This window comes from Chryseobacterium sp. Y16C, from assembly GCF_022488405.1.
GTDB classification, from domain to species: Bacteria; Bacteroidota; Bacteroidia; order Flavobacteriales; family Weeksellaceae; genus Chryseobacterium; species Chryseobacterium geocarposphaerae.
The window spans coordinates 2,075,092-2,132,762 of sequence record NZ_CP092711.1 but is presented as its reverse complement, the minus strand read 5'-3'; the positions used below and the strand labels follow the sequence as shown (position 1 = coordinate 2,132,762).

Genomic DNA, 57,671 nt, shown 5'->3' with positions numbered 1-57,671 from the left:
CAACTTCCTTCTACAATAGAATGAGGTATTGTATTTCCATTATCATCAATCCCTTTTGCACTAATAAGCTTATAAAAAGAATCGCTAGTATCACTGCTTCCCACAAGATTATTGACACTAATTCTACTTATTTTTGTTAAACTATTGACAATAGTAGCTACATTTATTTTTGAACAGTTTTTAATATAAAGTGTGGTGATATTCGTTGGTGTAAAAACTAAATTTTGATTGGAAATAAAATTTTGATTGTCTAAAATAAGAGTATTGGCAGCCGTAGGGAGCACTAATGAATTTAGTAAACCACCTTTCGGCAACAGTACGGCACTTATTCCTGACCCCTCCGCGTACACGCTCTTTATTGCTGTACATCCCGACAAGTCAACAGCCTGCGTGAGATTAGGACAATTCGAAATATCCAACTCTTCCAACAACGTATTATTTCCGACAAAAATATTTCGCAAATTTTGATTAGAATATCCAACGTTTTGACTCCCGATTCTTAATTTTGATAAATTCAACGCTTTTGAAACATCTAAAGTACCAAGATACTTTCCTGACAAATCTCCAAGATCTTTAATTGCGGATGCACCATAGATAATGGTTTCTGTATCGTTAAAAGTAATAGCCGGAGCTTGAACTAAAGATGAAACATTTTTTCTAAGCCTCGCACGGTTGATATAGGAACCAAACTTAATTTTCGTATACCCGTCTTTTTGAGCAGTTAGTAAAAAATTAGCATTGGGAGCAACTACAGGTGTGCCCGAAGGTGTATAAAGTCTCATCGTGATATAATCAGATGAGAAAGTAGACGTGTCATACTTTCCATCCATATATCTGAATCTATTTAATAACCAATAATTCCTGTGTGATTTTCTTGAGCCTTGTGCGGGGTATAAGTAACTTCCGTTCCCGGCAACAACCAAAGGGTCTATATATTTATATTTCGCATCTTCATTAAAAATACTTTCCGCCCATTTGTCAGATTCTAATGTGTTAAAGTAAGTATTGCACTTATCATAAGTCAGAATTCCTGAAGTTCTCATTTTCTGATACAAGGCAGTAATTTCAGTATCAAAAGCCACTTCAACCAATTTCCAAAGCTCTGAAAGTGCGCCATTCCAGACAAAACCACTTCCTACTTGGTCATGAGCTTCCACCCAATAATCGTATACGTTGTGGCCCTCGTTATTAAGTCCTAAAACCGTATCATTATCATAAAAAATAAGATACCAACGTTTGTTTCCTGCAGCGTCTGGATACATTGCAAACATCTGATTTTTAGCACGCTGATCGACCATTGCGAAAAACTCAGTAAAGACATAATAAAACAGTAAAAACTGAATATTAAAATGGTCCGGAGCCTCGGTCTTGAATTTTGCAGGATTATTTTTGCAACTCACAATCCACGTATGTAAAGCTTCAAGATTCGAAGTGTCTTCATTATTTTCCGGATATCTTCCCTCAAAATCATTTTTCCATAAATGCTTACCATTTTCGTCTACACTTTGAAAATCTGTAGCAATAAATAATGTATTATCTGACGTATTGTTTAAGAATTCCCAGCATTCCTGGCCCCCTGTAAAACCTGTTGTTGCTTCATTCGACTTATCATTGTTAAAATTATATTTCCCTAAGAAAATACGCTCAGAATCTGGTGTAGCACGGTGAAAAATAAGTATCGGAAACCCGTCCATTGTCGTCCGAACGTTAGGATCCACTAACTGAGGGGGCACTAAGTAGCCTAGCTGATTCAAAGAATCCTGTGCAAGCCTTGCCAAACCAATATTGTGAGAACCGGAAGACTCCATAAAATCGGCTTTAAAAGTAAATGTCTTTTCAGCTAATGAGTTGTCACGAAGCTTATACCTGGAAGAAACTAATTCACCATTTTTAAAGCCTCCATTAAATTTTATTTTAAAGTTTTTTCGGGGATAATATTGTGATGATGTACCCTGAACATCAACACTCGCATTTACATAAGAAAACGATTTTGTAGGATCCTGAGTATTTTCATACTCTCCAACAATTGTTTTTTTATCGCCTTTATAAGTTGGCAGATCTCCAATAATGGTTAAGCATGGAATTGATTGTAAACATTTATCGTAGGACAAATTTCCGAATGCATCGTACAGTTTATTTCTCTCGTAAATGTTGACTTTTTCAACCAGGTTATCCATGTCAGCGATGTAATTTGACAACATCTGATCAGCGTTTAGATTATTATTATAAACCCTGATATTATATAGATTAATAGTACAGTCATCGTTTCCAATGGTAATGTTTTGAGGAGCTTGTTGTAAAAAGCTGTCTAATGAATTATACTGATATAGTGAGGATATAATTCCATTGATATACACAAATACCAATCTTTGATCTGCAACCTTTGTAACGACTACACTTACACGGATTCTTTCCTCTTCCTTAAAAAATATGGACGTACCGTCCTGCTCAGAACTGAACGAAAACGAATTTGAGGTAGCAACAAATCCAACATTTCCATTTTTACAAGAAAAAATAGTACTGTCACTGTTTTTTATATCTGAAGTTGAAAATTCAAATTCTAATGTTTTACCACCTGTTTTAAAATCGTTATCAAATATTTTAAAAGGAATCTCAACCCTTGCATTTCCGCTCACTTTAAGCGCCACAGAACCCTTTGAATCCTGAATCCATCCATTGGTGCTGAAATCAAAATCTGTAAGAGTACATGACAGGTTTTTGTATTTCCACTCGTTTTTGTTAATCTCTGAATTGCTTCTGTTTCGACTGCTTAAAAATAATTCCAAGCCTAACGTTTCGGCTTCAACTTGAATATCAAATGCTGCTACAACTACTGAAGTATTTTTCGTGACATTGCCACATTTAAAAGTTACAGTGTGTGCACCTGAGTCCGCAAATGTATAGGTGAACTTCTGCAAACTTCTATTTACAAGTAATTCAGAAACCTTCACTCCATCCACTAAAATCTCAATATCGCTATAATTTGATGATGGTGAATACACCAGATATTCAATCGAAGCTGGAGCATATTGATTAGCAGTAACATTATTTGCTGAAGAAACTAAAGGCGTTAAATTACCTGCAACAACACTGATGATATCTGTAAATAAGTGATTGCTTTCAATGATCTCTCCTGACAAATCAGCGGTCATATACACTTCTAAAATATGAACTCCATGCGGCTGTGCAGGTATTTCATAAAGAAGCTCTTTGTTATTGATTGAAGTAACTACCGGCGGAAGATCTGATCCATTTAATTTGAAATGAATCGTCTTCTCGACATTCCCGGTTGGAATATACCGGAAAATGACTGGTCCCGAATTAATAGTGGTCTTGTCGTATGTAGTGCTTAAAGCAAGTGCTATTGTTTGAATATCATATTTTAATTTCCTGTTATTTCCATAACTATCGGTGATACTGAGCGTTATTGTATTATCTCCCGCCAGAATATATGACGTAATATCTATCTCATTGACTCCCTGATTAATACTTTTGTTAAATAGAATCGTATTTCCTTTTAAAATACTTGCAGTTCCTCCGCCGGTCTCACTACCATCAACGCTGTCGATGGATAACCATGAAAAAACTATTCTAACTTCACTTCCAAATGATTTTACGAACGATGCCGGTATTTCAGATTTTGCACGGAAAACAATTCCATTGGTTCCTCCGGTTCCTCCACCAGTTCCATATTCACTTTCTGACTTTTTTCCTGAAGCTGAATAGGCAATCTGTTTAATGATTTTTCCATCTTCATTTTTAATGAAGAACATCACGGGATAAATAAAGTTATCTGCAACTTCTTTATCTGATCTTTCATAATTTGTAAAATAAATTCTTCCTGTATATCTCATTTTAATCTTCTTGTGTTAAATCAATAAAACCATCTGCTCCACCTCCAGGCATATTAACCTCCATGACAGACCAAACAAAACCGTCAAAGGAAATTATTCCGAAATTTTCAATCTTAACTCCTGAAGCATTTTCGTAAACTCCACTGCCTGCCCAAAACCATTTTGCTGATCCCGGTTTAACAATAATATTATCAGTAGGCCTTAAAATCCCTCCAAAGGAAGAATTTGCTCCTGAACCTTTAAGCAATTCTATCTGCTCCTGAAGTATATTTACAACTTCCTCGATTTGCTCCTTTGTATAGACATTTCCGGTCTCTTCATCATCGTCTATAGTGGCTGCTAGTTTGATCTTTAATTTTTCTTTCCATTCTTCTACATTTTTAGTAGTAAGATTGGATGCATTAAGGTTTGCGAGCACTAAATCGTGGGCGCTTTCATCTTGCAGATGATTTGTAAAAGTGGTGCTGGATACTGTTTTTTGAAAAGTTTCATTTAAACCCATTACCTCATCCATCTTGATGTTTTCATCTAAATGGCGGAATGAAGAAAAGGTCTGCTGAAACTGAGTTTCTGTGGGCATATCACCCTTTTCAAACCAGCTAAATATTGTTTTTAATGGTACTTTCATTATTATTGGAAATTAGTTTTTATAAAATTGATGATTTGAGGGAAAGTCTATTCTTGAGAGGCTTATTGTAGTAAAATAGAATTCTATTTCTTTTGAACAATTATTGATTTCCACCTCTTTTCTCGTACTGTCAATTAGTGAATTATTAATAGGGGCACAACTTAGAAAATATATATTTTCGACATGTTTTTTTAGTTTATTTTAAAATCAACTACATTCTTTTACATTTTTTCTATACTGTTTTCTTGGTATATTTTCTTTTTGACTCCAATAATCATTCACTTTCTTCAGAATGCAAATTTCATTGTTTTTTGGTCCTTATAAAAGTTTTTTGACCTCGCTATTCTGTAATTGCAGTAACAAGTATTTTTAACCCAAATAGGACGGTGTGAATTAATAATCAATTCATCAATGTTTTATATGAGTACCATCAATGGGACTTGTGAATATTGTAATCGCAGCGATACATTTTTAGTAGGAAGTGATTTGAAATAAGGAACCAGATTTGAGTTTGACCATTTTTTTGATAAAGCCACCTATCCTTATCTGGCTCTAAGTTCTTCAAATCTAAAAGAATCAAATCTATTTAACTTGGATGAACATGCGTCCTTTGATAGAAGGATTTTCAGAAGACATACTTTTTTCTATAGCTCTCAAATATTACAATCTTCAAGATTAAATCAACGAAATTATTAAAAAAGTCCCAAATTTATAATGACGATTATATTAAAGATCTCTTATAAAATATTAACGCTAAAATTGAAAAGATTGGAGTTTGATCTGGGCGATGTTTACTGAAAATCTGGTGTTTGACGGAGAAAGGCATCGAACACCGCGGGGTAATTAGACAGTTCAGCTAATATACTCTAAAGAGAAGGAAATTCGAGGAAATAAAAAAGGGACAAATCTTTCTTTTTTAGATTTGTCCCAATAAGTAGACCCACAGGGATTCGAACCCCAGATGACTGAACCAAAATCAGTAGTGTTACCGCTACACCATGGGTCTGTATTTCTATGTCGCGAAATTATATAAATTATTTCAAAAATAAAAATGATATTGAAAGATAAATGCATGTAAAATGCTCGCAAATGTTTTATTTATTGATATTCAAAGAATTATTTTTATGAAAATTTTTTAAAATTAAAAACAAAAATTAAGGGTTGAAGCATTGGCAGATTAGCTTATTTACCATTTCAGCTTTCTTGGCCCAATCAACCGAGTAAAATAAAAACCTTATCTTTGCAAAAAATTGGGCTCCAAAAGTTGGAGAAACCCATTAATAATTAAATTATTAAACATTTTTATGTCGAATATTGTCGCAATCGTTGGGCGTCCCAACGTAGGAAAATCCACTTTATTTAATCGTTTATTAGAAAGGAGAGAAGCTATTGTAGACTCTACTGCAGGGGTTACCAGAGACCGTCACTACGGAAAATCTGACTGGAACGGGGTAGACTTTACAGTAATTGATACCGGAGGTTATGATGTAGGAACGGATGATATCTTTGAAGAAGAAATCCGTAAGCAGGTTCAGTTAGCGGTAGATGAGGCTACTTCTATCATTTTTATGATGAATGTGGAAGAAGGTCTTACCGATACGGATCATGAAATTTACAGGTTGTTAAGAAGATCAAACAAGCCTATTTATATTGTAATCAATAAAGTAGATTCTGCAAAAGAAGAACTTCCGGCTACGGAATTCTATCAATTGGGGATTGATAAATATTATACTTTATCTTCTGCAACAGGTTCAGGAACGGGAGATTTATTGGATGATATCGTAAGAGATTTCCCAACAACAGAATATAAAGATCCGTTTGAAGGATTGCCAAAAATTACGATTGCAGGTCGTCCGAACGTTGGAAAATCTACCATGACGAATGCTTTGCTTGATGTGGAAAGAAATATTGTAACCGATATTGCAGGAACAACAAGAGATAGTATTCAAACACTTTACAATAAATTCGGACATGAATTTGTGTTGGTAGATACTGCCGGAATGAGAAGAAAATCTAAGGTTAACGAAGATTTGGAATTCTATTCCGTAATGCGTTCGATTCGTTCTATTGAATATTCAGATGTAGTGATCATCATGGTAGATGCTACACAGGGGTGGGAATCTCAGGATATGAACATTTTCGGATTGGCTCAGAAAAATAGAAAAGGAATTGTAATCCTGGTCAATAAATGGGATTTGATCGAAGATAAGCAGACCAACACCATGCGTGATTTCGAAAAATCAATTAAAGATAAAATCGGGCAGTTTCAGGATGTTCCCATTTTATTTGTTTCAGCATTGACGAAACAGAGAATTCTGAAGGCTGTTGATATGGCAATGCAGGTTTACGAAGACCGTAAGAAGAAGATTAAAACTTCAAAATTAAATGAAGTAATGCTTCCTATTTTCGAAGGAACACCGCCGCCGGCAAATAAAGGGAAATACATTAAAATCAAGTACTGTGTACAGCTTCCAACGCCGTCACCACAGTTTGTATTCTTCTGTAATTTACCACAATACGTAAAAGAACCATACAAAAGATTTACTGAAAACCAATTGAGAAAAGAATTCGGATTTACCGGAGTTCCGATCGAAGTATATTTCAGACAGAAATAAATAACAGACCCTTTTAGATTTTCTAAGAGGGTTTTTATTCTTGATTAAATTTTATAATTTTAGATAAAGCTTTCAAAATAATGAATACAGTCGTATTATCAGAACAATTTTCTCTAGTGAATACCTGGATTAATGAATTGAGGAATATTGAAATTCAGCACGATAGAATGAGATTCCGTAGGAATATGGAGAGAATCGGGGAAATTGCAGCCTTTGAGATTAGTAAGGGATTGGAGCAAAAAGAAATTGAAATTCAGACCCCTTTGGATAAAATCAGAGTTAAGGAAATTGCTGTTCAGCCCGTTATTACAACGATTTTGAGAGCCGGAGTTCCTTTGTTTGAAGGAATTTTGAATTATTTTGATAAAGCTGATTGCGGTTTTGTTGCTGCTTACAGAAAACATGACGCCAATGATTATTTTTCGATCAAGCAGGATTATTTAACCTGCCCGAATATCGAAGGAAGACCATTAATTGTTGGTGATCCTATGTTAGCAACAGGAGCATCTTTAATTGAAGCGATTAAAGATTTATTAACGAACGGAAATCCCTCTCAACTTCATATTGTGGCGGCAATTGCTTCAAAACAAGGAGTGGAAACCATAGAAAAAGCATACCCAAATGCAAAAATATGGGTTGGAGCCATTGATGAAAACTTGACGTCAAAAGGCTACATCACACCTGGATTGGGAGATGCAGGAGATTTGAGCTACGGAGAAAAACTTCAGAGATAGTTTAAGACAGATTCCAAAAATCTTTCATTAAATCTAATAATAATTTTGGTCGTACTTTGTCCATAGGATGTTTCGTATCGGGAAGTACGGCCAGTTTTGCATTCGGAAGGCTTCTGTATACTTCCAAACTTTCTTCAAGGGTCACCATATTATCTTTATCACCTACCATTACTTGCACCGGGATGTTAATGCCGGATAAATTATTTTTCAAAGGCGGATTTTCACCTAAAGAAACCATCATATCTGCAATGGCAGGAAGTAACTGCTTCCATTGTGAACCATGCTGCTTCTCTAATACTTCTGCGTATTTCGGAACTTTTTCTGCAATTACATCAGGATTGAGCATTTTACTTTCTTTCAGAGCCTGTTCCTCTGTCCAGTCGAATTTCGTACCCAGAGTCATGATCGAATTTATAGCAGAAGGATTTTCCATGGCGTAGCAAAGGGCAACGTAACCGCCCATGCTGTGTCCAAAAATTGAAACATCGTTCAATTTTTCTTTTTCAATAAGTTCTTTTAATTCGTGTGTGTATTGTTCAATACTGATTCCGTTTTCAGGAAGTTCTGTGTTGCCATGTCCCGAAAATAAAGGAGTATGAATGGTAAAATATTTTGAAAGCTCTTCTTTAATAGGTTTAAAAACTTCACTGTGACCTAAAGCTCCGTGCAATAAAATAAGATTTGGCATTATCATTAGTTTGTTGGAAAATTAAGAAAAAGATTTCAGAAAATAGAGCTGAAATTGATGTCTTACCAATTAAACTCTAATCTCGAAACACGAAACTCATAATTTTTAAACATCAATCGCCATAACAAGAATACTCACTGTATTATCTCCTGCCTTTAAAATTTCCCATGCAATAGTTGATAAAGTATTTCCCGTGGTGAAAACATCATCAATTAATAAAACATGCTTCCCTGAAATACTTTTGCTAATAGAAAAAATATTTTCTGTATCCAATCGATGCTGCTTGTCTTTCAAAGCCTGAGCCTTTGAATAATGATTTCTTTTGATTAAATCATGACTAAATGGAATTTCATAAAACTTAGATAAAGTTTCTGTAAATAAATGAAGTTGATTATAACCTCTTTCTTTCAGTTTTTTGGGATGTAAAGGAACAGAAACGAATACATCCGGTTTTTCGTTTTTAAAATCTAACCGTTCAAAAGTCCAGTCTGCAAGAATTTTTCCGATCTTTTCTCTGCTTTTATATTTCAGATCATGCACAATTTTTCTGCTTAAGTTTTCTTTTTCAAACTGCATCAAAGCAAAAGCATTCACAATAGGAAATAGTAATTTGCATCTTTCTTTCAGATGATTGTTTTCAAAATAATTAAAATGAGTAAAGTGGATTTGCTCAAAACAAAGATTGCAGACAAGTAAATTGCCACCAATAATCCGGTTGCAATGAATGCAACGATTCGGAAATAAGAGATCTAAAATCATTTGTGTGTTTTAAGACACTAAAATATAAATTTTAGATAGAACATCAGAACAAAGATCTACAAAATATCTTTCCTCAATTTTTCAATTGAATTCTTCATGCTTGAATTGAAGTATTCCTTTTCCAGGCGAACAGGTGGTGCTTGTCTTACTTCACAGTCGGCGATACTGCAGGATTCGCAGGTTACTCCCACATTGATGGTTTTCAGGGTAGGCGATTTGATGAAGTTAATTTTTTTAATAGTTTGTGAATTCAGCAAAATTCCTAAACAATAACTTCTGTTGCTTCCATCAGAAAATGGATTTTTCTGGGAGGTAGAAATTACCAGGTAACTGAAACCCTGATCTTTGTAATGTGAAATTTGAGCATCTGTCAATGTTTCATTTTCCTTTAGATGATGAAGGTTTTTTACGGCAATCCATCTTCTGCAATAATGTTCGTTGGTGGCATTAGCATGTGGAGCCTGTTGATGGTTTAAATGTAATTCCTTTAAGATCTGTATTTTGTCTGAATTTTTCTTTTTAACCAGGCATAAATAAAACAGATCTTTAATTCCTAATTCGGAAGAAAGAATATTGGTTAACCGATAATAAAAGGTTTCAGGAGAATGGGTGAAATTTTCGATTAAATTTTCAAAACTGGAAGGTTTCCATTCATTCTCTAAGAAAAATTCGGAAGTTTTCTCAATGGTTTCCTCCTTTGAAATCAATAATGCTCCTGCAAAATAAGAAGCATAAAAGTTATTCAATATTTCTTCAAAGCTCCCAAAATCCAGCCATGAATACGTATTCGGACGGTTTTTCAGCTCCAGAACATTAAATCCAATCTCTTTGGCGAGAATAAAAGTTTTCTGATCCTGCTCTAGTTTTCTGTTTAAAAGCAATAATTTCTTCTCAGGAACAAAGAGAGAACGGAGTTTATCTAAAGTTTCATAACGTTCGAAATCTTCTGCTTGTATGTTGTAATTGAATTTTTCAGTCAGAATGTTCTCTAAAATATCTGACTGTAAATTTTTACTGATTTCCAGTTGATTTTCTTTGGCAAACAGTACAACTTTTTCCTCAATTTCCGGAAAGTAATTATCGTACAATTCCTGGAAGGAACGCATAACAGCAAAATAGAATCTTTCTTTTCCTAAATTATAATTCTGTGAAATTTCAATCAGAGCATTGATAAAAGCCGTTACTTTTTTAGGAGCATCGCTAATAATACTGATTAGGTTGTTTTTATTGATTCCGAAAAGTTCAAGCGGGATCTCTTTAAAAAAATCAGATTGCAGAATTTCATTGAATGGTGCTAAGCTTTTATCCAGCTTTGTGGAAACCAGATCATCAAAAGTGCAGCTCAATGCCTCAGAAAGCTGAATGATCTTATCATGTTTCGGATATTTTTTCCCGTTTTCGATTTCATTAAGATATGATTTGGATAATCCTGTTTTCACAGCAAGGTCCTGTAAAGACCAGTTTTTCTTTTGTCTCTGCTGTTTTAGTTTCAGTCCGAAAACCGTTTTAATAAAGTCGCTGTCTGAATTCATAATTCAAATATAAAAGTAAAAAGCGATTTTTCGCATAATATTTTTTAAAAATAATTTAGCGAACGTTCGCTATTTGTGAAAATTTTTATTTATGTTTGTAATGTTGAATCACAAAATCAGTATGTTATGGAAACTAAAACTCAACTAAAAATAAAGGCAGAACAGCGGTTTGAAGAAATTTTCAGCAATGATTTAATAGATTTCTTGGTGGAGCTTCATCAGAATTTTAATCCGGAAAGATTGAAGCTGTTAGAGGAAAGGAAAAAAACTCAGCAGGAATTCGATAAAGGAATACTTCCGAAATTTTTATCAGAAACTCAAGAAATCAGAAATGGTGATTGGGTCTGTGATTCGCTTCCTGAAGATTTGTTGGATAGAAGAGTGGAAATTACAGGACCTGTTGATCGTAAAATGATTATTAACGCGTTGAATTCCGGAGCTTCCACTTTTATGGCAGATTTCGAAGACAGTAATTCTCCCACATGGAGAAACTGTATGGAAGGGCAGCTTAATCTTTCCGATGCCATCAACAGAAAAATTGATTTTACAAATGAAAATGGGAAATCTTATCAGCTGAATGAAAAAACAGCGGTCTTATTAGTTCGTCCACGTGGACTGCATTTAAATGAAAAACATATTGAAATTAATGACGTACAGGTTTCGGCTTCATTAATTGATTTTGGAATTTATTTTTTCAGAAATGCGAAAAAGCTCTTGCAAAATGGAAGTGCCCCCTATTTTTATCTTCCAAAATTAGAGCATTACAAAGAAGCCCGTTGGTGGAATGATGTTTTCGTGTTTTCGCAAAATTACCTGGGAATTTCACAAGGGACCATTAAAGCAACTGTTTTAATAGAAACCATTACTGCTTCGTTTCAAATCGATGAAATTTTATTTGAATTAAGAGAACATAGTTCTGGTTTGAATTGTGGTCGTTGGGATTATATTTTTTCATACATCAAAAAATTTAGAAACCTTCCTGAGTTTATTGTTCCGGACAGGGACCAGGTGACGATGACTTCTCCTTTTATGAGTGCTTATTCAAAAAGAGTGATCGAAGTTTGTCATAAAAGAAATGTTCACGCGATTGGAGGAATGGCAGCACAAATTCCGATTAAAAACGATTACGAAGCCAATAGTATTGCTTTCGGAAAAGTGAGAAGCGATAAGGAAAGGGAAGTAAAAAACGGACACGACGGAACCTGGGTGGCGCATCCTGCTTTGGTTTCCGTAGCCAAAAGTATTTTCGACCAGTTTATGCCTTCTAAAAACCAGATTGATAAAAAATTCAGTTATCAGATTACAGAAAATGATTTGCTTGAAATTCCAAAAGGAGAAATTACAGAAAAAGGGGTTCGGAAAAATATCAATGTGGGAATCCTGTACATCGAATCCTGGCTGATGGGAGTTGGGGCGGCTGCGATTTATAATCTAATGGAAGATGCAGCAACAGCGGAAATATCAAGAACTCAGGTTTGGCAATGGCTGAAAAATGAAGCAGTTTTAAGTGATGACAGAACGCTGACGAGAGAAATGATTCTCCAATGGGAATTTGAAGAACTGGAACGTATTGAAAAATATGTCGGTTCAGAACGATTTAAAAATGGAAAATTCGGTCTGGCAAAAGAACTTTTTAATGAATTGATCTTCTGTGAAGACTTTACAGAATTTCTTACGCTGAAAGCCTATCCTTTTATATAGGTTGGTAAGAAGAAATATTTTCCACAACGTCACTTCGAGTAGATTTTGAAAAAATCGTATCGAGAAGTTTTTAATAAAAAGTTTAAAAAGGCTTAAAAATAAAGTTCTCGATACAAAATTATTCTTCATTTCATTACAAATAATTTTACTCGAACTGACGGAACAAAATAACCCGAATCTCGTAACTCGAATCTAAAACCTAACAATCTTAAACTTTAAATCTAAAATAATATGAAAACAAAACAAGAACAAATCCGGGAAATAGAAAAAGACTGGCTTGAAAATCCACGTTGGAAAGGTGTGAAAAGGCTTTATACGGCAGAAGATGTGCTGAAACTTCGTGGTTCTTATAAATTAGATTATACGATTGCAACAGAAATGTCAAAAAAATTCTGGAACAAATTAACCACTCAGGACTTTGTTGCCGGATTGGGAGCATTAACCGGAAATCAGGCGGTACAGGAAGTTGATGCGGGACTGGAAGCAATTTATCTTTCAGGATGGCAGGTGGCTGCAGATGCAAACTTATCCGGAGAAATGTACCCTGATCAGTCGTTGTATCCGGCGAACTCAGTGCCTTCAGTGGTGAAAAAAATAAATAATGCTTTACTAAGAGCGGATCAGGTTCAATCGCTGAATGGAGGCGGTGAAAAAGAGTATTTGGTCCCGATCATTGCTGATGCAGAAGCTGGTTTTGGAGGGAATTTAAATGCTTATGAATTAATGAAGCAAATGATTGAAGCCGGAGCTGCTGCGGTACATTTTGAAGATCAATTGTCTTCTGCTAAAAAGTGCGGTCATTTGGGTGGAAAAGTCTTAGTTCCAACCCAGGAAGCGGTGAATAAATTAATTTCGGCTCGCTTGGCAGCAGATGTTTTGGGAGTTCCTACTTTAATTATCGCCAGAACAGATGCTGATGCTGCAGATTTGCTTACTTCGGATATCGATGACAGGGATAAAAAATTTGTGACAGGAGAAAGAACTTCCGAAGGATTTTATGTGGTGAAAAATGGAGTGGAACAGGGAATTGACAGAGGATTATCCTATGCACCATACGCAGATCTGATCTGGATGGAAACTTCAAATCCTGATCTGGAGCAGGCGAGAAGATTTGCAGAAGGAATTCATGCAAAATTCCCGGATAAAATGCTGGCTTATAATTGTTCACCGTCTTTCAACTGGGCAGCAAAATTGAGTGTGGATGAAATGCTCAATTTCCGTGAAGAGTTGGCGAAAATGGGTTATAAATTCCAGTTTATTACTTTGGCGGGTTTCCATGCATTGAATACAGCAATGTTTGAACTTGCCTTAGCTTATAAAGAAAAAGGAATGGCAGGATATTCTGAGCTCCAGGAACGTGAATTTGCTTTGCAAAAACAGGGGTTCAGAGCGGTAAAACACCAATCTTTTGTAGGGACAGGGTATTTCGATGAGGTTCAGAATATTGTAACCAATGGTTCTTCTGCAACGGTGGCAATGAAAGATTCCACAGAGACGGCGCAATTTCATTAGAAAGTTCCATTTTTTAAATAAATTTTATTGTCAGGACCTTCTCAATTTCGGGGAGGTTTTGCTTTTTATGTCTTATTTTTGAGTAAATATTTGGAGAAGATGAGTTTGATTTTTGAAAAACAAATACAAGTTACGGAAGAGCATATTGATGGAAATAATCATGTTAACAATGTGCAGTATGTTCATTGGGTGGAAGAAATTGCAGGGGAACACTGGGACTTCGTAAAACATAAAACCGAATTTTCAGAATTCGCATGGATGCTTCTCGATCATCATATTCAGTATAAAAAACAGGTATATCTCAACGATATTGTCACTATAAAAACCTATCCGAAAGCTCCTGAAGGAATTCGTCAGCCGAGAAAAGTTGAGTTTTACTGCAATGATCAGCTGGTGGTGGATTCCAGTACGCTTTGGGTTTTGGTAGATGTAGAAACACAAAGGATTAAAAGATTGGAGAGTGATTGGCTGGATAAATTGTAAGAATGATGCTTTCGTAAATGATAAGATAAATTCAAAACTCAAATTCCTTATCTTTGCACCATGATACGTATTACAAAAATTTTTACATTCGAAACAGCTCATGTGCTGTACAATTACGACGGAAAATGTAAAAATATGCATGGGCATTCCTATAAACTATTCGTAACAGTGAAAGGAAAGCCGATTAATGATTTGGAAAACCCTAAAAATGGGATGGTGGTAGATTTTGGCGATATTAAAACAATTGTAAAATCTGAAATTGTGGACGTTTGGGATCATGCGGTAATGATTAATGCACTTTCTCCCCATAAAGAATTGGGAGAAGGGTTGGAAAATCAGGGACATAAAGTGATTTATTGTTCATTCCAGCCAACTTGCGAAAATATGTTATACGCTATTGCAGCAAAAATAAAGTCTAGACTTCCGGAAGGAATTTCTTTGGCTTATCTTAAACTTCATGAAACAGAAAACTCTTACGGAGAGTGGTTTGCAGAAGATAATCAGTAATTTAAAACGAAAACGGTGTTAAAGACGACCATCAATTTAGAGCCTGGAAAAAAAGTATATTTCGCTTCAGATCAGCATTTTGGTGCGCCCAATCCTAAGGAAAGCAAAATTCGTGAAGAGCGGTTTATCAGATGGATGGATGAGATCAAGCATGATGCTCAGGTTTTGTTTTTAATGGGTGATCTGTTCGATTTCTGGCACGAATGGAAGCATGTAATTCCAAAAGGCTATGTCCGTGTTTTAGGGAAAATTGCTGAATTAAAAGATCGCGGAATTCATATTTATTTCTTTGTTGGCAATCATGATTTGTGGATGAAAGATTATCTGGAAGAAGAAATAGGATGTACGGTTTTTTATAAAAAGCAATACTTTGAAATGGGTGGGAAACAGTTTCTTTTAGCCCATGGAGATGGTTTGGGACCGGGAGATAAAGGGTACAAGAGAATGAAAAAAGTCTTTACCAATCCTGTGGCTCAATGGTTTTTCAAATGGCTACATCCGGATATTGCAATGAAAATAGCATTGTATATGTCACAGAAAAACAAAATGATTTCTGGGGATGAAGACAAAGAGTTTTTAGGAGAAGACAAGGAATTTTTAATTATCTATTCTAAAAAGAAACTGGAAACCGAAAATATTGATTACTTCATCTATGGTCATCGCCACCTTCCGATGGTTTTGGACCTGCAGGGAAAAGCAAAGTATATCAATCTGGGAGACTGGATATCGTATTTCACCTACGGTGTTTTTGAAAAAGATTTTGAATTAAAAACTTTTGAGAAAAAATAAAAAAAATTACCTCATACTGAGGTAATCTTCGGATAGAACGTTAATTCATCCTGTTTTTAATCCATATTCCGGTGAATTAATTGCAAGAATTTTACCAAAATTTACTTTCAATATTAATAAATGATTAAAATTTTTCTTCGTAGATGTAAGTGTCTCATTTTGAGTTAATAATAAATTTTATAAAATTGCATACAATATTTGACATACAGACAGAACAGGACTTTTTGGCTGAATCTTTAAAAGTTTTCCGTTACCAATATGAAAATATAGAGGTGTATAGAAATTTTGTCAGCTATCTCAATATAAAGCCCGATGAGGTGACAAGCCTAGAGAAAATCCCGTTTCTTCCCATAGAAATGTTTAAAAATCATAAAGTGGTTGATAGAAATGTAACGGCTGATCTTTTTTTTCAGAGTTCCGGAACAACTCAGATGAATTTGTCAAAACATTTCATTGCCGACGAGAGTATATATCAGGAAAGTATTTATAAAAGTTTTGAAAAGTTTATCGGAAAGCCGGAAGATTTTATATTTTTAGGATTGCTGCCAAGTTATCTTGAAAGACAAAATTCGTCATTGATTTATATGGTAGATTACTTAATGAAAAAATCTGCCAAACCTGAAAACGGATATTTTCTTTATAATCACTCAGATTTATTTGAATTATTAAATACTATAAAAAATAAGAAAGTAATTCTTTTTGGAGTTTCCTTTGCGTTACTGGACTTTTTAGATTACTGTCATTCCGAGCGAAGTGAGGAATCTCTGAATCTTCTTGAAAATCTCATCGTCATTGAAACCGGCGGAATGAAAGGAAGAAAAGAAGAAATGACAAAAGATGAATTGCTTGAGATTTTAAAGAGCGGTTTTAAAACAGATAAAATTTATTCGGAATATTCTATGACTGAGCTTCTTTCTCAGGCTTATTCATTAGGAAACAACGAATATAATTGTCCGAATTGGATGAAAGTGATGATTAGAAATGCTGAAGATCCCTTTGCTTACGAAAAGGAAGGAAGAACAGGGGCTATTAATATTATTGATTTAGCGAATATTCATTCGTGTTCATTTATAGCCACTCAGGATTTGGGTAAAATAATCGGAAACAAATTTCAGGTGTTGGGAAGAATAGATCATTCGGATATTCGGGGATGCAGTCTTCTTGTTTCTTAGAAAATAGTAGATAAAAAATAAAAAGTCCTGTTAGTGAATAACAGGACTTTTTTTATTATGTATTGATTAGTTGCTGTTTAATGAGCAAGTTCCTCTTCCTGATTATTCTGAAGCAAGAATTTATAAATCAGTCCACCAACAACACCTCCTAAAATAGGCGCTGCCCAGAATAACCATAACTGTGATAAGGCATTACCACCTACAAAAACAGCCTGAGATAGAGATCTTGCTGGGTTTACAGAAGTATTCGTGATAGGAATTGAAATTAAGTGGATTAAAGTCAAGGCCAGACCAATAGCAATACCGGCAAATTTTCCATTAGCATACTTATCAGTTGCTCCCATAATAATGATCAGGAAAAATGCTGTTAAGATAAACTCCGTAAGGAAAGCTGCTCCCATAGAATAGCCTTTCCCAAAATAGACGGCATCTCCGTAAAAGTTGGTGGCAAAAGCTCCGGGTCCTGAAAAATCGGGCGTCCCTGAACCGCTTAAAATGGTGTATAAGGCTCCTGCAGCAACGATGGCGCCTAAACATTGTGCTACAATGTATGAAATAAGATCTTTTGCAGGAAATCTTCCTCCTGCCAAAAGCCCGAATGATACCGCAGGATTGAAATGCCCTCCGGAAATGTGTCCAACAGCGTATGCCATGGTAAGTACAGTAAGTCCAAATGCTAAAGCAACTCCTATAAGAAGTATACCCATTTGACCATTAGAGGCAGGAGCGATCTGAGAAGCAAAAATTGCGCTCCCACAACCTCCGAAAACAAGCCAGAATGTGCCGAAAAATTCAGCGAAAAGTTTTTTTATCATATGTTAATTTTGTAAGTTATCTCAAATTTATAATTAAAATATTAAACTTTAAGATAAATTATAAAAAATATTTGTAGTAATTTGAAATAATGTTTTTAATTTAATAAAATCGTTGAAGATAAGCCGATAAGAATGGTAGCACGGAATTTGAATGCTGTAAAATAAGTAGTAATTTTTGTTTATAAATTCAAAAATCAGTTGAATGAAAAAGTGTGTATGTCTGTTTTTTTTGTCTTTTAATTGGTATACTTATCATGCTCAGTCTATAAAAAAAACATTACCATGTTATGATCTGGGGCAGGTGATGAAAGTAGAACCTACTCCTCTGTATAAACCTCACCTGGATGCTTCTAAAAGTTTTGGGGTAAAGCTTCTTCAAGATTCTAAAGCTGTACAGAAATATATTAATAACGGGAAATTTCATAAAATAAAAAAGACGGGAAAAGGTTATCGTGTACAAAAATTAGATTACAGCAGAGCCTGGATGGTTTCAAAAGGCAAATTAATGCTCGAGAAAATTGGAACCCGCTTTAGCAAGGAGACAAAAGGACATACATTTACGGTTTCATCCATTACAAGAACATTGGAAGATCAATGTCGTTTGAGAAGAGTGAATGCTAATGCTGCGATGGGAATTAGCTCACATAATTACGGAAATTCTTTTGATATTTCTTATGTGCGGTTTAATAGTACTTTAAGAAACAACCCTAAAATGGAAGTGGCTTTAGAGAAAGTTTTAAAATATTATTACGATTTGGGAAGGATTTATTACATCAAAGAAAGGCAGCAAAGCTGTTTTCATATTACTGTAAGAAACTATTGATAGTGGGTAATGTAGGTGCAAATTTCCCTGAAAATTTTCTATTCATTAAATTCATTTCTTTTTCCGTATTTTTGCACCCGAAAATTCATTATTCACTATTAATCATTATTTAACATGCTTTCGGTTCAGAGTTTAGGATTACATCATTCAGGAACATATTTGTTTCAAAACGTGAATTTCACGATTAAAAAGGATGATAAAATTGGTTTGGTTGGTAAAAATGGGGCGGGGAAATCCACTTTATTGAAAATGCTTTCCGGAGAAATTAATTTCTACGAAGGAAACGTGGTTCCGGAAGGAAATATTACTATAGGTTTTCTGAAGCAGGATCTTGATTTTGTAAAAGGAAGAACAGTCTGGGCAGAAACAATGCAGGCTTTCGAACAGATCAATGCATGGAAAAATGAGCTGGAAGAGGTGAATCATCAGATGGCAACAAGAACCGACTACGAAAGTGATTCTTATACCGATTTGATTAATAAGATGACCGAGCTAAACGATCTTTTGATGAACCACGATGCCTACAATCTTGAGGGCGATATGGAAAAAGTGCTGTTTGGTTTAGGTTTTAAAGCAGATGATTTCCAAAAAATTACCGATGAATTTTCAGGAGGCTGGAGAATGAGGATTGAATTGGCAAAACTGCTTCTTCAAAAGAACGATATCATGCTTCTTGATGAGCCTACCAACCACTTGGATATGGAATCGATCATGTGGCTGGAAAACTTTTTGAAAGATTATCCTGGGGCAATTGTTTTGGTAAGTCACGATAAGCAGTTCATGACGGCAGTTTGTAACAGAACTTTTGATATCAACAACAAAAAGGTTGATGATTATAAAGCTAATTATTCCAAATATCTGATCATGCGTGAAGACCGCCGTGAAAAGCTGATTCAGGCTAAAAAGAATCAGGACGCGGAAATCAAGCAGATGGAAGATAATATTAATAAGTTCCGTGCAAGTGCTACCAAAGCTTCTTTTGCACAGTCACTTATTAAAAAATTAGATAAAATTGAGCGTATCGAAGTGGATAATGAAGACGTTTCCAAATTCAACATCCGTTTCGTTCAGTCACAGGTTCCGGGAAAAATTATTTTCGAAGCCGAAAAATTAGGAAAAGCTTACGGAGACAAGCAGATTTTTGATGATGTAGACTTTATCGTTCAGAGAGGGGACAGAATTGCACTTTTGGGGCAAAACGGTCAGGGAAAAACAACCTTGGCGAAAATTCTCGCGGGAGATATCAAAGATTATTCAGGAACCTGGAATCTCGGGCATAATGTAAACATCGGTTACTTCGCCCAGAATCAGGAGGAAGTTCTGACGCCGAATAAAACGGTTCAGGAAGAAGCGGAAGATGCTGCAACAGAAGAAACCAGACCGAGAGTTCGTGATTTGTTAGGATCTTTCCTGTTCCAGGGTGAGGCGGTGAACAAAAAAACGAAGGTACTTTCCGGAGGGGAAAGAAACCGTTTGGCGCTTTGTAAATTGTTGTTGCGTCCTTTCAATACACTGATTATGGACGAACCTACGAACCACTTGGATATTCAGTCTAAGGAAATTATCAAACTGGCTCTTCAGAAGTTTGAAGGGACATTAATTGTGATTTCGCACGACAGGGAGTTCTTACAAGGTCTTTGTGATAAAATATATGAATTCCGTGATGGTAAAATGAAGGAATTCTTAGGAGACATCAACGAATATCTTGAATTCAGACAGAAAGAATCCATCAGAGAGATTTCTGCGGAAAAGGCAAAACTTCACAACGAAGTGCCAAAGATTGAGGAAAAAAAGGCTGAGGAAAAGTCTGCTCCAGCGAGTCAATCGAATGTGATCCTAAGCAAAGAGCAGAAAAATATTCAGAATAAAATAAAAAAAGTAGAAGAAAAAATTTCTGAGCTTGAAACCAAAGTGGAGGAATTTGAAGCTTCTTTTACAAAGGAAAACCCATCTGATGAAACTTTAGAAAAGTATAACAAAACTAAAGAAGAGTTGGATCTTGCATTGCAGGAATGGGAATATTTGGGGACTCAATTGGATTAATTTTTTGAATTAGTATATGATATAAAGATGCTTCGACAGGCTCAGCATGACATAGCTGTTTTATTAGCGGTCAATTTGTAACAATGTCATGCTGAGATTCTCAAAGCATCAAAACATAATAGTGTAGTTAGTATTAGCGGTGTCATCCTGAGCGGAGTCGAAGGATCTTAGACAAATAATAATAGAAATTGTAACAAAATCTTAATCATTTCTACACATATCAAAGTATTTTAATAAAACTTTAATCCAAAAGCTTAAATTATTTTTATAATTTTGACGTATGATTTTTAAAGAAAGCAGAAATCTGAAGAATTTTATTTCCAAATTATTGTTTGGAATCTATTTTCTTGCGCTGTTTTCTCAAAATTTTCACAGTCACAGCTCTGAGGAAGTTTTTAAAAACTTCAGCTTTAAAAAAACAGAAAATACGGTTACAAAAAATATAGCGAAAGAAAAAGCAGCCGACTGTTTGGCCTGTCATTTCTTGGCTACAGGACATACTTTAGTTCCTGAAGAATTCAGTTTTTCTTTTGAAAACTATACCCATGAGGTAAAGCAGATCATTGCTGTTCAGGAGAAAATCTGGTCTCAGACCAAATTTACCTTTCAGCTTCGCGGTCCGCCCGCAATTTCTTAGTTTTTAGATTCTTTTTCGGATTTTTTTGCTTTAAATACTAGTATTTTAATTAAGCTAACCTCGTGCTTTAAATTAAGGTGAATGTAGGAGTTAAGTTTCGTTAAAAAAAATCACCTAGATTTTTAGTATCTCTTAAAAAGCAAAGCTAAACTTAATTTTCTAAAATGCTTAAATAAAATCTTAATGGTTCAAAATTGAGCGTATAGATTTACAATTTTAAGTTAACAAAATCCAATTCAAATTTTAACGAAAATGTATTTTTAAGTTAATCATTTACTCATAATGAGCAACTTAAAATGTACGCAATCAATCTATTTAACAATGAAATTGATATATAGCTTTATGCTGATCCTTTGCGGATTTGTATTTACAAACGCACAGCAGACTTACACGGTGCAAGGAACTGTCCAGGATTTTCATGATAAAACGATGCTGGAAAATGCAGTCGTGAAAATTGGAGACTTTTCTACAAAAACCGATAAAAACGGTAAGTTTTCATTTAATAAAATTCCTGCAGGAAAATATATACTCATTGCTAAACATCCCGATTGTAATGATTATACTGAAAATATAGGAATTACTCAGGATTTGCATTTGACAATCACTCTTGAACATCATATTCAGGATATTGAAACGGTAACCCTTCATGGAAGCCACAAGAATAATGGAAGCATGGTGGTGAAAACGATTGATAAATCGATGATTTCACGAAATGTTACCGAAAATCTTGGAAATCTATTGACGAATATTTCGGGAGTAAATGTTCTTAAAACAGGAAATAATATTGCAAAACCGATTATTCACGGGCTTTACGGAAGCAGGGTTTCCATCCTTAATGATGGAGTGAAACTTGCCGAACAGGAGTGGGGAGTAGAGCATGCTCCGAATGTAGATGTCAATAATTTTGAACATATTGATGTCGTAAAAGGAGCGTCCGCCTTGAAGTATGGGAGTGGCGCTGTAGGTGGAGTTGTTGTATTGCAGCCACAGATTTTGCCTAAAAAAGATACCATTATGGGAAATGTGGCTCTTTCAGGAATTTCTAACGGAAGAGGCGCTGATCTTAATGTAAAATTGGCTAAAACATGGGAAAACGGTTGGGCAATAAAAACCAATGGAAGTTATAAGAAACTTGGAGATCTTCAGGCTCCTGATTACGGTTTGATGAATACCGGACTTGAAAGTTCAGGATTCAATTTTGGCGTTCAGAAAATGACTTTTAATAAAGGCTTTTCTTTTGATTACTATCTTACGAAAAGCTCGATTGGGATTCTTAGGAGTTCTCACGTCGGAAATTCTGAGGACCTGCGTTTGGCTCTTACATCACCTGAACCGATCTATCAAAGGGATTTTAGCTACGACATTGATAATCCGAGACAGGATATTGAACATCATATTGCCAAGGTTTCTGCTTACAAAAGGTTTGAAAATTTTGGAAAGATTACGGCTACCTACAGCTTCCAGTACAATCATAGAAAAGAATATGATATAAGACGTACGGAAGAGTTGAGTAAAAAACCAGCCTTAGATCTTGAATTGATAACTAATGATTTAAATATTAATCATTTGATAGAAAGAGGGAAATGGAATCTTGAAACCGGAATTAATGCAGGATATCAGAATAATTATTCTAATACTCAGACTGAAGCAAGACGCCTTGTTCCCAACTATGACAGATACTATGCGGGAATTTATTCTGTATTTAAATATAAAATAGCTCCTACATTAGATCTTGAATTGGGAGGAAGATACGATTTTGATCATTATGAAGTCACAAAATGGTATGATTTGAGCGACTGGAACAAGCTTTATGCTGCAGATTATTCAGATTTTGAAGTAAGAGTAAATAAAAACAGAATTCTTACAAAACCTTCATTAAGCTATAATAATGTTTCGGTAAATGCAGGGATTGTTTACCATCCTTCTGAATATTTTGACCTGAAATTTAATTACGCAAGAGTTTCAAGATCTCCCAATGTAGCAGAGCTTTTTGCGGATGGGCTTCACCATTCTGCGGCAATTATTGAAAGAGGAGATATGAGAATGAAAAGTGAAACGGGAAATCAGTTTAATTTGGTTGCTGATGTGAAAGCAAATGTTTTAAAAGGGCTGAATGTTTCTGTAAATCCGTATTTCTTTTATACTCAAAACTTCATTAATGAAATTCCTACGGGATACCAGAATACACAATGGGGAGGAGCTTTTGTAGTCTACAACTATCAGCAGATCGATGCTAAAATGTATGGGATAGACCTTGATGTGCAGCTTAAGATCACAGATCACCTGAACTATAAAGGAAGTGGTTCTTATGTATACGGTCAGGATCTTACGAATGATGTTCCTCTTATCCTGATGATGCCTCCGAATTTTAACAATTCATTGGAGTTCAATAAAAAAGAATGGAAAAACTTTTATTTTAATGTAAGTAACAATACTTATTTAAAACAAACGAGATTTCCTGTTTATAATGTTCCGATCAGACTCTTCGATTCTGATGGAAACGCTTACAATGAAGAAGTAGATATTTCTACGCCACCAAGTGGATATTCGCTTTGGAACCTTCAGACAGGGGTGAATCTGTCTAAAAATTTCGGAGTTGATTTTTCAGTTCGAAATGTATTTAATAAGTCTTACAGAGATTATCTGAACAGGCTTCGTTTCTTTTCCAGCGAAATGGGAAGAAACTTTATTTTAACTCTTAAATATCAATTTTAATTACTTAAAATCAAAAAATGAAAAACATTTTTAAAAATACTACGCTTATTTTAGGACTTTTATTCTTAGCTGTTTCGCTGAGCTTAACATCATGTAACAGGAGTGATGACGAAGCTGATGATCTTCCTCAGGAAGAACTTTCAGACGTTCTTTTAAGAGTGACGGATGAAGCTACCGGAGTTCCGGTGGTATATGACTATCAGGTAAATAGTACAACGAATCCGAATGTTAAACTTATCGACGGCCACACCTATGATGTACAGGTTATTTTCAAAAATGGAGACGAAGATGCAACAGAAGAGATAAAAGATGCGGTAGATGAACATTTCTTAGTGTACAATTTCCCTAATTCTGATATCACGCTTACCCGTACTGATGATCCTGAATTTGTAAGAGCAGATGGTAATCATGTAGGAATAAAAACAAAATGGGTCGTGAATAAAGCAGTTAAAAATACTTCTGCAGCTGCTCAGCTGGTTCTTACCTTATACCACGAGCCGGTAACAGTATCTGAAGCGTCTTCAGTTAGCGGAAACGGTGTTGTTTATGGAACCCATACAGGAGGAGAGACAGACGCACAGGCAAACTATAATATTATCAATTAATATATCCTTTAATCTTGTTAAGAAACCACTGAATTTTTTCGGTGGTTTTTTATTTAACACTATTTGGCTTTTTAAGTTGATTTTAAATGAGTGATTTTCATAAAATTTTCATATTTTTGCAACCTAAAATTTTAATCAATAATGAAGGTTACTGCAAAAAACCATGATGATGTAAGTGCATTGCTTACAGTGACATTGGAAAAATCTGACTATAAGGAAAAAGTTGAGAAACAATTGATTAATTATGCTAAAAATGCACAAGTTCCTGGATTCAGAAAAGGAAAAGTGCCTTTGAGTATGGTTAGAAAACAATATGAAGCAGGAATTGCTTTTGAAGAAATCAACAAGCAGGTTTCTGATGCTTTGAACGGGTATGTAAATGAAAACAAACTAAGATTAGTTGGTCAGCCTGTTCCTCAGCCAGTAAACGAATTCGATTACAATGCTGATCAGTTAGAAGTTGCTTTTGAAGTAGGATACGAACCGGAATTCACTATCGACTTATCTAAATATGAAGCTCCTCACTATAAAGTAGAGGCTTCTGAAAAAGAAATCAACAAGAGTATTGAGAACATGCAGAAGCGTTTTGCTGAGCAGGCTCCTCAAGACAAAATCAATAAAGATTCTTACATTGCTTTAGAAATTTCTCAGGTTGTTGAGGAAGATGCTGAAGGAGAGCACCACCACCATCCAAAGAACGTTACCATTACTGCTGAAAACAAAGAAGCTTTCAAATTGGTAAAGTCTTTGAAAATGGACGGATCTGTAAAAGTTTCTAAAGAAACTCTTGCTGAAAATGAAGAATTGGCTAAAGAATTAGGATTTTCTAAAGAAGAAGTTGAGCATTTACACCACGCTGAGGTTGAAGTAAAAGTAAAAGATTTCTATGCACTTAATCTAGCTGAACTTAACCAGGATCTTTTCGATAAAGTATATGGTGAAGGAAACATCAAGTCTGAAGAAGAATTGAAAGAAAAAGTAAAATCTGAATTGGATGAATATTTCCAGCAAAATGCTGATGTTCACTTTGTGAATAAAGTATTGGAGCAGGTTTCTGAAAAAGAAGAAGTAAAGCTTCCTGAAACGTTCTTGGTAAAATGGTTGCAATTCTCTAATCAGAATATTCAGTCTGAAGAGCAGGCTAAAGAAATCCTTGAAGCTGAGAAAAACCAGTTGAAATATCAGATCATCGAAGGAAAATTGATGACAGATAACGAAATTCAGTTAGACTATGCTGACGTTTTAGGACAAGCTGAGCAATTGGTAAGAAACCAATTAGCTATCTACGGAATTCACCACTTAGGTGATGAGGAAATCCAGAAATATGCTGTTGAGATGTTGAAAGATCAGGAGCAGGTGAGACAAATTTCTTCTGAAGTAGCAATGGCTAAATTGAAGGATGTAATCCTTGAAAAAGCAACTAAGAAAGAAACTGCTATTTCTCACGATGAGTTTTTAGAAGAACTTAAGAAATAATTTTCTAAATCTTAAATAAAATTAAAAGCCACCAAAATATTGGTGGCTTTTGTATTGGTATCTTTCCAATATTATTATCTTTACACTTTAAAAAATAATATAATATATGAAAAAGATTATAATTCCATTTTTCTGTGCAGTGCTTGTTTCTACTTCAGTAGCTGCTCAGCAAAAATCAGCTCCTGTAAAGGCGGCTGCGGCACAATCTGCATTGAGCTCTCAACAAGTAATTGACAACTACCTTAAAGCTTTAGGAGGGAAAGCAAAATTAGAAGCTGTAAAAAGCTCGATTACTGACAATACTCTTTCTGTACAAGGAATGGAGGTTGCAATGACCACTAAAAAGATGGGAAACAAATTCAGATCTGAGCAATCTGTGATGGGGCAAAAAATGGTTCAGGTTTTTGACGGAGAAAAAGGATACATGGACCAGATGGGGCAGAAAATGGATATTCCTGCTGATAAAATTGCCGAACTTAAAAAGAGCAAGGTGATTGATGCATTAGGATATGACGCTTCTACCTTTAAGACTGTAACTACAGAGAAAATTGACGGAAAAGATTATAACGTATTGAGTTCAGACAAAGGTAAGTTTTACTTCGATGCGGCTACAGGTTTATTGTATAAGTCTGAAACCAAAGAAGGAAATGCATTCGTAAAAAGCTATATGACGGTTGACGGAATTCAATTCCCTGCTGATATTGAAGCAGAAGGAGGAGGACAGAAAGTTGCTATTAAGACAACGAAAGTTGTCCTTAATTCAGGAGTTACTGACGCAGATTTTAAATAAGAATAGTTGCACTTAACATAATAAAACCGGGCATTTGTCCGGTTTTTTTGTGGGCTTAAAAATTAACTCTATTTAACTCAACTTTAACTTTAAATAAGAATAAAACATTTCCTAGCGTTGTGAATAATTGATATTTTTACCCCGAAAAAAATTAATAATTAATACAATGAAGAAAATGTTATTTTCATTTGCAGTGATCTTCTTCGCATCTGCAAATGGTTTTGCTCAGAATATTCCAGCAGATCCTTCTGTGAGAATCGGGACTCTTTCCAATGGAATGAAGTATTACATTAAGAAAAATAATTTACCGGAAAAGAAAGTAGATTTCAGATTGGCGATCAATGCAGGATCTATTCTGGAAGACGAAAACCAAAGAGGTCTTGCGCACTTTATGGAGCACATGAACTTTAACGGAACTAAAAATTTTCCGGATAATAAACTGGTTGATTTTTTACAGTCAATAGGGGTAAAGTTCGGGCAACACCTTAATGCTTATACGAGTTTTGATGAAACAGTGTATATGCTCCCTGTACCTTTAGATAAGCCGGGTAATCTTGATTCTGGTCTTAAAGTGATGGAAGACTGGGCTTTCAATGCGACACTTTCTGATGAACAAATTAACAAAGAAAGAGGCGTGGTACTGGAAGAATTAAGACTAGGTTTGGGTGCGGATAAAAGAATGTCTGATAAATACCTGCCTAAACTGCTATACAATTCTCAATATGCCAACAGACTTCCGATAGGAAAAAAAGAGGTGTTGGAAAACTTTAAGCCAGATGTGATCAGGAAATTTCATCAGGATTGGTACAGACCTGATCTAATGGCAATTGTAGTGGTAGGAGACATCAATGTAGATGAAGTTGAAAAAAAGATAAAAGACAACTTTAGCAAATATAAAAATCCTGCTAAACCAAAAGAAAGAAAGATTTTTGATCTGCCTAATCACAAAGAAACATTAGTGGCTATAGAAACGGATCCGGATGCTACAAGCTCCAGAGTTCAGTTCATTATGAAAGATTCGGAAGCGTATACGCCTGATGTAACGATTGAACAATACAATCAGAGCCTGATTAAGAATCTGGCGACTACAATGTTGAATAACAGGCTGAGAGAACTGATCAATTCAAATAATCCTCCTTTCACTTACGGTTCGGTTTATCATGGAGGAACTTATGCAAGAACAAAAGAAGCTTTTCAGGGGTTTGCTATGACGAAAGAGGGAGATCAGTTGAATGCGCTTACTGTACTTTTAACAGAAGTGGAAAGAGCAAAGAAATTCGGATTTACCCAATCTGAGCTTGACAGGGCAAAATCTCAGGTTTTATCCAATGTTGAAAATTCTTATAATAACAGGGATAAGACAGAAAGTTATATGCTTGTAGATGAGTATGTAAGAAACTTTTTGGAGCAGGAACCTATGCCGGGAATTACCTGGGAATATGAAGATACAAAAGCGTTTTTACCAAGTGTTACATTAGCACAAACCAACGATATCATCAAGAAATTTGTGAAAGATGACAGCAGGGTTATTGTAATCACAGGTCCTAAAAAGGATAATGTTAAAATGCCTACCGAAGCAATGGTTCTTAATGCTTTTGAATCTGTAAAAATGGCAGATATTAAGCCTTATGAAGAAAAAGCAACGATTAAAAACCTGGTAAAACCATTTAAATCAGAAGGTAAGATCGCGAAAACTGAAACAGATGAAAAGTTGGGAACAACAACCTGGACGTTGAGCAACGGAGTAAAAGTTACCTTTAAAAAAACAGATTTCAAAGATGATGAAATCGTATTTTCAGCAAGAAGTTTGGGAGGAAACTCTTTAATTCCTGATGCGGATTTTAATAAGACACAGTTTGCTTATCAGGCTTTGACTGAAGCCGGCGTTAGCGGTGCCTCTAAAGCAGATCTTACGAATTATCTTGCTGGAAAGCAGGTGAGTGTTACTCCATATATCAGCAGTACATTGGAAGGTATATACGGTAGAACAAACCAAAAAGATTTAAGCACGGCACTAGAACTTACTTACGCATATTTTACAGGTCTAAACTACAGCCCTGAAGCCTTTAATGCTTATAAGATGAAACAGTCTGCAATGCTGAATAATCTTTTATCAAATCCGCAGACTTATTTTGCTAGTGAACATGCTAAGTTTACAAACCAGAAAAATCCAAGATTCATAGGAATTCTTCCGCTGGAAAAAGATTGGGCGGCTACAGATTACAAAAAAGCGTATGATATTTACAAAGAGAAATTTGCTAATGCAGGAAACTTCCATTTCTATTTCGTAGGGAATATTGATGAAGCTAAATTTAAAAATGAAGTTTTACAATATATAGCAAGCTTACCAACCACAGGAAAAACTACCAATTTTAAGGATACAGGATACAGATCTATTAGCGGAGATCATACCAGAGTCTACAAAAAAGGTAAAGATCCGAAAAGTATGGTGCAGATTGTGTATTCAGGAGAAACGCCTTACAATGAGAAGGAAGCTTTGGCACTTTCAGCTTTAGGGGAAGTAGCTACAATTAAAGTAATCGAAAAACTGAGAGAAGACGAGAGTGGTATCTACGGTGGTGGAGCAAGAGGAGGAATGTATAAAGTTCCTTACGGTAATTACAGCTTCAGTGTAAGTTTCCCTTGTGGGCCGGAAAATGCTGATAAACTGACGAAAAGTGCGATTGCAGAGCTTCAGAAACTTATTGAAAAAGGCCCTGAACAAAAAGACCTGGATAAATATAAAGAAGGGGAGTTGAATGACTATAAAACGGACTTAAAAGACAACAATTACTGGGTGAATGCTTTATCTAAAAATCAGCTGGATGGAAGTGATAAATATGACATCCTTAACTATCAGGAGAAAGTAAAGGCACTTACCGTAAAAGATCTGCAGGATGTTGCTAAAAAATATCTAACGAAAAACAGAGTAATTGCTACATTAATGCCGGAAGACGGATGGGAAAACACTAAAAAAGAAGACGGAAAACCTGCAGCTATTAAAGCAAGTGTTGCCAACTAAACAATAGATTTACATTCAATTAAAAAACCGCAGAAATTTTCTGCGGTTTTATTTTAGTTCTCAAAATCAATTAAGAACCATACTCATTTTTCCACTCTTCTGCAACTTCACTTAAAGTCGTGTAAAAATCTTCACCGTACTTTCTTGTAAGCGGAGTTTTTAAAAATTTATAAACAGGAACCTGCAATTCTTTTCCTAAAGTGCAGGCATCACTACATACATTCCATTCATGGTAATTTAAAGCTGAAAAAGTAGAATATTCTGTAATCCTGATCGGGTATAGGTGGCAAGAAATAGGTTTTTGCCAATCTATGGCACCGTCTTCATAGGCCTTTTCAATCCCACATTTGGTAATTCCTTTTTCGTCAAAAGTAACATAAGCACATTCACGGTCTTCAACCATTGGGGTTACATACATCCCGTCCGACGGATCTGTGGTCCAGGTCCCTTGTTCTTCAAGTGCCTTTATTCCTTCCTGTGTTAAGTAAGGTTTTATTTTATCAAAAATACTGTCTAATATTTCAAGCTCATCTTTATCTAGCGGAGCACCTACATCTCCTTCCACACAACATGCCCCCTTACATTTGGTAAGGTTACATACAAACTCTTCGGAAAATATATCCTCTGAAATTAATTTATCGTCTATCTGAATCATAATCTTTTAAAATATATCAAAATATGTTTCTGCTTTAAACATAATCAGGCTTATGATGATAAGCCACAAACTCGCTTCCCGCATCCAGTATTTCGGGAGGAAACGTAGCATTCTACTTAAAATAATACTGCAGGGAAATGCCAATAATAATAAGTACTCATAGTTTTTATTCATATACAGAATAATAGTCACCAGCTGCGCTAATGAAAAAACCAGTAAGAACGTATATTTATATCTGCTTATCGGACTTTTTTTATTGTAATTGCTGAAATGGTCATATATAGCATAAATAAGAAGCAACGCAATAGGAATTAAAGGAAAAATATCGTGATAATCTGTAATGATCTTCATTTTTCCAAAAGGGAAATAATCAGGGTTCCAGGTAGTGAAATCCAAGAAGTACATCGTAGAAAAATAACTGATTGCAATAAGAAGGATTCCCAGTAAAAATCTGATAATATTCAAGCCCACTCGTTCTGAAGTTGCAATAACGTGTATCATAACGAAAATAGCCATGGGCCATGTGGTAGGAAGAAATATAAAATTAAGGGCTACAATGGAACCTACCAGTACATAAGATTTTTTTCTTAAATCTTCATTCGTACTTGTAAGAAGAAGCAAAAGAAATGAATTCGTGAGCAGTGCTACGGCAATACCTATGTCCAGCCCGCCCGGATATAATCCGAAAATAAAAAATGTATATAAAAATAAAGGGAGGTGGGTTTGATAATTAAGTGCAATAGAGTGAAAACAAAAATAAGCCAACGCAATTCCCAGGAAGGTAATCCCGGCAATAATAGCTTCGTAAGTATTGAAATTCAGTATGTTAAATATGATTACTATAAAAAGAAGAAAAACAATATAGACCGGAATCGAAAAAATATTGCTTTCTTTTGAAAGTAATTTAAACATTTTTTATAAATTTGTGCAAAGTTAATTTAAAAAAGGAAAATAATGACGTCTTTCTTTCTATTCTTAAGTAAAGTTTTCAAATGGTCTTTCGGTTTTTATGATGCGTTTGGGAATGTTTTGAACTGGGTACTATTTATCGTTTGCTGTGTTTTGTTTACTTACTGGTGCTATGTTTTAGTAGCAAAATTAGGTGGAGATAAAGACAAAGAATATTTTTCTCCTACAGAAGGAAAACATCCTTATTACGATCCAAAAATCTACAAAAAAGAAGGTTAATTAATTGGTTATATAGTAAAAAACCGATCAAATATATTATTTGATCGGTTTTTTTTTTATTAACGATTAAAATAATTACTCATGAATAGGCAAAACTAGGACAGGAATAGGGGAACTCTTGGTAAGTCCTTTAGTTAAGCTTCCCACAAAAACGTCATATATTCCGCTTCTTCCATGTGATCCCATCACAATAAAATCGGCTTTTTTGGTTTTTGCATACTCCAGAATGATATCTTTTGCAATCCCTTGTTTCAACAGGTGCTCGCAATCTATATCATGAGCAAGAACTCTTTGCTGAAGTTTGTTGAGCTGTACCAATTCTTCTCTGATTTCGTTCTCTTCAACCTCAGGAAAATATTGATATCCCATATCGCCAATAGCAAAACCTATATCAGTAGGAGCAACATGTATCAGATTTATTTTTCCATTGACCTGTTTTGCAAACTTTACGGCTCCATCTATCAGCTGATCTGTTTTTTCCCCAAAATCTACGGGTAATACTATATTTATCATATTTTCATATTTTGTCTCTTAAAGGTATGAAAAAAATAGATAAATGAAAAATTTAAAAATTACAATATTCTTAAATCTAAAACTTTATCCTCTTCCAGGTAAGCTTCAAGAATATCGTTTTCGTTAACCTTGCCGACTCCTTTCGGAGTTCCGGTAAAAATAAGATCTCCCACTCTCAAAGTAAAGTACTGTGAAACGAACGTGATGATATCATCAATACTGAACATCATATCCTGTGTATTTCCGTCCTGTACTTTTTCCTTATTTTTTAATAGTGAAAAATTCAGCGATTCAAGATTGAACTTTTCTTTTTTGAAGAAACTGCTTATTACGGCAGAGCCATCAAAGCCTTTTGCCAGTTCCCAGGGTAAACCTTTCGATTTAAGATCACTCTGGAGATCTCTTGCTGTAAAATCTATTCCCAAACCGATTTCCTCATAATGCTTATAGGCAGATTCTTTCTGGATGTATTTTCCTCCTTTCGAAATTTTAACCACTACTTCCAACTCATAATGAATATCGTCTGAGAATTCAGGAATGTAAAAATCGTTTCCCTTTAAAACGGCTGTATCCGGCTTCATAAAAATTACCGGCCTGTCAGGAATTTCGTTTCCTAGTTCTTTTGCGTGTTCGCTGTAATTTCTTCCTATGCAGATTATTTTCATTTAGATAATTTTTTAATAAAATTGTTTAGGCTGTAATATCCTTTTAATCTTATTTTTTCTTTTCCATTGGAATCGGTAAGAATATAAGTAGGGTAAAAGCTAACATTATGTATTTTTTTATAGCGCTCAAAAGTTTGATAATTTTCAGAATCAACTTTTATTGGCATTTGTAGATCTAAAACAAAAAGAACAAATTTATCTTTTGCAAACTCTTCGAATTTAGGATCACTAATCACTTCTTTTTCCATTCTGATGCATGGTTTGCACCAGCTGGAACCTGTAAATTCTATAAGAATATCTTTATTTTCTGAAAGGGCAATTTTCTGTGCTTCATCCCATGTATCAGCTTTTGTTATCTGGCTGAAAACTGAAATGGATATGAAAAAAAGTATCGTGAGCAATAGTTTTCTCATATGTCCTATTTTAATGGGTAAACTCATTCCCGCAATAATAACAGTGATATAAATTGGCAGGGACCTTTACGGGGATACCTATGAACAAGAGACTTAGGCCAAAAACACCGCCTGGCTTTTCATCCCTGTAAATATGATTGGAGCCACATTTCGGGCAAACAAAATCAAATTCAGGATTCTCAATGGTATGTTCCACTTCTAAAGAAAATTCTTGATTTTCATTGTAATCCCGTAAGGTTTGTTCTGCTTTTTCCAGATCTTTTTCAAAAACCTGCAGCTGGATTCCGCCAACAGCCTGAGAAAGCAGCCAATCCGATTGGATTAGGAGTTCGTTTGCTATAAAGCTGTTAATACCATTTTCTGCTAAAATCTGCTTATCTCTGTTAGCTTGAAGAGCAGTTTCATAGAACTTAAACTTAACTAAATCACTCATTGTTAAAATTTACCGGACAGTTGGATTTTTGTAAAAACCTTCTTTGTATAAAGTGGGAAATCCGCATTCTGAAGCCATCCGAAATAGCCAAGGTCTTTCTGAAAAACAGCTTTCACACCCTGACCTTTATATTTTCCGAAATTGAAAACTTCTTCCATCTTTTCGTTAAACCCGATAAAACCTGCTAAATCTGCATTTTTATTATAAAAAGTATATTCGCTTAATGCTGCAATTTCATTCGGAATGTCATCATATTTGCCAACCTGTGCGTCCAGAACATCAAAAGTAGCCATTACATCAGCTTCTGCGGAATGCGCATTTTCAAGGGTTTTACCACAATAAAACTGATAGGCTGCCCCAAGATTTCTAGGCTCTTTTTTATGAAAAATAGTTTGTGCGTCAACTAATTTAAATTTAGTTAAATCAAAATCGATTCCGGCACGTAAAAGTTCTTCAGCTAAAACAGGAACATCAAATCTGTTGGAGTTAAAACCTCCCAAATCCGTTCCGGAGATCATTTCCATTACTTTTGGAGCGATGGTTTTAAAAATAGGAGCATCTTTTACATCTTCATCATAAATTCCATGAATCTGACTTGTTTCTAAAGGAATCGGCATTTCAGGATTCACACGCCATGTTTTGCTCTCTCTGGATGCATCAGGATTCACCTTTAAAATGCAGATTTCAACAATTCTGTCTTTCCCTATATTAGTTCCGGTAGTTTCTAAATCAAAGATGCAAAGAGGTTTATGGAGTTTTAAATTCATATTTTTATTTGAATAGGTTAATTTGATAATAAAATATACTGATTTTCAGTTTTCTATGTTTAATTAAGCTGTTTTTGGAAAATCAGAGATACTAAGATATAATAAATGATAAGTAATGGAATCCCGACAGTTTTAAATACAATCAAAATAATAATTCCGCCAATAAGCAAAACCAGTTTCGGGTAGTTATCCTGTAGCTTCATGGATTTGAATTTCATGGCAATCATTTTTATGGGGCTGATTAAAAGCCAGGATGAAAGGATGGTCAACAATAACCAAATTTCCAGCCCAAAATTAAAACTAATATTCAATCCTCCAAATTGATTTTGGACAGGATAAGCAAGATCACTTTGTGGTAGGTAACCAATGCCTGTCTGTAGCACAAAATAAATTCCGAAAATCAAAATAGTATTGGATGGAGTATTTAATCCTTTGAAATAATATTTTTGTTCTTCATCAAGATTAAAAATCGCTAATCTTAAGCAAGAAAAAAGTGTAATGAGAAAACCGAAGTATTTTATGTCAAAAGGTAATTCAATTCCAAAAAAATCATTTCTAAAAGGCTCTAGGATTTTGAACATTGCTAGTCCTGGCAAAAATCCAAAGCTTACCATATCCGCAAGAGAATCGAGCTGAATACCAAGATTGGAGTTGGATTTCAAAGCCCTTGCCACAAAACCATCAAAAAAATCGAGAACGAGTGAAATGATAATGCAAAGTGCAGTTATCAGATAATCACCGGTAACCAAATGAATAATTCCTATACATCCGGAAAATAGATTTCCTAATGTAATCGCATTTGCCAGATTATTTTTAATAAAATTCATAGCCACAAAAGTAATAAATTAAACTTCAGGATTACTTATATTTGCTTCATGAAAAATTTAAGTCTTTTAGAGAAAATTATTTCTCTTATTCTTTTAATTACTGTTATTTATGCAATTTATGTGTACTTTACAGATTCGGCATATTTTGAATATCTGGTTCAGGAAGATGGATTTTATGAAAATCTTACGTCGGCATTTTTATTTTTTACAAGCTTTGCATTACTGATAAAGTTCTTTAAATATCAGAAATATTATGGCGCTTTATGGAAAGTAGGCGTGCTTTTAATGGCTTTGGGATTGTTTTTCGGTGGTGGTGAAGAAATTTCCTGGGGACAAAGGATTTTCCATATACAATCCTCTGAATTCTTTAAGGAAAATAATGCACAGGAAGAAACAAACCTTCACAATATGGTAGTAGGAGATGTGAAATTGAATAAACTGATCTTTTCCAATTTAATGTCCATCTGCTTCGGAATTTATTTTTTGGTTCTTCCGATTTTATGGAACAGATCTCCAAAAATTAAAATATTACTGGATAAATTTGGAATTTCAGTGGCAAGACCTGTTCACATCGTTATATTTATTATTGCTACGGCATTAATATTACTGCCAATTAATCACTCAAGAAAATGGGAGATTTGGGAATATGCATTTGCACTCATTATGTTCCTGATTGTTTATAATCCTCTGAATGTAAAAGAAATTTTTTCTAAAGAAACTAACAGGTAATAAATAAAGCGCCGATGAAATCGGCGCTTTATTTATTTAATAATTTTATAAACATAGTGAATTTTCCGGTCTGTATAGTTTTTTGACGGAAGAGCTTCTTCATTATCATCAAAAGTATCTACATAAGTAACCTTCCAGCCTAATTCTTCAAGATTTTTTATAAATTCGGGTTGATTCGTGTTCATCGCAACATAGAATTCTTTTTCCTTGGGAAATGTTTTAGGGTCTTCGGTTTTTATTTCGGGTAGAATTTCCTGATATCTGAACCAGACTTCGGGAGAATACTCCGAATAAGAATATAATTTTACATTTTCATGTTGCAGTTTCCCTTTAATATTGGTTAAGCTTTTAAAATTCTTATTATTACTTAGCATTTTATCTAAAACAGGTATCCCGAAAATACCGGTTGCAGTCATTAATAGAATGACGGAGTAAAAAGCACTTTCAAAGTTTCTCTTTATATAGATGAAATAAAACAATCCGGCGGCTGCAATCAAAGCCGAAACTGAAAATAAAACAGTATAAAAGCTGATTTCCAAAGGCAGAAAATAAACACCAATACCAATCATTAAAGCTACAGTTCCCAGAATGGTAAAGATGACTTTATTTAAATTAAGCTCCCATCTTTTTAAGTTAAAGTTCTGGAATAAGAAATAAAGATAATAGCCTGTAGTAGCTGCCAAAGGAACCATCATCGGGAAAAGGTAACGCTCTTTTTTCGAAGGAATTAATGAAAGTAAAATTAAAGAAAATAATGTCCAGTAAAAGAAAAGCATATAGATTTTAGGCTGTTCGGTTCTTTTTTTGATCATTGGGAAAATAAGTCCGATGACACTGTATAAAATCCAGACTCCGGTCTGAACAGGGAAACTTAAATATCTAGTAAAAGGTTTTACGTCACGATTTCCTCTTGCAGTAGCTTCCTTTTCCATGATAGTAATAAATGTATCAGGATCAGCAAGATATATATATATGTACCATGAAAAACCAATTAGAACTGTAACAACGGCACACAAAACAATTCCCCGAATTTCTTTCCATTTTGGCCATCCGAAAACAATAATATATCCGATATAAAGAGGAATTAATAATACATATGGTCCTGTGGGTCCTTTACTTAAAACAGACAGACCAAATAAAACTCCGGCAAAAAGATAATTGGGAATAGTTTTAACATCTTTTAGAGCCAAAATAAAATAATAGATACCAATCACCATGAAACTATAACTGTAAATATCCCAATTTGCCCTTCTTCCTACATAGATTACCAAAAAATTAGTAATTAAAACCATCGAAGAAATAAATGCAAGACGTGCATTATTTGAAAGGAAATTGACTATTCTATAAAAAAATATAACCAAAAGAAAGCTTGATAAAGCGGCAGGAAATCTTAATGCCCCGATGTTTCCGAAACTGAAAATTTCTCCCATCCATGCACTCAGCCACGTAGGTAAAGGGGGTTTCTCATATCGGGGAAGTCCGTTCATGGTAGTGAAAATCCAGTGTCCTTCATCTGCCATTTCCCTTGCGGAAACAAAATTTCTGGCCTCCATAATATCGACATACAATTTCCCCAAATGGGCAAAAAGTAGTACAGCACCTACAATAAGAAGCAAATAGTAAGAATATTTTTGGCTCTTCATAATTCGGATATTTTTTGCAAAGATATTTAAAACCAACATGGATAACATTAAATATCTTACAGGTAATGTGAAATTTCGATTATCTTTGCAAATATTTTTAAACTATGAATCCTGACAAGTTTTATTCAGTTGTAGTTCCGCTTTATAATGAAGAAGAAAATGCACCTTTGCTTATTTCTGCTATTGAAAGTGTTCTGAAAAATTATCGTTATGAGCTTATTTTGGTTGATGATTTTTCTACGGATAAAACAGTAAAAGTCATTAAAGATATTGCAGTTCCTCATGTAGTTTTGATAGAACTGAAAAAAAATTATGGTCAAAGTTCGGCTTTAATGGCGGGAATAGATTATGCTACAGGAGATTATATTATTACGATGGATGGTGATATGCAGAATGATCCTTCCGATATTCCGATGATGGTAAATAAAATGGATGAAGGAGAATATGATCTGGTAATCGGGAAACGTCAGAAAAGACAAGATAATCTTCTAAGAACTTTTCCTTCCAAAGTAGCTAATTTTATTATCAGGAGAACTACTAAATTAAATGTAAAAGATCATGGTTGTGCTTTAAAAGTTTTCACTAACGATACTGCTAAAAATCTTGATCTGTATGGTGAATCTCATAGATTTATTACCCTTCATGCTCATATTAACGGAGCAAGAATTGCCGAAGTTCCCGTAAAACACCATGCAAGACAATTCGGAGTTTCTAAATACGGAATCGGAAGAACCACTAAAGTTATCAATGACCTTATCCTATTGCTTTTCAACCAGAAATATCTTCAAAAACCGATCTATTTATTTGGAAATATAGGAATCGCAACCTTTGCATTAGGAATGCTGATTAATATTTATCTTCTTGTTACAAAGCTTTTAGGGCATTCAATTGGAGGAAGACCATTACTTATTTTGGGGATTCTTTTGGTTTTTGTAGGAATTCAGTTATTTACAACGGGGATTATTATAGATCTGTTGATGAAAACGTATTACGAATCACAGAAAAAACGTCCGTTCAATATCCGTAAAGTATCTGTTTTTTGAAAAAGTTCAGGAAAATTCTCATCACCTCTCTGAAAATAGGCATTAGTCTATTATTACTGTATTTTGTTTTCAGGAAAGTACCATTCAAAGATGTTTGGGAGCTGATCAAAACCAGCAAGTATTATTTTTTACTGATTGCTTTAATGACATTCGTGGTGTCACAGGTTATTTCTTCTCAAAGATTATTATTGTATTTTCATGCGAATCAGTTTTTTATTCATAAAATAGACAATCTTAAACTTTATCTGATAGGAATGTTTTACAATTTCTTCATTCCGGGTGGAATAGGAGGAGATGCCTATAAAGTTTATCTGCTTAATAAAAGATTTGAATGGAGTACTAAAAAATTGACAAAAGCCGTATTTTGCGATAGACTTTCAGGACTTTTGGCGATTATTATTCTGATTGAAGCCCTATCATTTCCCTTGCTTCCGGGATTTTATAAACTATTCATTATTCCTGCGATTATTATTACGATAATTACAGCAAATATATTTTTTGTAAAATTCTTTCCGGAATTTAAAAGAGTCTTTTATAAAACATTGGTATATTCTTTAGGAGTTCAGGTTACCCAACTCTTATCTATTTATTTTATTTTGAAATCATTTACTTATATAGAAGATATCTGGATTTACTTTATCGTATTCCTGATAAGTGCGGTATTGAGTGTAATTTCTTTTTCAGGTATCGGAGTAAGAGAGTGGTTGTTTATGAAAGCAGCACAGTATTTTACATTTGATGCAGATGTATCAGTATCTACTGCCATGTTGTTTTCCTTTATTACTGCTATTGTAGCTTTATTGGGGATCGCTTTCCAATTAAGTCGATTTACGGTTCGTCTTCATGAAGATGTTTAATTTATGTTTAATTCTGAAATTTGGTATATCTATTGTTATATATGCCTAGGATAATAAAATTTTTTGTTTGTTTAAAATTAATTTATATTTTTAGCAAAGGATAGACAACAAAAATGATTTATCGAAATTAAACTATAAAAATATGAAGAAACTATTATTAACATTCGTACTTTCACTATTTGGCGTAATGTCTTTTGCACAAATCGAAGGTAAATGGAAAACAGTAGATGATGAAACAAAACAAGTTAAATCTATTGTAGAAATCTTTAAAAAATCTGATGGCAAGTATTATGGAAAAGTTTCCCAATTGCTTATCAAACCTGCAGATCCCAATTGTACAGGATGTAAAGATGACAGAAAAGGAAAGCCTATTTTAGGGATGGAAATTATCAGAGGTCTGGTAAAAGACGGTGAAGAATTCTCAGGAGGAACGATCACAGATCCTAAAACCGGTAAAACGTATAAATGTACCATTAAAAGAAATGGAGATCAGCTGAACGTAAGAGGTTATATAGGATTATCTTTAATAGGAAGAACACAAACCTGGTCTAAAGTAAATTAATCAGATTTTAAATAAAATCAATAAACGGCATTTCATATAAATGAGATGTCGTTTTTGTTATGTGTATAATAAAAAAACACTATTTTTGTACTCTAATTTTTCAAAAAAATATGGCAGAATATACTTTTCGTGAGGTAATTGCACAGGCAATGAGCGAGGAAATGCGTAAAGACGAATCTATTTACTTGATGGGGGAGGAAGTTGCGGAATATAATGGTGCGTATAAGGCTTCAAAAGGAATGTTGGATGAATTTGGTCCTAAAAGAATTATAGATACTCCAATTGCAGAGCTTGGTTTTGCAGGGATTTCGGTAGGAGCTGCAATGAATGGTAACAGACCGATTGTAGAGTTTATGACATTCAATTTCTCTTTAGTGGGGATTGATCAGATTATCAATAATGCTGCAAAAATTCGTCAGATGAGTGGAGGACAGTGGAACTGCCCAATTGTTTTCCGTGGTCCGACTGCTTCAGCAGGTCAATTAGGAGCGACTCACTCTCAGGCTTTTGAAAGCTGGTATGCCAATTGTCCGGGGTTAAAAGTAGTAGTCCCTTCAAACCCTTACGACGCAAAAGGATTATTGAAAACGGCTATTCAGGATAATGATCCGGTAATCTTCATGGAATCTGAACAGATGTACGGAGATAAAATGGAAATTCCGGAAGAAGAATATTATTTACCAATAGGAAAAGCGGATATTAAAAAAGAAGGAAAAGATGTTACACTAGTTTCTTTCGGGAAAATCATGAAACTGGCTATTCAGGCGGCTGAAGACTTAGCAAAAGAAGGTATTTCTGTAGAAGTTATTGATTTAAGAACGGTTCGTCCTTTGGATTTCGATACTATTTTGGCGTCTGTTAAAAAAACAAACAGATTGGTTATTTTAGAAGAAGCTTGGCCGTTTGCTTCAATTTCTTCTGAAATTACTTATATGGTACAGCAAAAAGCATTTGATTATCTAGATGCTCCAATCAAGAGAATTACTACTCCTGATGCTCCTGCACCATATTCTGCTGCATTATTTGCAGAATGGTTCCCTAAGCTTGAAAAAGTAAAAGAGGAAATTAAAAAAGCGATGTACGTTAAATAATTATAGAGAAAAACTTCCGAAAGGAAGTTTTTTCATTTATTATATTCATGAAGAATTATTCTTGAGGTCATAAAATTAATATAAATTTGCGCTTTTAAAATTAGCTGATATGTCAGAAGTTACAGAAGGCGGTCACCATTTTGACCTTAAAAAACTTTCATTTGTAGGAGTTCTTGTTTCTCTGGGAATAGTTTTCGGAGATATAGGAACCTCACCGCTTTATGTAATGAAAGCAATTGTTAATGCAAGAGGCCAGGGAAGTACTATGCCTTTTAATGAATATATTGAAGGTGCTCTTTCATGTATTATCTGGACATTAACACTCCAGACTACCGTAAAATATGTAATTATTGCTTTAAGAGCTGATAATAAAGGAGAAGGGGGGATTTTAGCATTATTTTCTTTAGTAAAAAATCTTAAAAAAGGCTGGCTCTATCTTATAGCAATTGTAGGAGCTGCGGCACTTATTGCCGATGGTGTTATAACACCTTCACTTACTGTGATGTCTGCAATTGAAGGTCTTGAAATATACAATCCACATACTCCTGTAGTGCCTATTACTATTGGTATTCTGATTGTTATATTTGTTGTTCAGCAGTTCGGAACAAGCTTTATAGGTAAGTTTTTTGGGCCAATTATGGTGGTCTGGTTTTTGGTGCTTGGTGGATTGGGAGTTTCTCATTTAAGAGAAAACTTTGAAATTTTAAGATCATTCAATCCTTACTATGCTTATAAGCTCATTGTAAACTCACCAAGTGCTATAGTGATTCTAGGCGCGGTTTTTCTTTGTACAACAGGAGCAGAAGCTTTATACTCGGATCTTGGACACTGCGGGGCAAAAAACATCCGAGTAAGCTGGGGATTCGTTAAAATCATGCTGATTTTAAATTATCTTGGACAGGGAGCTTGGTTGTTGACAAATTATCAAAACCCAGGATTCTCTACTACAATAAATCCTTTCTTTGGAATTATGCCGCCTTGGGCAGTTTTGCCAGGGGTAATTTTGGCAACGGCTGCTGCAATTATTGCCAGTCAGGCTTTAATTACAGGATCTTTTACCATCTTTTCCGAAGCAATGGCACTTAATTTATGGCCTAATCAAAAAATTGATTATCCTTCAGGAGTAAAAGGACAAATGTATATTCCAAGAATCAATTGGGGACTTTTGTTATTCTGCATTATTGTAGTGCTTCATTTTAAAGAATCAGGAAAAATGGAAGCAGCTTATGGTCTTTCCATTACAGTGACCATGCTCATGACAACAGTACTTCTTGTATTCTGGTTACTGAAACACAGAATCAATAAGTTATTGATCCTTCTTTTTGCTTTCGTGTATTTGGCGATAGAGCTTGGGTTCTTCAGCGCGAATATTATCAAATTCATGGAAGGAGGTTGGATTACTGTAGTATTAGCCGGATCGATAGGAGTTTGTATGTATGCATGGTACAACGGAAGATCCATAAAGACTCAGTTTATTCAGTTTGTAAAGCTGGAGAATTATACTCCAATTATTAAAGATATGAAGCTGGATGAAACGATTCCTAAATATGCTACTAACTTAGCTTATCTGAGCAGGGCGAAAAGAAGTGATGAAGTTGAATCGAAAATCATCTATTCAATCATAAAAAAACAGCCAAAGAGAGCGGATCATTATTTTATCCTTACCATTACCAATCAGGAGGATCCGTTTACCTTTAAATATACTGTGGATGAGATTTTGCCAGGTACCATTTATAAGATCAATTTCCTTTTAGGATTTAAGGTGGACCGCAGAATAAATGACTATTTTAGCATGGTTCTAAAAGATTTGATGGCAGACGGAACGATACCTTCACGAAGCAGTCATCCTTCTTTAAGATCATATAATATTCCACCGGATTTGAAATACGTAATTATAGATAACTCCTATATCAACGATATACTTTTGACTGTTAAACAGAAGATTATCCTTAATATTTACAACTTTGTGAAGTATATAGGAAGCGATGATTTCAAAGCATGGGGAGTGACATCACACAACGTGGTGGTGGAATCTGCGCCGATTACGGAACTAACAGTTTATGATCATAAAATAGAACAGGCTGGGTTTTTAAGACACAATAGTTAGACTTCTTTAACAGTTCCTTCTGATATTAATTAAATAAAAATCAATAAATTTGTAGATAATTTTTTTGATGGATACTTTACAAAAAGAAAAAAATATAACTTTAATTAAGGATGTTTTAAGAAACTATTTATTAGAGAAAGGTTTCAGAAATACGCCTGAAAGATATACTATATTAGAAGAAATCTATAATATGGATCACCACTTTAATGTGGATGATCTGTATTTACTGATGCTTCAGAAAAAATATCACGTATCTAAAGCTACAATTTATAATACAATTGAGATTTTCCTTGATGCAGGACTGATCCGTAAACATCAGTTTGGTGAAAAAACATTAACTTCTTCTTCTTACGAAAAGTCTTATTTTGATAAGCAGCATGATCATTTGGTCATTTATAAAAAAGATTCCGATAAGGAGATTGAAGAAATTATCGAGTTTTGCGACCCTAGAATTCAGGGAATTAAAGAGGCTATTGAAGAAGCTTTTGGCGTAAAAATTGATTCTCATTCGCTATATTTTTATGGCACTAAGAATGACTAATCAATGAGATATATTCTTTTTCTGTTATTTTTCGTTTCTACATTCTCTTTTGCACAGGATAAAAAAACTGTGCAGATGGATCCTTATATACAGCCTAAAGCTAGCGCTGCGCAACAACCGGTTCGTCCTGAAGATAAGGTGAGAATTAAAAATGCTGATGAATTTAAGAAAGACACCAAATATGAGGGAAACCAATATATGGTTGGGCATGTGATTATTGAACATCAGGGTTCGGTTTTAACTGCTGATGAAGTGGTTCTTTATAATGAGAGAAGCTTAGTAAAAGCTTTTGGAAATGTAAAGCTTGTGAATGCAGATGGCTCCGTAATTTCGGCCAAAGAAATGGAGTACAATGGTACCACCCAAAAAGGTGTTGCCAAACAAAATGTTGTGCTTACGGACCCAAAAGGAACTGTTATCACAACGGAAACGATGTATTATGACAGACTTACCAATCAGGCATATTATAATACGGGAGGTACTATTAATGACGGCAAGAGCACAACCTATTCCAAGTCGGCAACCTATTTTTTAACAACTCGTACTATTGATCTTACAGGAAGAGTGAAAATTGTAGATCGTGACTATACATTGGAAGGTGATAATGTTGTTCAGAATCAAAATACCAATATTGTTACAATTAATGGCTATACTACCATTACCAATAATAAAAATCCTAAAAACAGAATCATTACTGAAAAAGGAACTCATAACATGAATACCAAAGAATCTTTTCTGACGAAAAATTCAAGGGTATATTATAATGATAAGATTCTTACCGGTGATGAAATGTATTACAATCAGCTTACCGGTTTTGGAAAAGCGACGGGAAATGTAACATTGGATGATCCTAATGAAAGAAGATGGATAAAGGGAGGATATGGAGAAATTTTTGAAAAGAAAGATTCTGCAATGATGACGAAAAATCCATATGCAGTAAAAGCGATGGAAAAAGATTCTCTATATTTTGCATCGGAAAAAATAATCTCTTATCAAAGACCGGATTCTATAGATCCGAAGGTAAAGAAAAGCTTTATAAGAGCGTTTAAAAAAGCCAGGTTTTATAAATCAAATGCACAAGGAAGGGCTGATTCCATTGCTTTTAATGAGACAGACGGAGTTATGCATATGTATACAGCACCTATTCTTTGGAGTGGAGAGAAACAGGTGACCGGAGATAAAGTGGAAGCCTATTTCAATACTCAAAATGAAAATATTGATTCACTAAAAGTAATAGGAAATGCTTTGGCCATCAGTAAAGTAGATTCTCTGACTCTGAAAGATGAATTCAATCAGGTGAAAGGAAAATTTATGACAGTCCATTATGAGAATAATGAGATTAAAGAAGCATCGGTAATCGGCAATGCTCAGGCAATTGCTTATACAGACGATACTAATAAAGAAACTAAAAAAACAGAAAGAATAGGGATTACTCTGTCTTCTTGTGGTATTATCAGTACTTTGTTTTCAGAAAGAGAGTTGCATATTATTTCATGTAGTATTGGAGCTGCTTCTGAAACATATCCCATGAGTATGATAGAACCTGAAAAGAGAAAGTTTCAGGACTTCAACTGGAATACGAAAGACCGGATTAGGAAATGGCAGGATATTCTCGTCGATACTCCGAATTATGAAGAGATAAAGTATACCTCAGATAATGAGCTTTATGATAAGGCACAGCAAGCCATAGAGGCGGAAAGAGCAAAAGAAGAAGCCAAAAAGCCGAAAAGAGTAAGAAAATAATATAAAGACCAGTGTTTTAAGCTGGTCTTTTTTATTTAGATTAATTTCAGGGTTTAACGAATGTTTTATAGCTTTGCTGAAATTTTTCTTATAATGGAAATGCAAAAAGATTTTTTTACATACCAGGCTCAAACAACACGGTTTGCGGCGGGTTTTGAAGTTGAAAAAGCAGTGGGGAGCTATATTTATGGAACCGACGGAAAAAAATATTTAGATTTTGTAGCAGGAGTTTCGGCTAATACTTTAGGTCATTCACATCCAAAAGTCGTAGAGGCAATTAAAGAGCAGGCAGAAAAATATCTTCATGTCATGGTATATGGGGAATATGCACAGGAGAAACCGGTTGCTTTATGTAAATTATTGGCAGAAGCCACCCCGGATCCGCTAGAAATTACCTATCTAGTGAACAGTGGAGCAGAGGCGATTGATGGAAGTTTAAAACTTGCCAAAAGATATACAGGAAGAGAAGAAATCGTATCATTTAAAAATTCTTATCACGGAAATACACATGGAGCACTGAGTGTTTCGGGAAATGAAACTCATAAGAGAGAATTCCGTCCTTTGTTACCAATGGTTTCCTTCATTGAATTTAATAATGAAGAAGACTTTATTAAAATTACTGAAAAAACAGCTTGTGTAATTTTAGAAACCGTTCAGGGAGCAGCTGGTTTTTTGGTTCCCAATGATGATTATTTGATAAAGCTGAAAAAAAGATGTGAAGAAGTAGGAGCTTTATTGATTCTTGATGAAATTCAGCCTGGGTTCGGAAGAACAGGAAAGTTATTCTCTTTTGAGCATTTCGGAATTGTTCCCGATATTTTGGTGATGGGGAAAGGAATGGGAGGAGGAGTTCCGGTAGGAGCCTTTATGAGTTCTAGAGAAATTATGGAGACTTTGGCTCACTCTCCAAAATTAGGTCATATCACCACCTTTGGAGGAAATCCTTTAATTGCCGCATCCAGTTATGCTACGTTAAAAGAAGTCTTGGAAAGCGGATTGATGAATGAAGTAGAGGAAAAAGAAAAACTATTCAGGGAATTGTTGGTTCATCCTAAAATTCAAAATATCAACGGGAAAGGACTGATGCTTGCTGTAAACCTAGGTTCTCCGGATTACACCTTGGATGTTGCTAAGAAATGTATGGAAAAAGGATTGATTGTTTTCTGGCAATTGTACAGAAACGAATATTTAAGAATTTCTCCACCGTTAACGATTTCTCTGGATGAAATCAGAGAGGGATGCCAAATTATTTTGGATGTTTTAAATGAAAATTAATAGAGAAAACGCTTCAACTTTTGAAGCGTTTTTTCATGAAAACAGAGTTAAACAACTATTTAAAAATCTCTGATAAATATCATGAAGATTATGTAAAAAAGTAAATACATTTTTGTGTAATCAAAAAATTAATTTATATATTGCGTCACGATTAAAACAAAGATTATATGGCGAAACATAAAGTCCATTATGAATTTCCAATGCATTGTCTGTCAGAGATTTTATATGAATATCTTGCCACTGCAGAAGGATTATCTGAATGGTTTGCGGATGAGGTAACAGAGAAGGGTGATGATTTCTTTTTCAGCTGGGGGGGAGGTCCTGCTGAGAAAGCCACTTTAATCAGATATAAGCCTGAAGGTTTCGTTCGTTTCAGATGGGAAGAAGATGAAGGAACCAAAAACTTCTTTGAAATGACGATCGTAATTGATGATATTACTGAAGACCTGGCTCTGAATATTACCGACTTCTGCGAAGATGGAGATGAAGATGAAAATGCAATGTACTGGGAAAATCTGATAGAGAATCTAAGAATAAAATTAGGTGCTGCATAATGCAGTATGAACCAAATAACAAAACTGATGAACGATTTATCGTTCATTATTTTTTTATAACATAATCACTATAAAAATTGGAAAATCAATATTTTACTTCAGGAGAAATACCTGTGAAAAATAGAGCGTTTCTTGCAGGAGATGCAGTGAAGGTTTCTTTCTTTGTGAGAGATGCTAAACTTATAATGGATGAAGAATGTTATTTTTTCTTAATGGCATCCATGAGAAAGATGAGAATGAATATTCCTTTAACGTATACTTTGGAATTTTTCCAGTCTCTTTTTCAAAAAGAAATTATTAACCAGAAGGGAATACAGAACGGGATCATCAACTTTCAGGTGTTCAGAAATAATGACGGAATTACGCTATCTAAATCTAGCATATCTTACTTCTACGATGTTACAGAGACAGATGATGTTTTAGCCGTTAATAAGAGACCTTTGGAATTGGATCTGATTAAGGAAATCAACGTCAATAATAATCTCTTAAGCAATATCAGAGTACATTCTCCGGAAAATATCTATGGCGAAATTTATGCCCAGGAAAATGATCTGGATGATGTTATTCTTTTGAATCCCAATAAAAGAATTGCACGTACCACATCGGGGAATCTTTTGTTTTTGGAAGGAAATGTTATTAAAGTTCCGAAACAGACGGAAGGAGCTTACATTTCTCCATTAATGGAAAATTTCGTTACTTTCTTGCATAAAAATAACCTTGCAGATATTCAGGAACACGAGATTATCGCCTTTGAATCTCAGAAAGCCGAAGAGATTTTAATGATTTCCGAAGAAAAAGGTATATTTTCTGTAGGTAAAATAAGAAATAAGACTTTTGAAGTTTCCCGATTTTTAGAATGGGTGGAAAGCTGGAAAGAAAGTTTTTAAAATTGACAAACCCGGTAAACAACAAAGTCCCAAAGTCCTTTACCGGGTTTTATTCTGAATACTTCAGAAATTGTTTTTTATTTAGATTCGTTGATGACCTCAACAAATTTTTGTACGATTTCTCTTTGACCTTCTCTGCTGGTTATATAAGCCCTGTCTTTTGAATTATTGATAAACCCAAGCTCTACCAATACAGTCGGAGATTTGCTTTCTCTTAGTATATGAAGATTGCGTTCGCCTATTACTTTACTGGAAGTGAATTTTTGAGATATTCTTTCAGCGAGTATTCTTGAAGGGTCCGAATTTTGAAAATAGATTTCCTGTCCTTGCTGTGTGGATTCCTTTTGCGGGCTTCCGTTCACATGCAAAGAGATTACCATTTCAGGAGTCAGCTTATTAATTAAGTCAGTTCTTTCTTTAAGTTGGCTGTTGGTATCAGAATCTCTGGTTAAAACCACCTCATATCTATCCTGAGAATCAATAATCGTTTTGATTTCTTTAGCGATGGTAAGTGTGATTTCTTTTTCAGATTGTCCGTTAAGATTAACTCCCATGTCATTTCCGCCATGTCCGGGATCTATGACAATATATTTTTTATTGACAGGAGTAAAAGATAAAAATACTGTAGAAAAAAGAGATACAACAAGTAGTTTAGTTCCTTTCATACTGTTATTTTTGATTTATCAAATAACGGCAATTCTTTCCTAAAAATTGGTTAAAACAATCTTAAAGTTTGTTAAATCACTAATTATAGAAAAAGAAGTTTAATTTAAAGAAATATCTTCAGGTGAGTTCGCCCAAAGTAAATATTCTCCCCCTAGATTTTGCATGATCGATTTCCAAAGAGTCTGGTCATTGGGTAACGTATAATCAAGATTGTAAATATCTACCACCGTCCAAAGTTTTTTGAGAACCTCATTATCCAATTGCTGGGCGGTCCATCCGGAATATCCCGAAAATATTTTTATATCTTCGATCTTTAATTCATTACTGAGAATAGCACTCATGATGTTTTCAATATCTTCGGTAAGGTAAAACTCATCCGTTATTTCAGAATATACTTCCGTTACTTTTTTTCCTTTTACAATGAAGAAAACTTTATCATTTTCTACAGGTCCGCCGTCATAAACTTCAATCGGAAAATCAAAAAGACTTTTAAATTTACCGCTCATCTGGTTATTTTTTTTATTCAGAATCAACCCAAATGCACCATTTTCGTTATGCTCAATAATAAGGACTACTGATCTTGAAAAAATGTCACCGGAAATATCAGGTGTGGAAATTAATATTTTACCTTTGTAAGAGTAATTCATACTCAAATTTAATAAAAATATTTATGGAAAACCTGCACCATAAGAGAAAAGTGTACGATAAATCCCAACTTATTGAAAGTGAGATTAAATCAAATCCTATCGAGCAATTCAGAGACTGGTATCTGGAAGCAAGTGAAACTCCAAGTATTTCTGAAGCCAATGCTATGGCGGTTTCTACAGTGGAAGAAGACGGATGCCCGCGTACAAGAATGGTTTTGCTGAAGTCATATACCTACGAAGGGTTTATTTTTTATACAAACTATGACAGTAAAAAAGGAAAAGCAATAGAAAGAACGCATAAAGCCTGTCTTCATTTTTTCTGGCCGGGCTTGGAAAGGCAGATTATTATTAAAGCTGAACTGGAAAAAATTGCAGAAAACCTTAGTGACGGGTATTTTCATTCAAGACCTAAAGGAAGTCAGCTTGGAGCAGTAGTTTCTCCACAAAGTCAGGAAATTCCGAACAGGGAGTTTTTGGAAGAAAAATTGAAGGATTTGGAAACAAAATACCAAAATACTGAAGTTCCAAGACCTGAAAACTGGGGAGGTTATATTGCGAGACCTTATGAAATAGAATTCTGGCAGGGAAGGCCTAATAGACTTCATGACAGAATTGTTTATACTTTGGAGGATTTGGATTGGAAAATAGCAAGATTAGCTCCGTAAAGTTGTAATCTAAAGATGCTTCGGCTTCGCTCAGTATGACATTCTACCTGTTTGTAAGTTAAATTAGTATTTGTCATACTGAACGATGTGAAGCATCTCAGTATATAAAAAAAAGGCTGTTTCAATCGAAACAGCCCTTGATCTTTTAATCTGAATGATTATTTTTTCTTAGCACCAGAAACTGCATTAGATAAGTCAGCTCCAGCTTTAAACTTAGCAACCTTCTTAGCAGCAATTTTGATTGGTTTTTTAGTTGCAGGGTTGATACCTTGTCTAGCAGCTCTTTCAGCTACAGAGAATGTTCCGAAACCTACTAAAGAAACTTTTCCGTCTTTTTTCTTTAGAGTAGAAGTTACATTACCGATGAATGATTCTAAAGCAGCTTTTGCTGCAACTTTAGTAATTCCTGCATCTTTTGCGATTGCGTCGATTAATTCAGACTTGTTCATAATTTTTAATATTAAAGTTAGTTCGTTATTATAGCAAATATAATACTATTTTCTAATTGTGCAATTTTTTTATTAAATATTGTGCAATTTTTTTGAAATTCAATGAAAATGATTAAAATATCATAATTTAACATTTCACGAAAAATCTACGTTAGCCGTTACTAAAATCATGCCAATTGCTTATGTATATTGACTTTAGCAAAAATGGTATTTTATTTTATGTATTTATTAAATCCTAAATTTAAGATAAAGTCTCAATGTTTTTGAGAATATGTTTGAATATTTGCTAATTAAAATTCAAAAAAAATATTTTTTTTAAAATTAAACTCCTGTATATCTGTTAGTTTTAAAATCATTTTAAAAGGCTGTTTTCTGAATTTTTATTAATAAATTTGCATCATGTTAATAGAAGTTTTTAAGTCTAAGATTCACAGGGTAAGAGTTACGGCTTCAGACCTTAATTATATTGGAAGTATTACGATAGATGAAGAGCTTATTGAAGCTGCCGGATTGGTAGTGGGTGAAAGAGTGTATATCGTGAATGTGAATAACGGAGAGCGTTTCGATACGTATGTTATTAAAGGAAAAAGAAAATCAGGTGAAGTTTGTCTGAACGGTCCTGCCGCAAGAAAAGTACAAAAAGACGATATCATCATTATTATTGCCTATGCGCAAATGACTCCCGAAGAAGCTAAAGATTTTCAGCCGAAAATTGTTTTCCCGGACGAGAAAACCAATCTTTTGACGTAATCTGATGGAGAAAAAAGTAAAAAATCCTTTAAAATCAATACTCACCATGGTAATTTCGCTTGCGATTGCAGGCTTTTTTTTGTGGCTGGCTCTTAAAGATTTTGATTATATATCTTTTAAAAAATCGATTTCCAAAGCAAACTACTGGTGGGTTTTATTTGCCGCCTGCTTTGGAATTGCCGCCTATTGGTTCAGAGCAATCCGTTGGAACCTGATGCTGGAACCTATGGGACACCAGATTTCAAATTCCAATTCATTGTGGTCCATTTCGTTTGGGTATTTAATGAACCTTACGATCCCGAGAAGTGGGGAAGTGGCAAGAGCAACTGCTTTATATGGTGTGGAAAAAGTACCTGTCGATCAGTCTTTTGGGACCATTATCCTTGAAAGAGTGGTGGACTTGGTTTGTATGCTCGCTTTTTTAGCATTGACTTTGATATTTAAGGGAGATGTAATTCTGTCTTTCTACAAAAGCTCAGGAATAGATATTAATCCCGGTAAGATTATACTTGTTTTGGGAGTTTTAATTGCAGGAGCTGCCTTGTTTTTTGTTTTTAAAAAACGATTGGCAAATGTTCCGGTTCTGGATAAGATTATCAGATTCATTGATGGAATTATAGAAGGTTTAACCTCAATTTTTAAGTTGAGACAAAAAGGAAAATTTATCCTTTACACCATAGGAATCTGGATTTCTTATTATTTTGCGGCATTTCTTGTATGTTTTGCACTTCCGGAAACCTCAAACTTCACTTTCGATGATGGCTTTTTGATTCTCGTAGTAGGAACATTCGGGATGATCATCCCTGCAAGTGGCGGAATTGGTGCTTTTAACCTGGCTATGAAATATGGTTTTATGGCTTTGTTCATTTCAATGGGAAAAAGCGGACAATTGGGAGGAGAAGTAGGATTAACCTATTCTTTTATTTCTTTACCGTTACAGATTATTATTATGTTGGTAATGGGACTTATTTCTATTCCTATGTTGGCAAAAGCAAGAAATAAAGTAGTTGTTGAAAAAGAGTTTAAATAAAACTTACTTATTTAGTTTAGATATAATTGACCGGGAGAGAGTTTTTCTTCCGGTCATTTTTTTAGACATCTGTAATCTGAATAATAGAACCCTTGTAAAATTTAGTTGAGTCATACAGCTCAGAGAAATTGTCAAATAATATAATTCCTTTGGTATTTAAATCTTCTGTAAAACCCGTATGGTTTATTTTTTCTTTAAATACGGATTGGGCCGATTCGTAAATTGAAGGATGCTGTGATTTTAAATAGTCAGTCAAAATACGTTTCTCACTATCGTCTTCAAGAGCAAAGCTTGTGTAGAAAAGAGCATAGAGTAAAAACTTATTAAATTTTTCTGCATCCGAAAGATACTGAAGATGAGTTTGATTTACTTTTTCATAATCATTGAGAATGCTGTCAAATGTTTGGGAAAGATCAGATGGAATTTCATGAAACAAATCAATCCCATTGATGTACAGTTGGGTTTTTACTTCGTCATTATTCAGATTTCCATTGACTGAAGCTGAATTATATTGAAACTTAAACCAGTCAAAGAGCTGTCGAAGCTCTTCAGGACTAAGGGTTTCGATAGAATCCTGTAATTTATTTTTAATAACCTCAAGGTTTGTTTTTTTATCCTCATTTAGAAAGCGTAAAACATCATCTTCTTCATTGCACAGCTTATTATATAAATTAATTTTGGCAACAAGAGGATTGGTTTTTAGAAAGTAAAGTTCTTCTGCCATATTTTATTAATAATTTAAATTGCTGTTGCTTATTTAAAGATACGAATTATGATGATAGCTTTTTAGCTTTTACATTCTGTTTTTCTAATCTAAAATACAAATATTATTAATTTTCTTAGACTATATCATTCGTGTTTTTATTATGTTTTACATAATTGTGAAACTGAAATCTGTAATTTATAACTATTTGTTACTTTTATAAACGTTTGGATTATACAATTCCATATAGATTTCCGGGTTAGGTATTTTTTCAAATCCATATTTTTCATATAACCAATCAGCTGTGGATGTTAACAATATCCATCTTCTTAGTCCTTGTAAATTGGGATGAGACATAATAAAATCCATTAGTTTTTTGGAGATGCCTTTTCCGCGATAATCGTTAAGAAGATAAACATCTCCCAGATAGGCAATGGTTGAAAAGTCTGAAATTATTCTTGCAAATCCAATTTGACGGTTGTCATGAAAAACACCAAAATTAAGTGAGTTTTGAATAGATAATTCAACTTTCTCAATGGGAATACCATTGCTCCATCCGGAATGATTTGATAAAAAATCATGAATTGCAAGAATGTCCATTTTATTTTTATCGGTGGAGAAGTGATATTCGCCAAAATTAAATTCAATATTTTCCATTCGCTAAATTATTTGTTTTTACTGACTTAATCATATACTGTGTTTTAATGATTGTTTTACAGTTATAATAGTTTTCTATGAACTAAAATAGAGAAAAATCAATGCAAAAAATAGTTAAAATAAAAGTTTTTCAAATAGTATAACGGATGAATATCAAAAAATAGCATCTGATTAAGATTTCCTTACAGTTTATCTCAATCAAATGCTAGACTTTGCTTATAAACTGTCTGCTAAAATTAAATGTTGGATAACAATGTTTAATTTTTATTCAGCAGTTGTAGGATCGATGACGGCGACAACTTCACTTACAGAGTTGGCAGGAAATCCTCCTTGTCTTGCGTGTTCCCGAATCATTTCTTCGTTTGGCGCGATGTAGACACAATAGATTTTATCACCTGTCACATAACTTTGTAACCATTGAATTTGTGAACCCTTTTACTAAGTACCCCACAAGAGGTTTGTGAGATCCCTTTTAATTGTTCGCCAGTTAATTTACCAGCTTCGGGAATTTCCCGTTCAATGACGTACTTGGGCATGATCAAAAAATTTAGTTTCTGCTTGTTTTTACTTTCAAGTATTATCAAGGTTGTTGGATGAGCTCTAAACTTCTTTACTATGTATAAATATACGACTTTTTCTAAAAATACTGATAAGATAATTTTCCTTTAACTGTTGCTTTTTTCAGGTAATAATAGATTTTGCTATTTGTTAAAACCTGTAAGCTTTATTACTTCCGGTTTGAAATCTATTTCCCGGATAGCCTTATCAATTGAAGCTCTTGCGATCGATAAAGGATGCTGAGGAAACTCTGTGTCGTATTCTTCTCGCTCGGATTTGTTCATCAGAGTTCCTTCTTTAAATACAGGATCGTAGGGATCTTCAAACCAGTTCTTAAGTCCGTTTTCATCAAAAGATACCTTACCGTTTTCAAGAAATCTATTCAAAACAAAAGCATCTCTAATTCCTGTGGTTCCGATTTCTACGGCTTGGGTTTTAATTACAAAACTGCAATTTTCAAAAGGAATTGTTACGGCTGTGAGATAAGTCATTCCGCCTTCCTGTTGAGGAACTTTAAAAATGGTTTTTACACTTGGAAAATTCTGCAGATCGAAAGCAGATACCTCAATAAGTCCGCCACCAGAAGCAGCAATCGATTGTCGGTAAAAATCTCTCAAGGAATTAACATCTTTTATAGTAGGCAAATCCGGAGGAATATTAAAGAAATAAAGTGAAATCAATGCGTTTTCTTCCGGATTTACCCAAACAATCCGGGAATCGTTTTCTTCTACTTTATTCCATCCAAAATTGGGAATGGTAACGGATTGGATGGTAACAGGGATTATGGTTGCCGGTTGCTCAGCGGGTTTGCTTTTCTTGAAAAAATGGAACATAGTTGGCTATCGTTTTTTATTAAAATTATATTCGTTCTCTTGATGGGTTGATTAACTTTTCCACGGATAAGAGTGATAAGAGACTGGTAAGATGATTTAAAGATCAATACACTAATGCGATTGTGGATCAAAATAGGCTTTAAAAGTCAGCGGATCTTCTTCTTTATCCTCTGCAATTTCAAGATATTCGTGGTATTCTTCCGCATGCATTCCCATACCAACCATGACAATAGCGAGATTGATGTAAAGATTTTTATCTTCAGAACCTAATTTTAATGCTTGTTTTAAACAATACATGGCTTTTTCATTTTCTCCCAGATCAGAATAAATAGTTCCCAGATTAATTAAAGCCACTGTATTTTCAGGCTCGATTTGTAAAATTTCTTCCAATTCTTTGAGTAAAAGATCGCTGATCTCATCCCAATATTCTTCTTCGTTGTCCCATCTTTTGGCTTGGAGTTTTTTTATGTTCTCTAATCTTTTTGTTATATTGTTCATGTTGTAAAATTACAGAATTACCAATATTTATTTTCTTTTACCTGTGTTTTTCAAATAACCATTTGGGAATTTCATCCGTTATCAAAAATGGAATTACAATATTGTTATGATTAAGATTTGTAAAAGTGGTGAAAATCAATTTTTTGTTGGATGAAAGTTTGTCATACAATTCAACACTTCCGATATATGGGTTTTCATCATCATTTTTGCCGTGAATTAACCAGATGTTTTTTTCTTTAATTTTATTAAGATTTGACAAATCAGGAACAGCGGCAACAGAAACAACTGCTGCGAATGTATTGGGTTGTAAATTCATAAGATTTTGAGATGTTGAACCTCCCATTGAATAACCAATCAGGTAGATTCTGTTTTTATCAATATTAGGATATTCTTTTTCAAGATCTTTAATCAAATTCAACAAAGCAGAAACTTCATTTGATGGTTTTGAAATTTGAACGCCTTCTTCATTGATTTCGTAATTTGTGGAGCGTTTGTTAAATTGTGGCGCTACAACATAACATGGGTATTTTTCATAAATTTCATCTCGTAGCCATATTTTTGCGAAGGGTTCAAGTTGGTTTTCATTATCGTTTCCGATTCTTGTAGAATTATGAAATGTAATAACCAATGGGAATTTTTTGTCTTTTTGGTTGTTTTTAGGAGTTAGAAGTCTGTAAGGGATTTTAATGTCATTTTCTAAAAAAATTTTCTTTTGAAAACTACTGGTATTTAAACTATTTAATAATTTTCTATTGTTTAAAAATGTGAGACTGTCAACTGTTGTGTCGCGAAATTCTTTCTTTTGTCCAAAAGTTTGATTTATTGTGATTATCAATAAAAGGAGTATCAGATTATGTTCAATTTTTCTTTTATGCATAGTGTTTTTGAGATTTTAGTGAACTTGAATTATCAAGAAATATAAAAATGCAAAAAAAGCTCTTGAAATATCAAAAGCTTTTTTAAAAATTTATCCAAACGCTCTCTTCAGTAAACTCTCCACTTTCGGCTCGCTTCCTCTGAAGTTCTTATATAATTCCATAGGATCTTTGGTACCGCCGGAAGAAAGCAGGACTTTGTATTTTGCTGCAATTTCAGGATTGAAAATTCCGTTTTCTTTAAAATACTGGAAAGCATCGGCATCCAGAACTTCCGCCCATTTGTAAGAATAATATCCTGCAGAATAGCCACCCTGGAAGATATGGGAAAAACTAGTGCTCATTGCGGTTTCAGGGTTTGTAGGATACAATTGCGTCGCTTTCGTGTACTCATCTTCAAACTCTTTTACGGTTTCATTCTCCAACTCTGCAACTTTTGTATGATAGTTCATATCCAATAATCCGAAACCAATTTGTCTCAAAGTCTGATAACCTTCCATGAAGTTTTTTGAATGCTCAATTTTCTCGATTTTTTCATCAGGAAGAGTTTCTCCTGTTTTATAATGTTTTGCGAATGTTTTTAAGAACTCAGGTTCATAACAGAAGTTTTCCAGGAACTGAGAAGGTAATTCCACAAAATCCCATTTCACAGAAGTTCCGGAAAGAGTAGGGTACTGCGTATTTGCCAGCATTCCGTGAAGCGCATGACCAAATTCATGGAATAGAGTGGTTACTTCCTGAAATGTTAATAAACTTGGGGTGTCTTTCGTAGGTTTGCTGAAATTACAAACGATAGAAATATGTGGACGTGAATTTTCTCCATCTTTTTTGTACTGATTTTTATAACTTGTCATCCAGGCTCCCGCTCTTTTGCCTTTTCTCGGGAAATAGTCTACATACAGTAAAGATTTATAATCACCATTTTCTTTTACCTCATACACTTTTAC

56 protein-coding genes and 1 tRNA gene (2 of these 57 only partly in view) are annotated in these 57,671 nt (G+C 34.4%); 31 read left to right on the top strand and 26 right to left on the bottom strand.

Annotated features, from left to right (window positions below; all coding sequences use genetic code 11):
• The 3 genes from MKS83_RS09460 to MKS83_RS09450 form a co-directional block, all read right to left on the bottom strand.
• Positions 1-3,854 carry the 5' portion of a CotH kinase family protein gene (locus MKS83_RS09460; protein ID WP_240582956.1) on the bottom strand. 976 nt of this gene lie to the left of the window's left edge, so 3,854 of the gene's 4,830 nt are visible here — the first part of the coding sequence; the start codon lies at positions 3,852-3,854; its stop codon lies beyond the left edge, outside the window.
• A 1-nt stretch (position 3,855) separates the two neighbouring features.
• The gene (locus MKS83_RS09455) at positions 3,856-4,482 is read right to left on the bottom strand and encodes a hypothetical protein (RefSeq protein ID WP_240582955.1); all 627 of its coding nucleotides are present in this window, start codon (positions 4,480-4,482) and stop codon (positions 3,856-3,858) included.
• Positions 4,483-5,417: 935 nt separating this feature from the next.
• A tRNA-Gln gene (locus MKS83_RS09450) sits at positions 5,418-5,488 on the bottom strand.
• A gap of 298 nt (positions 5,489-5,786) precedes the next feature.
• Here MKS83_RS09450 and der point away from each other — a divergent pair.
• Positions 5,787-7,097: a ribosome biogenesis GTPase Der gene (gene der / locus MKS83_RS09445; protein ID WP_240582954.1), complete on the top strand. Its 1,311-nt coding sequence runs from the start codon at positions 5,787-5,789 to the stop codon at positions 7,095-7,097.
• An 80-nt stretch (positions 7,098-7,177) separates the two neighbouring features.
• Entirely contained in the window at positions 7,178-7,831 is a 654-nt protein-coding gene (upp, locus tag MKS83_RS09440) for a uracil phosphoribosyltransferase (RefSeq protein ID WP_100376609.1), read from the top strand.
• Between the two features lies 1 nt (position 7,832).
• Here the strand turns inward: upp and MKS83_RS09435 are convergent, their stop codons facing one another.
• The 3 genes from MKS83_RS09435 to MKS83_RS09425 form a co-directional block, all read right to left on the bottom strand.
• Positions 7,833-8,519: an alpha/beta fold hydrolase gene (locus MKS83_RS09435; RefSeq protein WP_240582953.1), complete on the bottom strand. Its 687-nt coding sequence runs from the start codon at positions 8,517-8,519 to the stop codon at positions 7,833-7,835.
• Between the two features lie 105 nt (positions 8,520-8,624).
• A complete protein-coding gene (locus MKS83_RS09430; RefSeq protein ID WP_240582952.1) occupies positions 8,625-9,278 on the bottom strand; it encodes a ComF family protein in 654 nt (217 codons plus the stop codon).
• 56 nt (positions 9,279-9,334) lie between these two features.
• Positions 9,335-10,810: a helix-turn-helix domain-containing protein gene (locus tag MKS83_RS09425; protein ID WP_240582951.1), complete on the bottom strand. Its 1,476-nt coding sequence runs from the start codon at positions 10,808-10,810 to the stop codon at positions 9,335-9,337.
• A gap of 126 nt (positions 10,811-10,936) precedes the next feature.
• Here MKS83_RS09425 and aceB point away from each other — a divergent pair, with 126 nt between their 5' ends.
• The 6 genes from aceB to MKS83_RS09395 all read left to right on the top strand — a co-directional run bounded on the left by aceB (position 10,937) and on the right by MKS83_RS09395 (position 16,974).
• The gene (gene aceB / locus MKS83_RS09420; RefSeq protein WP_240582950.1) at positions 10,937-12,511 is read left to right on the top strand and encodes a malate synthase A; all 1,575 of its coding nucleotides are present in this window, start codon (positions 10,937-10,939) and stop codon (positions 12,509-12,511) included.
• A gap of 231 nt (positions 12,512-12,742) precedes the next feature.
• The gene (gene aceA / locus MKS83_RS09415) at positions 12,743-14,023 is read left to right on the top strand and encodes an isocitrate lyase (RefSeq protein ID WP_240582949.1); all 1,281 of its coding nucleotides are present in this window, start codon (positions 12,743-12,745) and stop codon (positions 14,021-14,023) included.
• Positions 14,024-14,122: 99 nt separating this feature from the next.
• On the top strand, positions 14,123-14,506 hold the full coding sequence (locus MKS83_RS09410; protein WP_100376603.1) for an acyl-CoA thioesterase: 384 nt from the start codon (positions 14,123-14,125) through the stop codon (positions 14,504-14,506).
• A gap of 60 nt (positions 14,507-14,566) precedes the next feature.
• A complete protein-coding gene (locus MKS83_RS09405) occupies positions 14,567-15,013 on the top strand; it encodes a 6-pyruvoyl trahydropterin synthase family protein (RefSeq protein WP_100376602.1) in 447 nt (148 codons plus the stop codon).
• A gap of 15 nt (positions 15,014-15,028) precedes the next feature.
• A complete protein-coding gene (locus MKS83_RS09400) occupies positions 15,029-15,802 on the top strand; it encodes a UDP-2,3-diacylglucosamine diphosphatase (RefSeq protein ID WP_240582948.1) in 774 nt (257 codons plus the stop codon).
• A 185-nt stretch (positions 15,803-15,987) separates the two neighbouring features.
• Positions 15,988-16,974 carry an acyl transferase gene (locus MKS83_RS09395; RefSeq protein ID WP_240582947.1) on the top strand — a complete coding sequence of 329 codons (987 nt, stop codon included), beginning with the start codon at positions 15,988-15,990 and terminating at the stop codon, positions 16,972-16,974.
• 77 nt (positions 16,975-17,051) lie between these two features.
• On the opposite strand, the gene aqpZ is transcribed toward MKS83_RS09395, so the two are convergent.
• Positions 17,052-17,786 (bottom strand): aquaporin Z, encoded by a 735-nt coding sequence (aqpZ, locus tag MKS83_RS09390; protein WP_240583178.1) that lies wholly within the window; start codon positions 17,784-17,786, stop codon positions 17,052-17,054.
• 205 nt (positions 17,787-17,991) lie between these two features.
• Between aqpZ and MKS83_RS09385 the strand changes: the two genes are divergently transcribed.
• The 8 genes from MKS83_RS09385 to MKS83_RS09350 all read left to right on the top strand — a co-directional run bounded on the left by MKS83_RS09385 (position 17,992) and on the right by MKS83_RS09350 (position 29,900).
• Positions 17,992-18,612, top strand: coding sequence for a DUF5715 family protein (locus MKS83_RS09385; protein WP_240582946.1), 621 nt, complete (start codon positions 17,992-17,994; stop codon positions 18,610-18,612).
• Positions 18,613-18,726: 114 nt separating this feature from the next.
• Positions 18,727-20,655 (top strand): ABC-F family ATP-binding cassette domain-containing protein, encoded by a 1,929-nt coding sequence (locus MKS83_RS09380; RefSeq protein WP_240582945.1) that lies wholly within the window; start codon positions 18,727-18,729, stop codon positions 20,653-20,655.
• A 280-nt stretch (positions 20,656-20,935) separates the two neighbouring features.
• Positions 20,936-21,292: a hypothetical protein gene (locus MKS83_RS09375; protein WP_240582944.1), complete on the top strand. Its 357-nt coding sequence runs from the start codon at positions 20,936-20,938 to the stop codon at positions 21,290-21,292.
• 321 nt (positions 21,293-21,613) lie between these two features.
• Positions 21,614-24,007, top strand: a complete 2,394-nt coding sequence (locus tag MKS83_RS09370; protein ID WP_240582943.1) for a TonB-dependent receptor — start codon at positions 21,614-21,616, stop codon at positions 24,005-24,007.
• 17 nt (positions 24,008-24,024) lie between these two features.
• Complete coding sequence (locus tag MKS83_RS09365) at positions 24,025-24,612, top strand: hypothetical protein (protein ID WP_240582942.1); 588 nt, start codon at positions 24,025-24,027, stop codon at positions 24,610-24,612.
• A 141-nt stretch (positions 24,613-24,753) separates the two neighbouring features.
• On the top strand, positions 24,754-26,088 hold the full coding sequence (locus MKS83_RS09360; RefSeq protein ID WP_240582941.1) for a trigger factor: 1,335 nt from the start codon (positions 24,754-24,756) through the stop codon (positions 26,086-26,088).
• A 106-nt stretch (positions 26,089-26,194) separates the two neighbouring features.
• On the top strand, positions 26,195-26,878 hold the full coding sequence (locus tag MKS83_RS09355) for a hypothetical protein (protein ID WP_240582940.1): 684 nt from the start codon (positions 26,195-26,197) through the stop codon (positions 26,876-26,878).
• A gap of 166 nt (positions 26,879-27,044) precedes the next feature.
• Complete coding sequence (locus MKS83_RS09350) at positions 27,045-29,900, top strand: M16 family metallopeptidase (RefSeq protein WP_240582939.1); 2,856 nt, start codon at positions 27,045-27,047, stop codon at positions 29,898-29,900.
• 70 nt (positions 29,901-29,970) lie between these two features.
• Here the strand turns inward: MKS83_RS09350 and MKS83_RS09345 are convergent, their stop codons facing one another.
• Together MKS83_RS09345 and MKS83_RS09340 are read right to left on the bottom strand one after the other, a co-directional pair.
• On the bottom strand, positions 29,971-30,555 hold the full coding sequence (locus tag MKS83_RS09345) for a DUF3109 family protein (protein WP_240582938.1): 585 nt from the start codon (positions 30,553-30,555) through the stop codon (positions 29,971-29,973).
• Between the two features lie 6 nt (positions 30,556-30,561).
• Positions 30,562-31,467, bottom strand: a complete 906-nt coding sequence (locus tag MKS83_RS09340) for a DUF6427 family protein (RefSeq protein ID WP_240582937.1) — start codon at positions 31,465-31,467, stop codon at positions 30,562-30,564.
• A 42-nt stretch (positions 31,468-31,509) separates the two neighbouring features.
• On the opposite strand from MKS83_RS09340, the gene MKS83_RS09335 reads away from it, so the two are divergent.
• Positions 31,510-31,743, top strand: coding sequence for a DUF6341 family protein (locus MKS83_RS09335; protein WP_100376590.1), 234 nt, complete (start codon positions 31,510-31,512; stop codon positions 31,741-31,743).
• 75 nt (positions 31,744-31,818) lie between these two features.
• Here MKS83_RS09335 and MKS83_RS09330 read toward each other — a convergent pair whose 3' ends face one another.
• The 6 genes from MKS83_RS09330 to MKS83_RS09305 are packed head-to-tail and all read right to left on the bottom strand — an operon-like array spanning position 31,819 to position 35,361.
• Positions 31,819-32,256, bottom strand: a complete 438-nt coding sequence (locus MKS83_RS09330; RefSeq protein WP_100376589.1) for a universal stress protein — start codon at positions 32,254-32,256, stop codon at positions 31,819-31,821.
• A gap of 59 nt (positions 32,257-32,315) precedes the next feature.
• Positions 32,316-32,921, bottom strand: a complete 606-nt coding sequence (locus MKS83_RS09325; RefSeq protein ID WP_240582936.1) for a fumarylacetoacetate hydrolase family protein — start codon at positions 32,919-32,921, stop codon at positions 32,316-32,318.
• Entirely contained in the window at positions 32,918-33,334 is a 417-nt protein-coding gene (locus MKS83_RS09320) for a thioredoxin family protein (protein ID WP_240582935.1), read from the bottom strand. Before MKS83_RS09320 ends, MKS83_RS09325 begins: the two co-directional genes overlap by 4 nt.
• A 10-nt stretch (positions 33,335-33,344) precedes the next feature.
• On the bottom strand, positions 33,345-33,767 hold the full coding sequence (locus tag MKS83_RS09315) for a DUF2007 domain-containing protein (protein WP_240582934.1): 423 nt from the start codon (positions 33,765-33,767) through the stop codon (positions 33,345-33,347).
• Between the two features lie 2 nt (positions 33,768-33,769).
• Positions 33,770-34,534, bottom strand: a complete 765-nt coding sequence (locus MKS83_RS09310) for a 3'-5' exonuclease (RefSeq protein WP_240582933.1) — start codon at positions 34,532-34,534, stop codon at positions 33,770-33,772.
• A 59-nt stretch (positions 34,535-34,593) separates the two neighbouring features.
• Positions 34,594-35,361 (bottom strand): CDP-alcohol phosphatidyltransferase family protein, encoded by a 768-nt coding sequence (locus MKS83_RS09305; RefSeq protein ID WP_240582932.1) that lies wholly within the window; start codon positions 35,359-35,361, stop codon positions 34,594-34,596.
• Between the two features lie 48 nt (positions 35,362-35,409).
• Here MKS83_RS09305 and MKS83_RS09300 point away from each other — a divergent pair, with 48 nt between their 5' ends.
• Positions 35,410-36,090 (top strand): hypothetical protein, encoded by a 681-nt coding sequence (locus MKS83_RS09300; RefSeq protein ID WP_240582931.1) that lies wholly within the window; start codon positions 35,410-35,412, stop codon positions 36,088-36,090.
• A gap of 32 nt (positions 36,091-36,122) precedes the next feature.
• Here MKS83_RS09300 and MKS83_RS09295 read toward each other — a convergent pair whose 3' ends face one another.
• On the bottom strand, positions 36,123-37,733 hold the full coding sequence (locus MKS83_RS09295; RefSeq protein ID WP_240582930.1) for an ArnT family glycosyltransferase: 1,611 nt from the start codon (positions 37,731-37,733) through the stop codon (positions 36,123-36,125).
• Between the two features lie 104 nt (positions 37,734-37,837).
• Here MKS83_RS09295 and MKS83_RS09290 point away from each other — a divergent pair, with 104 nt between their 5' ends.
• From MKS83_RS09290 to MKS83_RS09245, 10 genes are all read left to right on the top strand, one after another.
• Positions 37,838-38,776, top strand: coding sequence for a glycosyltransferase family 2 protein (locus MKS83_RS09290; protein WP_240582929.1), 939 nt, complete (start codon positions 37,838-37,840; stop codon positions 38,774-38,776).
• On the top strand, positions 38,773-39,633 hold the full coding sequence (locus MKS83_RS09285; RefSeq protein ID WP_240582928.1) for a lysylphosphatidylglycerol synthase transmembrane domain-containing protein: 861 nt from the start codon (positions 38,773-38,775) through the stop codon (positions 39,631-39,633). The genes MKS83_RS09290 and MKS83_RS09285 overlap by 4 nt, the downstream gene beginning before the upstream one ends.
• Before the next feature lie 142 nt (positions 39,634-39,775).
• On the top strand, positions 39,776-40,195 hold the full coding sequence (locus tag MKS83_RS09280; protein ID WP_240582927.1) for a DUF2147 domain-containing protein: 420 nt from the start codon (positions 39,776-39,778) through the stop codon (positions 40,193-40,195).
• Between the two features lie 110 nt (positions 40,196-40,305).
• Positions 40,306-41,286, top strand: a complete 981-nt coding sequence (locus MKS83_RS09275; protein WP_240582926.1) for a pyruvate dehydrogenase complex E1 component subunit beta — start codon at positions 40,306-40,308, stop codon at positions 41,284-41,286.
• 109 nt (positions 41,287-41,395) lie between these two features.
• Positions 41,396-43,393 (top strand): KUP/HAK/KT family potassium transporter, encoded by a 1,998-nt coding sequence (locus tag MKS83_RS09270; protein WP_240582925.1) that lies wholly within the window; start codon positions 41,396-41,398, stop codon positions 43,391-43,393.
• Between the two features lie 67 nt (positions 43,394-43,460).
• On the top strand, positions 43,461-43,934 hold the full coding sequence (locus MKS83_RS09265) for a Fur family transcriptional regulator (protein WP_100376579.1): 474 nt from the start codon (positions 43,461-43,463) through the stop codon (positions 43,932-43,934).
• Positions 43,935-43,937: 3 nt separating this feature from the next.
• Entirely contained in the window at positions 43,938-45,677 is a 1,740-nt protein-coding gene (locus MKS83_RS09260; protein WP_240582924.1) for an OstA-like protein, read from the top strand.
• Between the two features lie 99 nt (positions 45,678-45,776).
• Positions 45,777-46,952 carry an aspartate aminotransferase family protein gene (locus tag MKS83_RS09255; RefSeq protein ID WP_240583177.1) on the top strand — a complete coding sequence of 392 codons (1,176 nt, stop codon included), beginning with the start codon at positions 45,777-45,779 and terminating at the stop codon, positions 46,950-46,952.
• A 167-nt stretch (positions 46,953-47,119) separates the two neighbouring features.
• A complete protein-coding gene (locus MKS83_RS09250) occupies positions 47,120-47,506 on the top strand; it encodes an START-like domain-containing protein (RefSeq protein ID WP_240582923.1) in 387 nt (128 codons plus the stop codon).
• A 77-nt stretch (positions 47,507-47,583) separates the two neighbouring features.
• The gene (locus MKS83_RS09245; protein WP_240582922.1) at positions 47,584-48,393 is read left to right on the top strand and encodes an aminotransferase class IV; all 810 of its coding nucleotides are present in this window, start codon (positions 47,584-47,586) and stop codon (positions 48,391-48,393) included.
• 77 nt (positions 48,394-48,470) lie between these two features.
• Here the strand turns inward: MKS83_RS09245 and MKS83_RS09240 are convergent, their stop codons facing one another.
• Complete coding sequence (locus tag MKS83_RS09240; protein WP_240582921.1) at positions 48,471-49,058, bottom strand: N-acetylmuramoyl-L-alanine amidase; 588 nt, start codon at positions 49,056-49,058, stop codon at positions 48,471-48,473.
• Positions 49,059-49,157: 99 nt separating this feature from the next.
• On the bottom strand, positions 49,158-49,706 hold the full coding sequence (locus MKS83_RS09235) for a YqgE/AlgH family protein (RefSeq protein WP_240582920.1): 549 nt from the start codon (positions 49,704-49,706) through the stop codon (positions 49,158-49,160).
• A gap of 23 nt (positions 49,707-49,729) precedes the next feature.
• Here MKS83_RS09235 and pdxH point away from each other — a divergent pair, with 23 nt between their 5' ends.
• Positions 49,730-50,371: a pyridoxamine 5'-phosphate oxidase gene (pdxH, locus tag MKS83_RS09230; RefSeq protein WP_240582919.1), complete on the top strand. Its 642-nt coding sequence runs from the start codon at positions 49,730-49,732 to the stop codon at positions 50,369-50,371.
• Positions 50,372-50,529: 158 nt separating this feature from the next.
• On the opposite strand, the gene MKS83_RS09225 is transcribed toward pdxH, so the two are convergent.
• Positions 50,530-50,820 (bottom strand): HU family DNA-binding protein, encoded by a 291-nt coding sequence (locus MKS83_RS09225; protein ID WP_027379880.1) that lies wholly within the window; start codon positions 50,818-50,820, stop codon positions 50,530-50,532.
• Between the two features lie 399 nt (positions 50,821-51,219).
• Between MKS83_RS09225 and panD the strand changes: the two genes are divergently transcribed.
• Both panD and MKS83_RS09215 read left to right on the top strand, forming a co-directional pair.
• Complete coding sequence (gene panD, locus MKS83_RS09220) at positions 51,220-51,570, top strand: aspartate 1-decarboxylase (protein WP_039366628.1); 351 nt, start codon at positions 51,220-51,222, stop codon at positions 51,568-51,570.
• A 4-nt stretch (positions 51,571-51,574) separates the two neighbouring features.
• Complete coding sequence (locus MKS83_RS09215) at positions 51,575-52,600, top strand: lysylphosphatidylglycerol synthase transmembrane domain-containing protein (RefSeq protein WP_240582918.1); 1,026 nt, start codon at positions 51,575-51,577, stop codon at positions 52,598-52,600.
• A 61-nt stretch (positions 52,601-52,661) separates the two neighbouring features.
• Here the strand turns inward: MKS83_RS09215 and MKS83_RS09210 are convergent, their stop codons facing one another.
• The 7 genes from MKS83_RS09210 to MKS83_RS09180 all read right to left on the bottom strand — a co-directional run.
• Entirely contained in the window at positions 52,662-53,324 is a 663-nt protein-coding gene (locus MKS83_RS09210; RefSeq protein WP_240582917.1) for a hypothetical protein, read from the bottom strand.
• Between the two features lie 183 nt (positions 53,325-53,507).
• Positions 53,508-53,960 carry a GNAT family N-acetyltransferase gene (locus MKS83_RS09205; protein ID WP_240582916.1) on the bottom strand — a complete coding sequence of 151 codons (453 nt, stop codon included), beginning with the start codon at positions 53,958-53,960 and terminating at the stop codon, positions 53,508-53,510.
• Positions 53,961-54,224: 264 nt separating this feature from the next.
• Positions 54,225-54,362, bottom strand: a complete 138-nt coding sequence (locus MKS83_RS09200; RefSeq protein ID WP_240582915.1) for a nickel-binding protein — start codon at positions 54,360-54,362, stop codon at positions 54,225-54,227.
• Positions 54,363-54,661: 299 nt separating this feature from the next.
• A complete protein-coding gene (locus MKS83_RS09195; protein ID WP_240582914.1) occupies positions 54,662-55,351 on the bottom strand; it encodes a hypothetical protein in 690 nt (229 codons plus the stop codon).
• Positions 55,352-55,462: 111 nt separating this feature from the next.
• Positions 55,463-55,849 carry a tetratricopeptide repeat protein gene (locus tag MKS83_RS09190; RefSeq protein ID WP_240582913.1) on the bottom strand — a complete coding sequence of 129 codons (387 nt, stop codon included), beginning with the start codon at positions 55,847-55,849 and terminating at the stop codon, positions 55,463-55,465.
• Positions 55,850-55,886: 37 nt separating this feature from the next.
• Complete coding sequence (locus MKS83_RS09185; RefSeq protein WP_240582912.1) at positions 55,887-56,726, bottom strand: prolyl oligopeptidase family serine peptidase; 840 nt, start codon at positions 56,724-56,726, stop codon at positions 55,887-55,889.
• 90 nt (positions 56,727-56,816) lie between these two features.
• Positions 56,817-57,671, bottom strand: the end of a protein-coding gene (locus MKS83_RS09180; protein WP_240582911.1) for a M3 family metallopeptidase. It continues 1,164 nt past the right edge of the window; only the last 855 of its 2,019 coding nucleotides appear in the window; its start codon lies beyond the right edge, outside the window; it ends in the stop codon at positions 56,817-56,819.

Bases quoted from the DNA above. Each gene is read 5' to 3' on its own strand.
- MKS83_RS09455 (WP_240582955.1), bottom strand. From the start codon at position 4,482: ATGAAAGTACCATTAAAAACAATATTTAGCTGGTTTGAAAAGGGTGAT.
- der (WP_240582954.1), top strand. From the start codon at position 5,787: ATGTCGAATATTGTCGCAATCGTTGGGCGTCCCAACGTAGGAAAATCC.
- upp (WP_100376609.1), top strand. From the start codon at position 7,178: ATGAATACAGTCGTATTATCAGAACAATTTTCTCTAGTGAATACCTGG.
- MKS83_RS09435 (WP_240582953.1), bottom strand. From the start codon at position 8,519: ATGCCAAATCTTATTTTATTGCACGGAGCTTTAGGTCACAGTGAAGTT.
- MKS83_RS09430 (WP_240582952.1), bottom strand. From the start codon at position 9,278: ATGATTTTAGATCTCTTATTTCCGAATCGTTGCATTCATTGCAACCGG.
- MKS83_RS09425 (WP_240582951.1), bottom strand. From the start codon at position 10,810: ATGAATTCAGACAGCGACTTTATTAAAACGGTTTTCGGACTGAAACTA.
- aceB (WP_240582950.1), top strand. From the start codon at position 10,937: ATGGAAACTAAAACTCAACTAAAAATAAAGGCAGAACAGCGGTTTGAA.
- aceA (WP_240582949.1), top strand. From the start codon at position 12,743: ATGAAAACAAAACAAGAACAAATCCGGGAAATAGAAAAAGACTGGCTT.
- MKS83_RS09410 (WP_100376603.1), top strand. From the start codon at position 14,123: ATGAGTTTGATTTTTGAAAAACAAATACAAGTTACGGAAGAGCATATT.
- MKS83_RS09405 (WP_100376602.1), top strand. From the start codon at position 14,567: ATGATACGTATTACAAAAATTTTTACATTCGAAACAGCTCATGTGCTG.
- MKS83_RS09385 (WP_240582946.1), top strand. From the start codon at position 17,992: ATGAAAAAGTGTGTATGTCTGTTTTTTTTGTCTTTTAATTGGTATACT.
- MKS83_RS09380 (WP_240582945.1), top strand. From the start codon at position 18,727: ATGCTTTCGGTTCAGAGTTTAGGATTACATCATTCAGGAACATATTTG.
- MKS83_RS09375 (WP_240582944.1), top strand. From the start codon at position 20,936: ATGATTTTTAAAGAAAGCAGAAATCTGAAGAATTTTATTTCCAAATTA.
- MKS83_RS09370 (WP_240582943.1), top strand. From the start codon at position 21,614: ATGAAATTGATATATAGCTTTATGCTGATCCTTTGCGGATTTGTATTT.
- MKS83_RS09365 (WP_240582942.1), top strand. From the start codon at position 24,025: ATGAAAAACATTTTTAAAAATACTACGCTTATTTTAGGACTTTTATTC.
- MKS83_RS09360 (WP_240582941.1), top strand. From the start codon at position 24,754: ATGAAGGTTACTGCAAAAAACCATGATGATGTAAGTGCATTGCTTACA.
- MKS83_RS09355 (WP_240582940.1), top strand. From the start codon at position 26,195: ATGAAAAAGATTATAATTCCATTTTTCTGTGCAGTGCTTGTTTCTACT.
- MKS83_RS09350 (WP_240582939.1), top strand. From the start codon at position 27,045: ATGAAGAAAATGTTATTTTCATTTGCAGTGATCTTCTTCGCATCTGCA.
- MKS83_RS09345 (WP_240582938.1), bottom strand. From the start codon at position 30,555: ATGATTCAGATAGACGATAAATTAATTTCAGAGGATATATTTTCCGAA.
- MKS83_RS09340 (WP_240582937.1), bottom strand. From the start codon at position 31,467: ATGTTTAAATTACTTTCAAAAGAAAGCAATATTTTTTCGATTCCGGTC.
- MKS83_RS09335 (WP_100376590.1), top strand. From the start codon at position 31,510: ATGACGTCTTTCTTTCTATTCTTAAGTAAAGTTTTCAAATGGTCTTTC.
- MKS83_RS09330 (WP_100376589.1), bottom strand. From the start codon at position 32,256: ATGATAAATATAGTATTACCCGTAGATTTTGGGGAAAAAACAGATCAG.
- MKS83_RS09325 (WP_240582936.1), bottom strand. From the start codon at position 32,921: ATGAAAATAATCTGCATAGGAAGAAATTACAGCGAACACGCAAAAGAA.
- MKS83_RS09320 (WP_240582935.1), bottom strand. From the start codon at position 33,334: ATGAGAAAACTATTGCTCACGATACTTTTTTTCATATCCATTTCAGTT.
- MKS83_RS09315 (WP_240582934.1), bottom strand. From the start codon at position 33,767: ATGAGTGATTTAGTTAAGTTTAAGTTCTATGAAACTGCTCTTCAAGCT.
- MKS83_RS09310 (WP_240582933.1), bottom strand. From the start codon at position 34,534: ATGAATTTAAAACTCCATAAACCTCTTTGCATCTTTGATTTAGAAACT.
- MKS83_RS09305 (WP_240582932.1), bottom strand. From the start codon at position 35,361: ATGAATTTTATTAAAAATAATCTGGCAAATGCGATTACATTAGGAAAT.
- MKS83_RS09300 (WP_240582931.1), top strand. From the start codon at position 35,410: ATGAAAAATTTAAGTCTTTTAGAGAAAATTATTTCTCTTATTCTTTTA.
- MKS83_RS09295 (WP_240582930.1), bottom strand. From the start codon at position 37,733: ATGAAGAGCCAAAAATATTCTTACTATTTGCTTCTTATTGTAGGTGCT.
- MKS83_RS09290 (WP_240582929.1), top strand. From the start codon at position 37,838: ATGAATCCTGACAAGTTTTATTCAGTTGTAGTTCCGCTTTATAATGAA.
- MKS83_RS09280 (WP_240582927.1), top strand. From the start codon at position 39,776: ATGAAGAAACTATTATTAACATTCGTACTTTCACTATTTGGCGTAATG.
- MKS83_RS09275 (WP_240582926.1), top strand. From the start codon at position 40,306: ATGGCAGAATATACTTTTCGTGAGGTAATTGCACAGGCAATGAGCGAG.
- MKS83_RS09270 (WP_240582925.1), top strand. From the start codon at position 41,396: ATGTCAGAAGTTACAGAAGGCGGTCACCATTTTGACCTTAAAAAACTT.
- MKS83_RS09265 (WP_100376579.1), top strand. From the start codon at position 43,461: ATGGATACTTTACAAAAAGAAAAAAATATAACTTTAATTAAGGATGTT.
- MKS83_RS09260 (WP_240582924.1), top strand. From the start codon at position 43,938: ATGAGATATATTCTTTTTCTGTTATTTTTCGTTTCTACATTCTCTTTT.
- MKS83_RS09255 (WP_240583177.1), top strand. From the start codon at position 45,777: ATGCAAAAAGATTTTTTTACATACCAGGCTCAAACAACACGGTTTGCG.
- MKS83_RS09250 (WP_240582923.1), top strand. From the start codon at position 47,120: ATGGCGAAACATAAAGTCCATTATGAATTTCCAATGCATTGTCTGTCA.
- MKS83_RS09240 (WP_240582921.1), bottom strand. From the start codon at position 49,058: ATGAAAGGAACTAAACTACTTGTTGTATCTCTTTTTTCTACAGTATTT.
- MKS83_RS09235 (WP_240582920.1), bottom strand. From the start codon at position 49,706: ATGAATTACTCTTACAAAGGTAAAATATTAATTTCCACACCTGATATT.
- pdxH (WP_240582919.1), top strand. From the start codon at position 49,730: ATGGAAAACCTGCACCATAAGAGAAAAGTGTACGATAAATCCCAACTT.
- MKS83_RS09225 (WP_027379880.1), bottom strand. From the start codon at position 50,820: ATGAACAAGTCTGAATTAATCGACGCAATCGCAAAAGATGCAGGAATT.
- panD (WP_039366628.1), top strand. From the start codon at position 51,220: ATGTTAATAGAAGTTTTTAAGTCTAAGATTCACAGGGTAAGAGTTACG.
- MKS83_RS09215 (WP_240582918.1), top strand. From the start codon at position 51,575: ATGGAGAAAAAAGTAAAAAATCCTTTAAAATCAATACTCACCATGGTA.
- MKS83_RS09210 (WP_240582917.1), bottom strand. From the start codon at position 53,324: ATGGCAGAAGAACTTTACTTTCTAAAAACCAATCCTCTTGTTGCCAAA.
- MKS83_RS09205 (WP_240582916.1), bottom strand. From the start codon at position 53,960: ATGGAAAATATTGAATTTAATTTTGGCGAATATCACTTCTCCACCGAT.
- MKS83_RS09195 (WP_240582914.1), bottom strand. From the start codon at position 55,351: ATGTTCCATTTTTTCAAGAAAAGCAAACCCGCTGAGCAACCGGCAACC.
- MKS83_RS09190 (WP_240582913.1), bottom strand. From the start codon at position 55,849: ATGAACAATATAACAAAAAGATTAGAGAACATAAAAAAACTCCAAGCC.
- MKS83_RS09185 (WP_240582912.1), bottom strand. From the start codon at position 56,726: ATGCATAAAAGAAAAATTGAACATAATCTGATACTCCTTTTATTGATA.